Annotated in this window: 55 protein-coding genes (2 of these 55 only partly in view); 37 read left to right on the top strand and 18 right to left on the bottom strand. The window is 68.0% G+C overall.

The genetic code is table 11. From position 1 onward, the window contains the following. The 10 genes from sucD to ACQZ13_RS28345 all read left to right on the top strand — a co-directional run. Positions 1-627, top strand: partial view of a succinate--CoA ligase subunit alpha gene (gene sucD, locus ACQZ13_RS28390; protein WP_297524421.1) — the 3' portion only. The gene continues 267 nt to the left of window position 1, outside the view; only the last 627 of its 894 coding nucleotides appear in the window; its start codon lies beyond the left edge, outside the window; its stop codon occupies positions 625-627. A 193-nt stretch (positions 628-820) separates the two neighbouring features. Continuing rightward, entirely contained in the window at positions 821-1552 is a 732-nt protein-coding gene (locus tag ACQZ13_RS28385; protein ID WP_431049161.1) for a TerC family protein, read from the top strand. Between the two features lie 18 nt (positions 1553-1570). Then, positions 1571-2641 (top strand): serine/threonine-protein kinase, encoded by a 1071-nt coding sequence (locus ACQZ13_RS28380; protein ID WP_431049159.1) that lies wholly within the window; start codon positions 1571-1573, stop codon positions 2639-2641. Then, positions 2638-3432, top strand: coding sequence for a Stp1/IreP family PP2C-type Ser/Thr phosphatase (locus ACQZ13_RS28375; RefSeq protein ID WP_088408659.1), 795 nt, complete (start codon positions 2638-2640; stop codon positions 3430-3432). The genes ACQZ13_RS28380 and ACQZ13_RS28375 overlap by 4 nt, the downstream gene beginning before the upstream one ends. A 40-nt stretch (positions 3433-3472) precedes the next feature. Next, on the top strand, positions 3473-4129 hold the full coding sequence (locus tag ACQZ13_RS28370; RefSeq protein ID WP_421036986.1) for an FHA domain-containing protein: 657 nt from the start codon (positions 3473-3475) through the stop codon (positions 4127-4129). 240 nt (positions 4130-4369) lie between these two features. Continuing rightward, a complete protein-coding gene (locus ACQZ13_RS28365; RefSeq protein ID WP_431049158.1) occupies positions 4370-5152 on the top strand; it encodes an MBL fold metallo-hydrolase in 783 nt (260 codons plus the stop codon). Positions 5153-5436: 284 nt separating this feature from the next. After that, a complete protein-coding gene (locus ACQZ13_RS28360) occupies positions 5437-5877 on the top strand; it encodes a pilin (protein WP_431049157.1) in 441 nt (146 codons plus the stop codon). Between the two features lie 159 nt (positions 5878-6036). Then, entirely contained in the window at positions 6037-7467 is a 1431-nt protein-coding gene (locus tag ACQZ13_RS28355; protein WP_431049156.1) for an O-antigen ligase family protein, read from the top strand. A gap of 62 nt (positions 7468-7529) precedes the next feature. Beyond that, positions 7530-8237, top strand: a complete 708-nt coding sequence (locus ACQZ13_RS28350; protein WP_431049155.1) for a TfpX/TfpZ family type IV pilin accessory protein — start codon at positions 7530-7532, stop codon at positions 8235-8237. A 115-nt stretch (positions 8238-8352) separates the two neighbouring features. After that, positions 8353-10167, top strand: coding sequence for a Wzy polymerase domain-containing protein (locus tag ACQZ13_RS28345; RefSeq protein ID WP_431049154.1), 1815 nt, complete (start codon positions 8353-8355; stop codon positions 10165-10167). Between the two features lie 49 nt (positions 10168-10216). Here ACQZ13_RS28345 and moaC read toward each other — a convergent pair whose 3' ends face one another. Then, positions 10217-10699, bottom strand: a complete 483-nt coding sequence (gene moaC / locus ACQZ13_RS28340; RefSeq protein WP_431049153.1) for a cyclic pyranopterin monophosphate synthase MoaC — start codon at positions 10697-10699, stop codon at positions 10217-10219. A 61-nt stretch (positions 10700-10760) separates the two neighbouring features. Here moaC and ACQZ13_RS28335 point away from each other — a divergent pair, with 61 nt between their 5' ends. Then, complete coding sequence (locus ACQZ13_RS28335; RefSeq protein WP_431049151.1) at positions 10761-12332, top strand: M48 family metalloprotease; 1572 nt, start codon at positions 10761-10763, stop codon at positions 12330-12332. Positions 12333-12351: 19 nt separating this feature from the next. On the opposite strand, the gene ACQZ13_RS28330 is transcribed toward ACQZ13_RS28335, so the two are convergent. Further along, on the bottom strand, positions 12352-12708 hold the full coding sequence (locus ACQZ13_RS28330; RefSeq protein ID WP_088408643.1) for a phage holin family protein: 357 nt from the start codon (positions 12706-12708) through the stop codon (positions 12352-12354). 304 nt (positions 12709-13012) lie between these two features. Here ACQZ13_RS28330 and ACQZ13_RS28325 point away from each other — a divergent pair, with 304 nt between their 5' ends. The 9 genes from ACQZ13_RS28325 (at position 13013) to ACQZ13_RS28285 (ending at position 22855) form a co-directional block, all read left to right on the top strand. After that, the gene (locus ACQZ13_RS28325) at positions 13013-13999 is read left to right on the top strand and encodes a TerC family protein (protein WP_431049150.1); all 987 of its coding nucleotides are present in this window, start codon (positions 13013-13015) and stop codon (positions 13997-13999) included. Positions 14000-14335: 336 nt separating this feature from the next. Next, complete coding sequence (locus ACQZ13_RS28320) at positions 14336-16714, top strand: catecholate siderophore receptor Fiu (protein ID WP_431049149.1); 2379 nt, start codon at positions 14336-14338, stop codon at positions 16712-16714. Positions 16715-16816: 102 nt separating this feature from the next. Next, positions 16817-17497: a Fe2+-dependent dioxygenase gene (locus ACQZ13_RS28315; RefSeq protein ID WP_431049148.1), complete on the top strand. Its 681-nt coding sequence runs from the start codon at positions 16817-16819 to the stop codon at positions 17495-17497. Further along, positions 17494-18156 (top strand): PepSY-associated TM helix domain-containing protein, encoded by a 663-nt coding sequence (locus ACQZ13_RS28310; RefSeq protein ID WP_431049147.1) that lies wholly within the window; start codon positions 17494-17496, stop codon positions 18154-18156. The genes ACQZ13_RS28315 and ACQZ13_RS28310 overlap by 4 nt, the downstream gene beginning before the upstream one ends. Before the next feature lie 59 nt (positions 18157-18215). Next, entirely contained in the window at positions 18216-18761 is a 546-nt protein-coding gene (locus ACQZ13_RS28305) for a DUF2271 domain-containing protein (RefSeq protein ID WP_088408638.1), read from the top strand. 44 nt (positions 18762-18805) lie between these two features. Next, complete coding sequence (locus ACQZ13_RS28300) at positions 18806-19654, top strand: DUF4198 domain-containing protein (protein WP_431049146.1); 849 nt, start codon at positions 18806-18808, stop codon at positions 19652-19654. After that, complete coding sequence (locus ACQZ13_RS28295) at positions 19651-20736, top strand: FAD:protein FMN transferase (protein ID WP_431049145.1); 1086 nt, start codon at positions 19651-19653, stop codon at positions 20734-20736. Before ACQZ13_RS28300 ends, ACQZ13_RS28295 begins: the two co-directional genes overlap by 4 nt. Before the next feature lie 7 nt (positions 20737-20743). Further along, positions 20744-22153 carry a sulfite reductase subunit alpha gene (locus ACQZ13_RS28290; RefSeq protein ID WP_431049144.1) on the top strand — a complete coding sequence of 470 codons (1410 nt, stop codon included), beginning with the start codon at positions 20744-20746 and terminating at the stop codon, positions 22151-22153. Between the two features lie 273 nt (positions 22154-22426). Further along, on the top strand, positions 22427-22855 hold the full coding sequence (locus tag ACQZ13_RS28285; RefSeq protein WP_088408634.1) for an SWIB/MDM2 domain-containing protein: 429 nt from the start codon (positions 22427-22429) through the stop codon (positions 22853-22855). Between the two features lie 123 nt (positions 22856-22978). Here ACQZ13_RS28285 and ACQZ13_RS28280 read toward each other — a convergent pair whose 3' ends face one another. After that, on the bottom strand, positions 22979-23359 hold the full coding sequence (locus tag ACQZ13_RS28280) for a response regulator (protein WP_431049143.1): 381 nt from the start codon (positions 23357-23359) through the stop codon (positions 22979-22981). 308 nt (positions 23360-23667) lie between these two features. On the opposite strand from ACQZ13_RS28280, the gene ACQZ13_RS28275 reads away from it, so the two are divergent. Then, positions 23668-24465, top strand: coding sequence for an MHFG family PEP-CTERM protein (locus ACQZ13_RS28275; protein ID WP_431049142.1), 798 nt, complete (start codon positions 23668-23670; stop codon positions 24463-24465). Positions 24466-24472: 7 nt separating this feature from the next. Here ACQZ13_RS28275 and uvrA read toward each other — a convergent pair whose 3' ends face one another. Continuing rightward, positions 24473-27373: an excinuclease ABC subunit UvrA gene (gene uvrA / locus ACQZ13_RS28270; RefSeq protein ID WP_088408707.1), complete on the bottom strand. Its 2901-nt coding sequence runs from the start codon at positions 27371-27373 to the stop codon at positions 24473-24475. Positions 27374-27696: 323 nt separating this feature from the next. Here uvrA and ACQZ13_RS28265 point away from each other — a divergent pair, with 323 nt between their 5' ends. The 3 genes from ACQZ13_RS28265 to ACQZ13_RS28255 all read left to right on the top strand — a co-directional run bounded on the left by ACQZ13_RS28265 (position 27697) and on the right by ACQZ13_RS28255 (position 30674). Next, the gene (locus ACQZ13_RS28265) at positions 27697-29706 is read left to right on the top strand and encodes a putative bifunctional diguanylate cyclase/phosphodiesterase (RefSeq protein WP_431049141.1); all 2010 of its coding nucleotides are present in this window, start codon (positions 27697-27699) and stop codon (positions 29704-29706) included. A gap of 154 nt (positions 29707-29860) precedes the next feature. Next, a complete protein-coding gene (locus ACQZ13_RS28260; protein ID WP_431049140.1) occupies positions 29861-30052 on the top strand; it encodes a hypothetical protein in 192 nt (63 codons plus the stop codon). Between the two features lie 319 nt (positions 30053-30371). Further along, the gene (locus ACQZ13_RS28255; RefSeq protein ID WP_431049139.1) at positions 30372-30674 is read left to right on the top strand and encodes a hypothetical protein; all 303 of its coding nucleotides are present in this window, start codon (positions 30372-30374) and stop codon (positions 30672-30674) included. A gap of 123 nt (positions 30675-30797) precedes the next feature. Here ACQZ13_RS28255 and recQ read toward each other — a convergent pair whose 3' ends face one another. Next, on the bottom strand, positions 30798-32666 hold the full coding sequence (recQ, locus tag ACQZ13_RS28250) for a DNA helicase RecQ (protein ID WP_431049138.1): 1869 nt from the start codon (positions 32664-32666) through the stop codon (positions 30798-30800). A 125-nt stretch (positions 32667-32791) separates the two neighbouring features. Here recQ and ACQZ13_RS28245 point away from each other — a divergent pair, with 125 nt between their 5' ends. Together ACQZ13_RS28245 and ACQZ13_RS28240 are read left to right on the top strand one after the other, a co-directional pair. Then, positions 32792-33760 carry a diguanylate cyclase gene (locus ACQZ13_RS28245; RefSeq protein WP_431049137.1) on the top strand — a complete coding sequence of 323 codons (969 nt, stop codon included), beginning with the start codon at positions 32792-32794 and terminating at the stop codon, positions 33758-33760. Between the two features lie 195 nt (positions 33761-33955). Then, positions 33956-34516, top strand: a complete 561-nt coding sequence (locus ACQZ13_RS28240) for a single-stranded DNA-binding protein (protein ID WP_431049136.1) — start codon at positions 33956-33958, stop codon at positions 34514-34516. A gap of 217 nt (positions 34517-34733) precedes the next feature. On the opposite strand, the gene ACQZ13_RS28235 is transcribed toward ACQZ13_RS28240, so the two are convergent. Next, a complete protein-coding gene (locus tag ACQZ13_RS28235; protein ID WP_431049135.1) occupies positions 34734-35210 on the bottom strand; it encodes a RidA family protein in 477 nt (158 codons plus the stop codon). Between the two features lie 165 nt (positions 35211-35375). Here ACQZ13_RS28235 and ACQZ13_RS28230 point away from each other — a divergent pair, with 165 nt between their 5' ends. Further along, complete coding sequence (locus ACQZ13_RS28230) at positions 35376-35861, top strand: type VI secretion system amidase effector protein Tae4 (RefSeq protein WP_431049134.1); 486 nt, start codon at positions 35376-35378, stop codon at positions 35859-35861. Further along, a complete protein-coding gene (locus ACQZ13_RS28225) occupies positions 35858-36223 on the top strand; it encodes a T6SS amidase immunity protein Tai4 family protein (RefSeq protein WP_431049133.1) in 366 nt (121 codons plus the stop codon). The genes ACQZ13_RS28230 and ACQZ13_RS28225 overlap by 4 nt, the downstream gene beginning before the upstream one ends. On the opposite strand, the gene ACQZ13_RS28220 is transcribed toward ACQZ13_RS28225, so the two are convergent. From ACQZ13_RS28220 to ACQZ13_RS28190, 7 genes are all read right to left on the bottom strand, one after another. After that, positions 36224-36910: a YoaK family protein gene (locus tag ACQZ13_RS28220; protein WP_431049132.1), complete on the bottom strand. Its 687-nt coding sequence runs from the start codon at positions 36908-36910 to the stop codon at positions 36224-36226. Next, positions 36907-37359 (bottom strand): DoxX family protein, encoded by a 453-nt coding sequence (locus tag ACQZ13_RS28215; RefSeq protein ID WP_431049131.1) that lies wholly within the window; start codon positions 37357-37359, stop codon positions 36907-36909. The genes ACQZ13_RS28220 and ACQZ13_RS28215 overlap by 4 nt, the downstream gene beginning before the upstream one ends. A gap of 13 nt (positions 37360-37372) precedes the next feature. Beyond that, a complete protein-coding gene (locus ACQZ13_RS28210; RefSeq protein ID WP_431049130.1) occupies positions 37373-39250 on the bottom strand; it encodes an amidohydrolase in 1878 nt (625 codons plus the stop codon). After that, entirely contained in the window at positions 39243-39542 is a 300-nt protein-coding gene (locus tag ACQZ13_RS28205; protein WP_431049129.1) for a XapX domain-containing protein, read from the bottom strand. Before ACQZ13_RS28205 ends, ACQZ13_RS28210 begins: the two co-directional genes overlap by 8 nt. 40 nt (positions 39543-39582) lie before the next feature. Next, the gene (locus tag ACQZ13_RS28200; protein ID WP_431049128.1) at positions 39583-40236 is read right to left on the bottom strand and encodes a hydrolase; all 654 of its coding nucleotides are present in this window, start codon (positions 40234-40236) and stop codon (positions 39583-39585) included. Between the two features lie 32 nt (positions 40237-40268). Beyond that, the gene (locus ACQZ13_RS28195; RefSeq protein ID WP_431049127.1) at positions 40269-41090 is read right to left on the bottom strand and encodes an alpha/beta fold hydrolase; all 822 of its coding nucleotides are present in this window, start codon (positions 41088-41090) and stop codon (positions 40269-40271) included. A gap of 156 nt (positions 41091-41246) precedes the next feature. Next, a complete protein-coding gene (locus ACQZ13_RS28190; RefSeq protein ID WP_431049126.1) occupies positions 41247-41879 on the bottom strand; it encodes a response regulator in 633 nt (210 codons plus the stop codon). A gap of 229 nt (positions 41880-42108) precedes the next feature. Here ACQZ13_RS28190 and ACQZ13_RS28185 point away from each other — a divergent pair, with 229 nt between their 5' ends. From ACQZ13_RS28185 to ACQZ13_RS28175, 3 genes are all read left to right on the top strand, one after another. Beyond that, a complete protein-coding gene (locus ACQZ13_RS28185; protein ID WP_431049125.1) occupies positions 42109-42918 on the top strand; it encodes a helix-turn-helix domain-containing protein in 810 nt (269 codons plus the stop codon). Next, a complete protein-coding gene (locus ACQZ13_RS28180; protein ID WP_431049124.1) occupies positions 42915-43184 on the top strand; it encodes a histidine kinase in 270 nt (89 codons plus the stop codon). The genes ACQZ13_RS28185 and ACQZ13_RS28180 overlap by 4 nt, the downstream gene beginning before the upstream one ends. Positions 43185-43261: 77 nt before the next feature. Further along, the gene (locus tag ACQZ13_RS28175) at positions 43262-43723 is read left to right on the top strand and encodes a hypothetical protein (protein WP_431049123.1); all 462 of its coding nucleotides are present in this window, start codon (positions 43262-43264) and stop codon (positions 43721-43723) included. 12 nt (positions 43724-43735) lie between these two features. Here ACQZ13_RS28175 and ACQZ13_RS28170 read toward each other — a convergent pair whose 3' ends face one another. The 3 genes from ACQZ13_RS28170 to mnmA all read right to left on the bottom strand — a co-directional run bounded on the left by ACQZ13_RS28170 (position 43736) and on the right by mnmA (position 47030). Beyond that, positions 43736-44383, bottom strand: a complete 648-nt coding sequence (locus ACQZ13_RS28170; RefSeq protein ID WP_088408610.1) for a response regulator — start codon at positions 44381-44383, stop codon at positions 43736-43738. Positions 44384-44415: 32 nt separating this feature from the next. After that, positions 44416-45744 carry a sensor histidine kinase gene (locus ACQZ13_RS28165; RefSeq protein ID WP_431049122.1) on the bottom strand — a complete coding sequence of 443 codons (1329 nt, stop codon included), beginning with the start codon at positions 45742-45744 and terminating at the stop codon, positions 44416-44418. Between the two features lie 179 nt (positions 45745-45923). Then, a complete protein-coding gene (gene mnmA / locus ACQZ13_RS28160; RefSeq protein ID WP_431049121.1) occupies positions 45924-47030 on the bottom strand; it encodes a tRNA 2-thiouridine(34) synthase MnmA in 1107 nt (368 codons plus the stop codon). Between the two features lie 167 nt (positions 47031-47197). Here mnmA and ACQZ13_RS28155 point away from each other — a divergent pair, with 167 nt between their 5' ends. Further along, entirely contained in the window at positions 47198-48076 is an 879-nt protein-coding gene (locus tag ACQZ13_RS28155; RefSeq protein WP_331615727.1) for a response regulator, read from the top strand. Positions 48077-48088: 12 nt separating this feature from the next. On the opposite strand, the gene ACQZ13_RS28150 is transcribed toward ACQZ13_RS28155, so the two are convergent. Next, complete coding sequence (locus tag ACQZ13_RS28150; protein WP_088408606.1) at positions 48089-48583, bottom strand: NUDIX hydrolase; 495 nt, start codon at positions 48581-48583, stop codon at positions 48089-48091. 135 nt (positions 48584-48718) lie between these two features. Beyond that, entirely contained in the window at positions 48719-49222 is a 504-nt protein-coding gene (locus ACQZ13_RS28145) for a hypothetical protein (RefSeq protein ID WP_431049120.1), read from the bottom strand. A 243-nt stretch (positions 49223-49465) separates the two neighbouring features. Between ACQZ13_RS28145 and ACQZ13_RS28140 the strand changes: the two genes are divergently transcribed. From ACQZ13_RS28140 to ACQZ13_RS28120, 5 genes are all read left to right on the top strand, one after another. Beyond that, positions 49466-50584 carry a Re/Si-specific NAD(P)(+) transhydrogenase subunit alpha gene (locus ACQZ13_RS28140; RefSeq protein ID WP_431049119.1) on the top strand — a complete coding sequence of 373 codons (1119 nt, stop codon included), beginning with the start codon at positions 49466-49468 and terminating at the stop codon, positions 50582-50584. Between the two features lie 20 nt (positions 50585-50604). Beyond that, positions 50605-50952 (top strand): NAD(P) transhydrogenase subunit alpha, encoded by a 348-nt coding sequence (locus tag ACQZ13_RS28135; RefSeq protein ID WP_297531137.1) that lies wholly within the window; start codon positions 50605-50607, stop codon positions 50950-50952. A gap of 4 nt (positions 50953-50956) precedes the next feature. Next, positions 50957-52378: an NAD(P)(+) transhydrogenase (Re/Si-specific) subunit beta gene (locus ACQZ13_RS28130; protein ID WP_431049118.1), complete on the top strand. Its 1422-nt coding sequence runs from the start codon at positions 50957-50959 to the stop codon at positions 52376-52378. A 159-nt stretch (positions 52379-52537) separates the two neighbouring features. Continuing rightward, positions 52538-54715: an Ig-like domain-containing protein gene (locus ACQZ13_RS28125; RefSeq protein WP_431049117.1), complete on the top strand. Its 2178-nt coding sequence runs from the start codon at positions 52538-52540 to the stop codon at positions 54713-54715. 115 nt (positions 54716-54830) lie between these two features. After that, positions 54831-55034: the 5' portion of an ATP-binding protein gene (locus ACQZ13_RS28120; RefSeq protein ID WP_431049116.1), read on the top strand. The gene runs 1914 nt beyond the window's last position; 204 of the gene's 2118 nt are visible here — the first part of the coding sequence; the start codon lies at positions 54831-54833; its stop codon lies off the right edge, out of view.

Below are 55034 nucleotides of genomic sequence, written 5' to 3'. Positions count from 1 at the left end.
GAGGCCGACCTGGACCTGGCGATCTGCATCACGGAAGGCATCCCCGTCCGCGACATGCTGGAAGTGCGCAACAAGATGAAGGCCAAGGAACTGGCCGGCGGCAAGAAGACGCTGCTGCTGGGCCCGAACTGCCCCGGCCTGATCACGCCCGACGAGATCAAGATCGGCATCATGCCCGGCCACATCCATCGCAAGGGCCGCATCGGCGTGGTCTCGCGCTCGGGCACGCTGACCTATGAAGCAGTCGCGCAGCTGACCGAAATCGGTCTGGGCCAGTCCTCGGCCGTCGGCATCGGTGGTGACCCGATCAACGGTCTGAAGCACATCGACGTGATGCAGGCCTTCAACGACGATCCGGACACCGACGCCGTCATCATGATCGGCGAGATCGGCGGACCGGACGAGGCGGAAGCCGCCCGTTGGTGCAAGGCCAACATGAAGAAGCCGGTGGTCGGCTTCATCGCCGGCGTCACCGCGCCTCCCGGAAAGCGCATGGGCCACGCCGGCGCGCTGATCTCGGGCGGTGCCGACACGGCCGATGCCAAGCTCGCCATCATGGAAGAGTGCGGCTTCACCGTGACGCGCAACCCGTCGGAAATGGGCAAGCTGCTGAAAGGCCTGCTGTAAGTAGCAGGAAAAACCTGATGCTGGAAGCCGTTGCTGCGTAATTTCACGCACTGCGGGTCCGGGGGGCGGGCGCGGACAATCCAGCCGCACCCCCCGAACCAATGAAGGGGCCCGACGGGCCCCTTCCTTCGTTTGCCCCTCCAACGCTTTAGACTGGGCCCTCGTTGCGCGAGGCCCGGCGCGGGTTCCCTCCATGGAAATGCTCACCAGCCCCGAGTTCTGGCTTGCCGTCGGCCAGATCATCCTGATCGACATCCTGCTGGGTGGCGACAATGCCGTCGTCATCGCGCTTGCCTGCCGCAAGCTGCCTCCCAATCTGCGCACCAAGGGCATCCTCTGGGGCACGGCCGGCGCCATCGTGCTGCGCGTCGTGCTGATCTTCTTCGCGCTCACGCTGCTCAAGCTGCCGTTCCTGAAACTCGTCGGCGGCGTGTTGCTGCTGTGGATCGGCATCAAGCTCCTGATCCCCGAGGCTGACGATGAGCACGACAAGCTGGAAGCCAGCGACAAGCTCTGGGGCGCCGTGAAGACCGTCATCGTGGCGGACTTCGTGATGAGCCTGGACAACGTGATCGCGATCGCCGGCGCCGCCGAAGGCGCGGGCGGTCAGCATCAGATGCCGCTGGTGATCTTCGGCCTGCTGGTGTCCATCCCCATCATCGTGTGGGGCAGCCAACTGGTCATCAAGCTGATGGACAAGTTCCCGATCGTGATCACGCTCGGAGCGATGCTGCTGGGCTGGATTGCCGGCACGATGCTGGTGACGGATCCGGCGCTCAACAGCTGGGTGCCGATGCAGCCGGGCAGCAAGCCCGGCACGACCGAAGTGCTGCCGCAGGTGTACTACGCCCTGGGCGTGGGCGGCGCGTTGTTCGTGCTGCTCGTCGGCAAGCTGCTGGCCGCGCGCCGGCCGGCGCAAGCCTGACGAAAGGCCTGCCATGTCATGAGCGCCTCCGGCTTCCTCAAGCGACTGCTGGGCCGGGGCGCGTCTGACGACCAGGGGCTGGGTGCGCCCGATACCCAGCCGACGACGCTGCCGATGCCGCGCGCGGCCGGCGTGGCGCTGGACGACTACGAGATCAGCGAGGAAGTCGGCCGCGGCGCGATGGCGGTCGTCCATCGGGCCGTTGATCGCCGCAGCGGTCGGACCGTTGCGATCAAGCGTCTGGCGTTGCAACGCGAGTTCGCACCGGAAGACCTGATCGACGTCCGGGACCGCTTCATGCGTGAGGCGGGCGCGGCCCGGCATCTGGATCATCCCGACATCCTGCGAGTCCTGGACGCCGGCGAATGCGCCGGCGAAACCTGGATCGCCATGGAGTACGTCGTCGGACAGGACCTGAGCCACCACACGCGGCCCGGCCAGTTGCTGCCATTGCGCGAAGTGTTGTTGCTGGGCGCGCGTCTGGGGCGGGCGCTCCAATACGCTCACGGCCACGGTGTCGTCCACCGCGACATCAAGCCGGCCAACGTCATGCTGGAACGGGAGTCCGGCAGCGTGAAGATCATGGACTTCGGGATCGCGCGCGTCGCGGACGGCAGCCGGACCCGAACGGGACTGGTCCTGGGTACCCCGTCCTACATGTCCCCGGAACAACTGGCGGGTCTGCAGGTCGACGGACGCAGCGACCTCTACTCGCTCGGCGCCATGCTGTTCCAGCTGTTGACCGGGCATCTGCCGCATCAGACCGAATCGATGGCCACGCTGATGCACCAGATCATGAATCAGCCGGCGCCGGATGTCCGCCGGCTCCGGCCCGAACTGCCGGAGTCGCTGGCGATGGTGGTGGCGCTGTCGTTGGAAAAACGCCCGGAACTCAGATATCAACGCGGCGACACGATGGCACAGGATCTGGAGTCCGTACTGAGCCAGATTCCGGTGGAACTGGCCAATAGCACAGGCGCCACACCTCCCCCACCAGCGGGACAGGCATTCGAGCAAACTTTGCGGCTACAGTCCCAGGGCGCAGTGCACAATCCCCTTCCCCCAGCCGATCCCGCCAGCAAGACATGACCCTGGAGTTCTTCAGCGCCACCGATACCGGTCGTGTGCGCGACAACAATGAAGACTCGGTCGCCCTGGAACCGGGCGTCGGGCTGGCAGTGCTTGCGGATGGCATGGGTGGTTACAACGCCGGAGAAGTCGCCAGCCAGATGCTGACGACCTTCATCAAGTCGGAACTGGGACGCTGGTTGGCCGAGGCCGGTCAGCACGCGACCGACATCGATGTTCGGCGTGCGATGGACATCTGCGTCGACAACGCCAATCGCGCGATCTTCAACGCCGCCAACACCAATCCGCGCTACGCCGGCATGGGAACCACGCTCGTGCTGGCGGTTTTCCGGGAGCAGAGTCTGCTGCTGGGTCATGTGGGCGATTCGCGGGCCTATCGCTATCGCGAGGGACAACTCGTCCAACTGACGCGTGACCATTCGTTGCTGCAGGAACAGATCGATGCAGGTCTACTGACACCGGAAGAAGCCGTCTTCAGCAGCAACAAGAATCTGGTGACGCGCGCCGTCGGCGTCGAGGATACGGTCATGCTGGAGGTGCATCAGCATGAGCTGCTGCCGGGCGACCAGATCCTGCTGTGCAGCGATGGCCTCTCCGACATGGTCGATGACGTCAGCGTGGCACAGGTGCTTCAAAGCCACAGCGATCTGCCCGAAGCGGCGCAGGCGCTGGTGGACACGGCCAATGACATGGGCGGCAAGGATAATATTGCGATCGTTCTGGTTCGCGCCGAAAGTCGCACCAAGCCATGGGCGTGGTGGCCATTCAGTCGCAACAATGGGCGCCGTTGAGGCGGCCCTCTACAAATAAAGACAGGACTCGAGGTCAAGCATGGGCAAGCTGGTGGTGTCGCTCGACGGGGTGGTGATCAAGGAAGTACAGATCACCAAGGACAAGACCACGCTCGGCCGGCGGCCGTACAACGACATCGTCATCGACAACCTGGCGGTCAGCGGCGAACACGCCGTGCTGCAGATGGTCGGGGCGGACGTGTTCATCGAGGATCTGAACTCGACCAACGGCACGTACATCAACGGCAAGGCGATCAAGAAGCAGTTGCTGTCGCACAGCGACGTGATCGAGGTCGGCAAGTACAAGATCAAGTTCCTGATCGAGGACAACGCCGATTACGAGAAGACGATGATCCTGCGCCCCGGCACGGCGCCGAGCAGCGGCTTCGGACTGCCTTCCTCGTTTGGGGGCCTGGGCCCGGCGCCCGTGTCGACGGCGCCGGCTGCGATCAAGGTGCTGAATGGACCCGCGGCAGGCCGTGAGGTGTCGCTGACGAAAGTGGTCACCACGGTGGGCAAGCCGGGCGTGCAGGTGGCATCGATCACCAAGCGACCGAGCGGATATGTGTTCGCGCACGTCGAGGGTGGCGCCCGACCAGTGGTGAATGGCGCGCCGCTGACGGCCGAGTCAGTCCCGCTCAAGAACGGTGACGTGATCGAACTGGCGGGCACGCAGATGCAGTTCGTGCAGGCGTGATTGACCTGCGTCGATGAGAAGGGGCCGGCCAGGCCCCTTTTTTCTGCCCGGCTGTCAGCCGATGGGCGTGGTTTTGACGCGCCATCCTGTATCGAGATGATTCGCTGCTGTCGGGCGATCACCGACACGCGTGCAGGTTTTCACGGCATCGGGCCGGGGTCGCGTAAGCGACGGCAATAAATCTTCGATTCGAGGATTCGGCGCTTAGCGCCGCGCGAGGCTGCCTCTACAGTCTTCGGCATGAAGATTCGCGTGCTTGGTTGCGCCGGTGCCCTGGCGGCCGGCTACAGGACCACCTCCTTCCTGCTGGACGACGATGTGCTCATCGACGCCGGTAGCGGCGTCGCCGAGCTCACCGTCGACGCGATGGTGAAGGTCGACCACATCCTGGTCACGCACTCGCATCTGGATCACGTGCTGGCGATCGGTCTGCTGGCCGACACTGTCCAACGCCGACGGGCGCAAGCTGGCCGTCCCCCGGTTCAGGTACACGCGCTGCCGGAAACGCTGCAGGCACTTCGCGCGCATGTCTTCAACGGCGTGATCTGGCCAGATTTCACCCGCCTGCCGTCTGTAGAACGGCCCGCGCTGACCTTCCATGAGTTCGGCATCGGCGATCATCTCGATCTGGGTGGTGGTCGTCGCGTCGAGGTCCTCAGTGCCGCGCACACGGTGCCCGCCGTGGGGTTCGCCGTCGATGGCGGGGCCAAGGGCCATTGGGTGTTCACGGGAGACACCGGTCCGAATCCCGCCCTCTGGCAGCGCCTGTCGGAGATCAAGGTGGCACACCTGATCATCGAATGCGCGTTCGGCGACGAGGAGTGCGGGCTCGCCGGCATCAGCAAACATCTTTGCCCGACGACGTTGCGGGAAGAACTCGCCAAGCTGGGCGGGGCGATCGATGTGCATATCACCCACATCAAGCCCGGTGAGCGTGCGGCGGTGATGGACGCGGTCATGGGCTTGCGCACGACGCACCGGATCTCGGCGCTGGAGAACTTCCAGGAGTTCACTCTGGCCTGACGCCGCCTCAAGGCCGTTTCGCCACTCGCAGCCCGCGTCGGAGAAGGTCCAACGCGGGCTGCGGCACTTCAGGGCTACGTCCGACGGAGCGATCTGACAAACCTTGTCAGGGGCCGGGAAGGTGACAGATTTCGGCGGTTGTCGGCTGACAAAAAACGTCACTTGAAGTTGGCCACAGCTCGGCAGGGCGTGAATTGGCGCACGAATCGAAGAAGGAAAGGGGTTGGCACGGGCCCTGCGTACAACCAGTCTGTCTCTACCCCCACTTCCTCTCTGGAGTTTTTATGAAGCGCGTTCAACAAGGTTTCACCCTGATCGAACTGATGATCGTCGTGGCGATCATCGGTATTCTGGCTGCCGTCGCTCTGCCGGCCTACTCCGACTACATGAAGAAGTCGAAGGTCACCGAACTGATGTCGGTCGCTTCGCAGCCGAAGGCTTCGCTGCAAGAGTTCGTGACGACCACGAACGCCTTCCCGACCCCCACGCAACTGGCTCTGGATGACGTTACCAGCAAGTACGTCGCTTCGCGTACCTACACTGGCGGCGCCCTGACTGGCACCGTGACTGTCGTCGCTCGTGCCATTGGCCCGGATGTCGACGCCCAGAACCTGACGCTGACGGGCTCGATCCCGGCCAACGCGAACAACCCGACCGTTACCTGGGTCTGCGGTGGCAACATCCCGCAAAAGTACCTGACCGCCGCTTGCAAGACCGGCAGCTGATACTTCGCAGCAATGCATGAATGGGGAGCCTTCGGGCTCCCTTTTCGCATGCGGCGCGTGAGTTCAAGGGCCAATCCGCGGACCGCGGACTGGCCTTTGCGCTTCTCTGATGCCGCATGAGGACGCCACGCCCTCGTCTGGCTGTAGGATCATTTCGCCTTGCAAACCAACCCTCTCGCCTCACCGAAGTTGGCCTTCCTTTCGCTGGCTTTCGCGGTACTGCTGTGGGCCCTGCCGATGCTGCACGTCGTGTTCGACACACATTTGCAAGCGCATGACTTCACACGCCTGGGAGAGCTGGTCTTCATCGCGGTGGCTGGAGCGGTCTGGGCAATGATGCGACGCACGACCGGGCCCATGCGGGGTCGCGACGTGTGGCCTGCAGGCGCGTTGATCCTTCTGGTTGCCGCGTCCAGCATTCAGGCGGTGTACCCCTGGATGGCTGTCCGAGAGGTCGCCTTGATCGGGGGGCTGTTCATTGCTGCCCTGGCGCTGTCCGTGCCATTGTCCGATCCTCTGATCCGGGACCGCTTCCTGGACGTGCTCACCATCGGCGGTGCCGTCTATGGCGCGGTGTGGCTGAGCACCTTCATCATGGCGGGCGTCGTGGCCGTGCCCTTCTCTCCATGGGAGATGAGCCCGGGGTTCGACAACGCCCGGTTTTTGAATCACGCGCAGACTGTCGCGGTGCCGTTGTCCGGGGTTGCCCTGCTGCGGGAGAACTCGCCGCGATGGTTGCGACGAGTCTCGGCCTTTTCGCTGTTCGTGAGCGGAGCGATTTTGGCGCTTTACCTGGGCCGCGCTTCCATCCTCGGGCTGCTTGCCGGGGCGATCGCGGCGACTTGGCTCATTGGGCGGCCAAGCCGGCGCTATGTCGCGTCAATGGTGATCTGGCTGAGCGCCGGTGCCATGGCGATGGGCGCAGCCTGGCTGCTCTGGTACGGGCATCTGGTGGCAGAGATGTCGGACTCGGTGCTCTCGACTCATTTCCGCGGCTACCTTGCCCTGCGCGCGGTGGACCTGTTCCGGACGTCCCCCTGGCTGGGGGTCGGGCCGATGCATTTCGCCCACCACGTCAATCCGATCGCGGCACACCCCCACAACGTTTATGCGCAAGTCCTCGCCGAGTACGGAGCCCCTGCATTCCTCGTGATTGCGTGGTGCGCCATCCGCGGCCTGTGGGTTGCGGCGCGATCTCTGCGTGCATTGATTCAGTCGCAACCTGCACTGGCAGGTGCGTTGACCGCCGCGACCGTCGCCATGTTGGTTGATGGCATGTTTTCGGGCAGCTTCGTGATGCCGATGTCGCAACTCTGGTGTGTGGTGTTGATCGCGCTGTTGATGGGCACGGTTCGAGGCGCAAAGATAATTGAACTCGGTGGGTCCCACGAACCTGATCGATCGACGCGAAACGTGGGGCGTCGCGCAGGCCGTGGTGTCTTGGCAGCGGTCCTCGTCGTGGCCATGACGGTGGCTTTCGGCGAAGCCCGCTTCGACGACTCGCCGCGCCTCCAGACGGGAGGGCCGAAGGTGGATGCCGTCGGCTACGAGGCGTTCAACCCGCGCTTCTGGGCGCATGGATGGTTCTGATGAAAAGAACGATGGAAGGAAGGATGGAATGGCGGCAGCGAACGCGCGCTGCGCTGATCCATTTGAGCAGTTGTCTGGCGGTCGCAACCGCGGTGGCGGCGCTGGTGCTGTTCGTCTGGTATCCCTGGCCGTATCGCATCGTGTCGGGCGGCGAGGACCTGCTGTTCCTGGTGATGACCGTCGACGTGATCATGGGCCCGCTCATCACCTTCGCGATCTTCGACATTCGCAAGCCCCTCAAGGAACTGCGACGTGATCTGGCCATCATCGTCATCTTCCAGCTGATCGCCCTGGGCGGCGGCCTGTTCACCGTGTTCATGGCACGGCCCGCGGTGCTGGCGCTGGAGGTCGACCGTTTCCGTGTCACCACGGCGGTGGACGTCGCAGTACAGGAGTTCCCGCAAGCCCAGCCGGGCTTCCAATCGCTCTCGCTCACCGGTCCGCGCCTCGTCACCGTTGCGCTTCCGACCCAGGAGCAGAAGTACGACGCCATCATGGCCGGCATGGGCGGGCTGGACCTCGGAAGCCGCCCGATGTTCTGGCGCGCCTGGGGCCCTGAGGCGCGCCAACAGACGCTCAAGGTCGGCAAGTCCGTGGCCCCGTTGATGGCGACGGCCACAGATGCCCTGCGTGAGGCGGTGGCGCGCACCGGCAAGCCTGCCGATCAGTTGCTTTATCTGCCGATGCTGGCACGTCGCAACGATTGGTCGGTGCTGGTCGACAAGACCAGCGGCGATCCGGTCGGCTTCGCTCCGATCGACACGAACTGACGCACCGGCCGGCGCACCGCCCACGTACCGCCGACGTACCGACGGCGCGTCGATCGGGTCTGCCGCGGCGGGGCGTTAGAGTTCCGACCTGTCCCCCACGACTGCCCGCACCCTCATGACGCTCGCCGCGACGGCCTCCGCCGCCGATCTCTCCGTCCCTGATTCGGCGCCTCATCGCCAGATCCTGGTGCTGCTCGGACTGCTCTGCGGCGTCATGCTGGCACCGCTGATCGCCTACAACCAGACCCCGTCGGCCACGCTCTACAACCAGCTGGCCGCCTTCGCCGGCCTGGGGCTGCTGGTTGCCGGGCTGGCCTGGAGCCGCGTGCTGGAGCCGGGCTGGCGCTTCGACGGCGTCTCGCTCGGTCTGCTGCTGATGTCGGTCGTCGCGGCCGCAGCGCCGTTCACGCATGGGCTCCCCTGGTCGATGGCGCTCACGAGCATGGCCATGCTGCTAGGCGCGTGGGTGGCGGTGCAGGTCGGACGTGCCGTGACGAGCCGGCAACGCGATGCGGTGTTGACGCTCTTCTGCGTTGCGCTCGTCGGTGCGGGCCTCCTGAGCGTGGTGGTCTGCATCGTGCAGATGTTCTTCCCGGAACTGGCTAACGGCGTCCTCATCGCCCGTTCGGGCGTCGTGGGGAGTGCCGTGGGGAACATGCGCCAACCCAACCATCTCGCCAGCCTGCTGATGTGGGCCTGTGTCGGTGTCGTCTGGCTGGAACAGGGCGGCTGGCTGGCACGGCGACTCCGCAGCGCGATGGCGGGCACGGTGGCGTTGTACGTGATGCTGTTCCTGTTCGTGTTCTGCGTCGTGCTCAGCGGCTCCCGCACCGGATGGATCGGCATCGCCTTGCTCGTGCTCTGGGGCGCAGTCGACTGGCGCCTGGCTCCGCGTGTCCGGATTGCACTGGGCTCCACGGTGGTCATGTTCGGCATCTGCTGGGGTCTGATGGACCTCTACGCGGCGCAGGGGCATCACGCGTTCCGCGCGCAGGCGCGGCTCTCCGATGAAGGGGCCGGCTCGCCGTCGCGTCTTGCGATCCTCAAGAACGCCAAGGACCTGCTCGCGCAGTACCCGCTGACGGGGTCGGGCTGGGGGGATTTCAACCTTGCCTGGACCTTGACGCCGTTCCCGGATCGGCCGGTGGCGTTCTTCGATCACACGCACAACCTCGAGATGCAACTGCTCGTCGAGATGGGGCTGCCGCTGGGTCTGGTGACCTTGGGCCTGCTGGCGTGGGGGCTGGCGACGGGGCTCTGGCGCGCCATCCGCGGCGGCCCTGCGGGTCACTGTGCCGGCATGCTCGTCGCAATGATCGGCGTTCATAGCCAGGTCGAGTACCCGCTCTGGTACGCCTACTTCCTGCTGCCCGCCGCGCTGGCGTACGGCTTGTGCTGGACGGGTCCGCGCGCCGCCGATGCTTCCAAGCGCGCCGCTCCGGTTCGATCCGAGATTGCTTCGCCGCGTCGACGTCCGGGGCTCGCCGTGCTCGGACTGGCGATCACGGCGGCCGTGCCGCTGGTGGTCGTCGATTACCTGCGCATCGTTCACATCTATGCGCCGCCGGTGGGCGCGGCGTCGCTCGACGATCGCATCCTGGCGGGCCAGCGTTCCCCGCTGTTTGCCTTGCAGGCCGACTATGCGGAAGCGACTGTGCAGCCGCCCGGCGCGGTGGCGCTGGAGGCTTCACGGCAGACCGGCCACCACCTGATCGACACACGGCTGTTGATGGCCTGGGCGAAGTCGCTCAACGCGGTCGGCGAGACTGACAAGGCACGTTACCTCGTGGCAAGGCTGCGCGAGTTCCGCAATGCCGCCAGCGAGGAATGGCTGGCTGAGTGCGATGAAGTGGCGGCACTCGGAGCGGCGGCAAAGCCGTTCCAGTGCGAGCCGCCGCAGCGCGATTACAGCTTCCGTGAATTGCGCTGATCGCGTCGGATGTCGATGGGAGCGGCGGGACCGCAGCGGGAAGGTGCGCTCAGACCTCGGCGCGCCACTCGCCCGACTTGCCGCCCTGTTTCTCCAGCACGCGGATCTGCTCCATCACCATGCCGCGATCGGCGGCCTTGCACATGTCGTAGATGGTGAGGAGGCCGATGTGCACCGCGGTCAGCGCTTCCATCTCGACGCCGGTGCGGCCCAGCGTCTCCACCTGGACCGTGCAGACGACGGCGTTCGCCGGTTCGTCCAGCGCGAAGTCGACGGTGACCCGGGTGATCGGAAGCGGATGGCAGAGCGGGATCAGATCGGAGGTTCGCTTGGCGCCCTGGATGGCGGCGATGCGCGCAACGCCGATGACATCGCCCTTCTTGGCGTTCCCGTCGCGGATCAAGGCCAGCGTCTCGGGCTTCATCCGGATGCGGCCCGCGGCCCGGGCCACGCGGTGCGTGACATCCTTGCCGGAGACGTCCACCATGTGGGCCTGTCCGTTGGCGTCAAAATGGGTCAGAGGCGAGCTCATGAGCGCGGCAACAATCGCGAAACCGAAGAGGCGTCATCATAGTTCCGGCCCTGGAGATCCCTTGAAGCGAACGAACCCCCTTCCCTTCACCCGGCGTTGCCTGGCGGCGCTGGTCAGCGTCGCGCTGCTCGGCCAGAGCGCCGTCGCGCAGGTGAACCTGCCGGCCCTGGGCGATTCGGTCTCGGCGGACGTGAGCATCGGCGCCGAGAAGAAGCTCGGCGACCAGGTCATGCGGCAGATCCGCCCGGACCCGGACTACATCGACGATCCGCTGCTGCTCGAATACGCGCAGAACACCTGGCAGCCGCTGGTGGACGCCGCACGTCGCCTCGGCAACATCAGCGACGACACCAGCGACCGCTTCGCGTGGGAGCTCTTCCTGGTCCGCGACCGGTCGGTGAACGCTTTCGCGCTGCCCGGCGGCTATGTCGGCATCCATCTCGGCCTGATCGCGATGACCGGCGCGCGCGACGAGCTGGCATCGGTGATGGGTCACGAGCTGTCGCACGTCACGCAGCGTCACATCGCGCGCAGCATCGTCGGTGATGCCCGCACCAGCGCGCTCGCCACGGTGGGCCTGCTGCTGGGCATCCTGGCCGCCGCGAAGACACGCAGCATCGACGGCGCGCAGGCGGCGATCGTCACCAGCCAGGCGGCGGCGGCGCAGGCACAGCTGAACTTCTCGCGCGACATGGAACGCGAGGCCGATCGCGTGGGCTTCCAGGTCATGACGCAGGCGGGCTACCAGCCGGCCGGCATGGCCAGCATGTTCGAGCGCATGGAGCAGGCCTACCACCTGATGGACTCCGGCGCCTACCCCTACCTGCGCAGCCACCCGCTGACCAGCGAGCGTATCGGCGAAGCCAAGGCCCGCCTGGGGACGAGCAGCCAGGCCAAGCTGGTGGGCACGTCCGAGCACGCCTTGATGGCCGCCCGTGCCAAGGTGTTGATGGATCAGCGGACCGATCCATGGCGCGTGCTCCAAGGCCTGGACGCCGGATCGAGAGCCGGAGAGAAGAACATCGACCAATTGGCCGCGCGATATACCAGCGCGCTGGCCTCGATCAAGCTGCGCGACTTCTCCCGAGCTGAAGCCACATTGAAGACTGCGGACGCCTTGGCCGGCCTCCTCGGCGCGGATCCGGGGGCGAAGCGTCTGCTGGTCTATGCGCATGCCGAGCTGGAGGTGGCCCGCAACCGCCCCGAGGCCGGCTTCGCGGCGCTGGAGCCGTTGAAGAACGAACGCTCGCGTCCGATGCTGATGATCCGCGCCGATCTGGCGCAGGCGGACGCGCGTCCGGAAGTGAAGCGGGAAGCGGCAGAAGCCTTGCAGACGCATCTCGCGTTGCATGCGCAGGACGCGCTCGCCTGGCAGGAAAGCGGCACCCTGTGGCAACAGCTCGGCCAGCCGCTGCGCTCCCTGCGCGCACAGGGCGAGACCCGTGCGGCGCTCGGCGACATCACCGGCGCGATCGACCGGCTGGCTTCCGCGGAACGCCAGGGCCGGGCCCGGTCGGCCGACCAGTTCGAAGCCTCGGTGATCGACTCGCGCCTGCGCGACCTCCGTTACGAGCGTCGCCAGATGCTCATGGAGATGTACCCGCGCGGCGTGCCGCCTGGCGCGGAGCCCTGAGCGCCCGGCGGTCGGCGATTTACTCGCTGTCGGGGAACAGGCGTTCGATCAGCACGTCGATCGCCATGCCGCACAGCGAGTAGATCAGCGAGCCGATCAAGGCCGCGCCGAAGCCGGCGACGGTGAAGCCGTCCAGCACGCTGGCCGTTGCCCAGAACAGCAGCGCATTGATGACGAAGAGGAACAGCCCCAGCGTCAGCAGTGTCACGGGCAAGGTGAGCAGCACCAGCACCGGCCGCAGGATGGTGTTGAACAGGCCCAGCACGAAGGCCGCGATCAGCGCGGTGACGAAGCCCTTCACCTGGACGCCGGGATAGAGATGCGCCACCAGCAGCAGCGCGGCGGCCAGCAGCATCCAGCGGGTCAGCGTTTTCATGCGCTCAGCATACCGGTATCGATCGTCAGGAAAATACGAACTTGAAATGGATGAAGTGAAGGATAATTCGAACCTTCCGAAGGGGGAGTAGCCGCGCGGCCCAGGCCGCGGCAGATGCCCGTCAAGACGTTGCCGTGAAGGCAGCCGGGCCCTGCACCTGATGCCGGATTCGCCAGGTCCACCGACCGCGAGCCCACATCAGCCTTGCAAGACCCTTCGATCGCTACGCGCCGGCCAGAGGCGGCGCGTTGCCGTTGAAACCGGGATGGCGCCAGCTCGCCATTCGTTCTTGCAAGGAGCTCTCATGAGCACGATCGTTCCCATGTGGCTGTGGGTGGCATTCGTCGGCATCGTCGTGGTGTCGCTGATCCTGGACTTCGTCGTCCTGCGCAAGCAGGGCGCGCACGACGTGGGCGTCCGCGAAGCGATCAACTGGTCGCTGGTGTGGGTGGCGCTGAGCGTCGCCTTCATGGGCCTGCTCTGGTGGGCCGTGCGGGACGGCACCGGCAGCACGGAACTCGCCAACACCAAGGCGCTGGAGTTCATCACCGGCTATCTCATCGAGAAATCGCTGGCGGTCGACAACATCTTCGTCTTCCTGATGATCTTCACCTACTTCTCGGTGCCGTCGGCCTACCAGAAGCGGGTGCTCATGATGGGCATCATCGGCGCCATCGTGCTGCGCACGGTGATGATCCTGGTGGGCGGCTGGCTGATCGCGCAGTTCCACTGGATCCTCTACCTGTTCGGCGCCTTCCTGCTGATCACCGGCATCAAGATGTGGTGGGCGGCCGGCAAGGAACCCGACCTTGAGGACAACCCCGCGCTGAAGCTGCTGCGCCGCGTGCTGCCGGTCAGCAAGAACTTCGACGGCGAGCGCTTCTTCACCCTGGAGAACGGCAAGCGCATCGCCACCCCGATGCTGCTGGTGATCGCGCTGGTGGGCATGACCGACGTGATCTTCGCGGTGGACTCCATCCCGGCGATCTTCGCGATCACGAACGATCCGTTCATCGTGCTGAGCTCCAACATCTTCGCCATCCTGGGGCTGCGCGCGATGTACTTCCTGCTGGCGGCGATGGCGTCCAAGTTCCATCTGCTCAGCTACGGCCTGGCGGTGGTCCTGGTGTTCATCGGCGCCAAGATGATGCTGATCGACGTGATCAAGATCCCCGTGCTGCTGTCGTTGGGTGTTGTGGTCGCGATCCTGGCGATCACGATGATCTGGAGTCTCAAGACGGCCCCCAAGCTGCCGGAACACGCGGAAGGCGAGGCCGGACCGCTGAACTGACGCATCGTTGACCGGGGCCGGCCCCGGCAGTCCCCGAACCCGCGGCACGCGACAGCGTCCGCGGGTTTTGTGCTTTACAGAACGGAAACAGGGACGTCGCGCGTTCGCCACGCGGAAAAGCCTGACGAAGATCAATTCTTTGACACATACAAATGAGAATGCTTAGCATTTGCGACCTTTGAGTCCAAGCCGGCCTCAATCACCCGCCACCGCCAGCCAGACGCGACAGGGAGGGGCCCGCCACCGTGCGCCGTGATGCGTCGGGACGACGCCGCCAGCACGCGCAGCCAGCCGAGCCAGATGTCCTACAAGAACTTCCCCTCGGAGCTCGAATTCATGTCCCGTTACATCAAGAGCCGCAAACATGCGGTGGCCCCGCTGGCCGCACTGGCTGCTTCCCTGACCTTCCCGCTGGCCCACGCCGCCGACGCCCCCGCCGCCGCACCGGCCGATGCCGCCACCGCGTCTGCCGCCGCGTCGCCCTACCTGCCGCAGGTGAAGGTCGAAGGCACCGCCCAGTCCGACTACAAGGCCGACAAGAGCGCCTCCTCGAAGATCACCCAGCCCCTGCTGGAAACGCCCAAGACCATCTCGGTGATCAAGAAGGAAGTGCTGCGCGAGCAAGGCGCCGTCTCGCTGATCGATGCGCTGCAGAACACCCCCGGCATCACGATGCAGTTGGGTGAGAACGGCAACACCTCCGCCGGCGACACCTTCCAGATGCGCGGCTTCTCGGCCAGCACCTCGACCTTCGTCGACGGCATCCGCGACCTGGGCGCGGTCACGCGCGACGTCTTCAACATCGAGCAGATCGAAGTCGTGAAGGGCCCGTCGGGCGCCGACACCGGCCGCGGCGCGTCCGCCGGCTACATCAACCTGATCAGCAAGCTGCCGCAGATCGAGAACTCGATCGACGGCGTGATCACGATCGGCGATGCGAGCCGCAAGCGCGCCTCCATCGACGTCAACCAGAAGGTGATGGACAACACCGCCGTGCGTCTGAATGCCGTGTGGCAGGACAACGGCGTGCCGGGCCGCGACATCGTCGAGCGCAAGACGCACGCGATCGCCCCGGGGATCGCCTTCGGCCTGAACACGCCGACGCGCTTCTTCCTGTACTCGCAGCACGTGCGTCAGAACAACGTGCCGGACGGCGGCATCCCGGCCATCGGCTGGGCAGGCTTCACCGTGGCGAACCCCGCGGCCGGCTCGACGCCCGCCGCGATCGCCGGCCTGGAGGCGCTGAAGACGGCCGCGAAGGTCGACACCGACAACTTCTACGGCAGCCGCGGCGACCGCGAGAAGGTCAAGGCCGACATGGTCACCTCCAAGCTGGAGATGGACATCGGCAACGGCCTGACCGTGCGCAACACCTCGCGCTACGGTCGCACCCACATGGACCGCGTGATCACCGGCATCATCGGCATCACGAACGTGCCGGGCACCGGCACGGCGGCCACGGTCGTGACGGCGGATCCGTCCACCTGGCAGATCGCCCGCTCGCGTCAGCGCGTGGACCAGACCAACGAGATCCTGGCCAACCAGACCAGCATCAACGCCGCGTTCAACACCGGCGGCATCAAGCATGACCTGGCCACCGGCGTCGAGCTGATGTACGAAAGCCAGGACAGCCGCGGCTTCGGCACGACCGCGCAAACGATCAACGGCGTGAGCTACGCCGCCATCGCCAACCCGCCGGCCAACCTGTACAACCCGAACGCCAACGACGTGCTGGGCACGCCCTACGCCACTGGCGCCGACAGCGAAGGCAGCACCATCACCCAGGCGATCTACGCGCTGGACACGATCTCCGTGACCGATGCGCTCAAGCTCACCTTCGGTGTGCGCACCGAGCACTACAAGATCAAGACCTCGACCGGCGCCGTCACCACCGGCACCGGCGCGCTGGGCAACACGATCACCACCACCAAGCTCAGCGCGGGCAAGTGGATCACCAGCTGGAACCTCGGCGCCGTGTACAAGCTGGCCGACAACGGCACGGTCTACGCCGCCGCCGCCAACTCGCTGACGCCTCCGGGCAGCGCCAACTTCACGCTGAGCGGCTCCGGCCAGGCCGGCACGGCCGCCGACGCGCAGGAAACGACGAACTACGAGCTGGGCACCAAGTGGGACCTGCTCAACAAGCGTCTGAACCTGACGGCCGCGCTGTACCGCAGCGAGAACGACGGCCAGGTCAGCGTGGACGCGCTGACCAACGTCGCCACGCAAGGCGGCAAGACCCGCGTGCAGGGGATCGAGCTGGCCGCGGTCGGCCAGCTCACCAACTTCTGGCAGGTGACCGCCGGCGTCCAGACCATGGACACCAAGCAGATCAACCAGCGCGCCGCTTCCACCGCGACCAACCCGAATCAGACGGTGACGGACGGCGTGCGCTGGACGCCGAAGTGGTCCGCCACGCTGTGGACGTCCTATCAGTGGAACGACTGGACCGGTGCCGTCGGCGCGCGCCACACGTCGGAGCAGAAGCGCGTGATCACCGTCGCCGCCGCCCCGTCAACCGGCCTGCCGGAACTGCCGGCCTACACCGTGATGGACGTCATGGGCGCCTACCGCGTCAACAAGAACGTCTCGCTGCAGCTGAACGTCACCAACGTGTTCGACAAGAAGTACATGAGCTCGTTGAACAACGGCGGCGGCCGACTGGTGCTGGGCGCTCCGCGCGCCGCGACGCTCTCCGCCAACATCGGCTTCTGATCCAGGCCTGGCGGTTTGAGGTAGCGTACGCGCGGCCCGTCCCTGTCCTAGCAGGGGCGGGCCGTCGTGCGTCCTGACCTCCTGAATTGATTCGATCCGGACATGCTTCTTCACATCCCCGAAGTGCTCAGCAAGCAGGACGTGCGCGAGATGCGCAAGCTCCTGGACGCCGCCGACTGGACCGACGGTCGCGCGACCGTGGGCGAGCAGGGCGCGAAGGTCAAGCAGAACCGGCAGCTGCCGGTCGAGCATCCGGCCGCGCGCGAGATCGGCGCGCACATCCGCGAGGTGCTGGCGCGGCATCCGCTGTTCATCTCGGCGGCGCTGCCGCTGCGCACGCTGGCGCCGCTGTTCAACCGCTATGAAGGCGGCGAGCATTACGGCTTCCACGTCGACGGCGCGATCATGCGCCAGCAGGGCAGCGACCAGCCGCTGCGCAGCGACGTGTCCTCCACCCTCTTCCTGAGCGAGCCTGACGAATACGACGGCGGCGAGCTCGAGGTCGTCGACACCTACGGCACGCACGAGGTGAAGCTGCCGGCGGGCGACCTCATCGTCTACGCGAGCACCAGCCTGCATCGCGTGACGCCGGTGACGCGCGGCGCGCGGATCTGCTCGTTCTTCTGGACGCAGAGCCTGATCCGCCAGGACTGGCAGCGGGCGATGCTGTTCGAGCTCGACCAGACCATCCAGAAGCTGCGCGGCCGGCTCGGCGACGACGCCGAAACGACCGCGCTCACCGGCCACTATCACAACCTGCTGCGGCTCTGGGCCGAGACATGAGCGGACCCAAGAGCACGAATACAGGCGGCCATGCCGGCAATGCCGCGAAGCGGTCCGGCTGGCTGAAGCAGCTGCACCAGTGGCACTGGATCAGCTCGGCGATCTGCCTGATCGGCATGATCCTGTTCGCCGTCACCGGCATCACGCTGAACCACGCCGCCGACATCGAGTCCAAGCCGGCCATCGTCAGCAAGACGGCGCAACTGCCGGCCGAGCTGGCCGCGCCGCTGAAGCCGACGTCCGCCAATGAGCCCGACAGCAAGGCGCCGGTGCCCGCCACGGTGCGGACCTGGCTGGGGAAGGAGCTGGGTCGCGCGATCGACGGCCGCGAGGCCGAGTGGAACCGCGACGAGATCTACCTCGCGCTGCCGCGTCCGGGCGGCGACGCGTGGATCCGCATCGCGCGCGACAGCGGCGAGGTCGAGTTCGAGGACACCGACCGCGGCTGGATCTCCTACCTCAACGACCTGCACAAGGGCCGCCATGCCGGCGTGGCCTGGAGCTGGTTCATCGACCTCTTCGCCGTCGCCTGCCTGCTGTTCTCGATCACGGGCCTGCTGATCCTCAAGTTCCACGCGGTCAGCCGCCCCAGCACCTGGCCGCTCGTCGGCCTGGGTCTGGTGATCCCTGCGCTGCTGGCGTTGCTGCTGATCCATTGATTTCCTCTCCGCTCCGAGCCGCCGCCAGGATCCTCCCGACCTTCAACCGAGACTCGACCATGAATCGCTCCGCAAGTCGTACCCTCCTCCAGCTCGGTGCCCTCGGCACGCTGGGCACCCTGGCCGTCGGCTCGTCCGCCTGGGCCGCCACCGTCCAGCTCAAGCTGGAAGTGCCGCGCCTGAACGTCGCCGAGTACCACCGCCCCTACATCGCCGTCTGGGTCGAGAAGGCCGGCGAGTCCGGTCCCGCCGTCGCGCAGTTGGCCGTCTGGTACGACACCAAGAAGCAGAACAACGCCGGCACCAAGTGGCTCAAGGACATGCGCCAGTGGTGGCGCCAGGGCGGCCGCAACCTGACGGTGCCCGCGGACGGCGTGACCGCCGCCACGCGCGCACCGGGCGAGCACGCGATCTCGCTGGACACCAGCGCCGCGCTGGCCGCGCTGCCTCCGGGCAAGTACGAAGTGGTCGTCGAATCCAGCCGTGAAGCCGGCGGCCGCGAGGTGCAGCGCCTGCCGCTGACCTGGCCGGTCAAGGCTGCCGCGACGGAGAAGGCGCAAGGCGAGCACGAGCTCGGCGCGCTGGAACTGACGGTCAAGCCCTGATCGCGTCGCGACAGGCTCCACGACAAGACACGGAGGAACTCCCCATGAAGAAGACTTCGATCGCTTCCCACATCGCCACGCGCATCGCGCCCGTCGCGCTGGCCGTCGCCGCGCTGGTGCCGCTGACCGCGCACGCGCACATGACCTGGCTGCTGCCCAACAAGGCGGCCTTCGACGGCAAGGAGCCGGTGGCCTCGTTCGACGCGGCCGTCTCGGAAGACCTCTTCAACTTCGAGCGCGCGCTGAAGCTGGAGACGGTCCGCATCACCGCGCCCGACGGCAAGACCGTCGAGGCTGAGAACCGCAGCGCCGCCCGCCACCGCGAGAGCTTCGACGTGAAGCTGACGCAGGACGGCACCTGGCGCGTGAGCAATGTCAGCCAGTCGCTGATGGGCGCGTACAAGCAGGGCGGCGAGACCAAGCGCTTCCGCGGCACGAAGGAAAGTTTTGCCAAGGACGTGCCGGCCGATGCCGAGGTCACCGCGCTGACGGTGATGAGCAACCGCCAGCAGACCTTCGTCAGCAAGGAAGAGGCCGGCAAGGTCGACTTCAAGCCCGAGGGCGACGGCCTGGAGCTGCTGCCGCTGGGTCCGGTCACCGACCTGAGCCACGGCGACAAGACGAAGTTCCGCCTGGTGCTGGACGGCAAGCCGGCGGCCGACGTGCAGCTCAAGCTGATCCGAGAAGGCAACCGCTACCGCTACAAGTTCGGCGAGATCGAGCTGAAGTCCGATGCGAAGGGCGAGTTCACCGTCGAATGGACGGAGCCGGGCCGCTACTTCATCGGTGCGAGCACCGGTCCCGCGCGCGGCCCGAACGCCCCCACCGGCACGCGTGAAGCGCCGGTGCAGCGCGCCAGCGTGAGCGCCACCTTCGAGGTGCTGCCGAAGTGAGCGTGATCAGCGGGACGATGGCGACGCGGGGCGCGGGCATCGCGCTCGAGCCGCGCGTCCTCGTTCCGCTGCAGATCGTCGGCGAGCCGCCAGCGCTGGGGCAGACCGTGCACGCACTGGCCGGCGAGACGATGGGGACGAGTTGGTCCGCGCGTTTCATCGGGCCGACGGGGCTGCGACTCGCCGCCATCGAGGCGGCCATCGTCCACGCCTGCGACGAGGTGATCGCGCAGATGAGCAGCTGGGCCGCGGGCTCGGACCTCAGCCGCTTCAATCGCGCGGCGGCGGGCACGGCGTGTCCGTTGCCGGACGGTTTTGCCGCCGTCGTCGATGCGGCCTTGCGCATCGCGGCCGAGAGCGGCGGCGCTTACGACCCGACCGCCGGCGCGCTGGTCGCGCTGTGGGGCTTCGGACCTTCGGGCGAGACCGCGCTCGCGCCGCGCCACGATGCGCCGGACTTCCGCGCGCCGTCGCCCGAGGACTGCGATCGTGTCCATTGCGGCTGGGCATCGCTGCCGTGGGACGGCACGCGGCGCGTGCTCACGCAACCCGGCGAGGCGACGCTGGACCTCTCGGCGATCGCCAAGGGCTTCGCGGTCGATCGCTTGTCCACCGTCCTGACGGCGCTCGGACTGCCGGACCACCTCGTCGAGATCGGCGGGGAGCTGCGCGGTGCCGGGCTCAAGCCGGAGGGCCAACCGTGGTGGGTCGACCTGGAGCCGCCGTCGGCGGACTGCGGACTCGCGCCGGTGCGCATCGCCTTGCACGGACTGTCGGTGGCGACCTCCGGCGACTACCGGAAATTCTTCGATGAGGCCGACGGACCGCGCCGCTCCCACACCATCGATCCGCGCACCCGACGGCCGATCGAACACGGACTCGCGTCGGTCACCGTCGTGCACGACAGCGCGATGTGGGCCGACGGCTGGTCGACGGCGCTGATGGTGCTCGGGCCGGACGAAGGCCTCGCGCTGGCGGAGCGCCTCGGACTGGCTGCGCTGCTGGTGCGCCGACGGTCGCCGTCTGAAGGCGGCGGATTCGAGGAGCGCTTCTCCACGGCGATGCGCGCGCTGATGCTGTGATGCACTGATGGCTCCGATCCTGTCCCGTCCCGCGGCGGCCCTGCTGCTGATCGCGCTCTATCTGTTGTTGTGCGCCGCCGTCTGGTGGCGACATCGCCGCCGGCTGCGACAGGCGGCCGACGCCGCTGCCGCGTTGCTGCCCGCCGCAGACGCGGGCCCGCCGGTGCTGGTGCTGCACGCGAGCCAGACCGGCCAGGCCGAGGAACTCGCCTGGCAGACCGCCAAGGCGCTGCACCTGGCCGGCATGCCGGTGCGCGTGGCCTCGCTCGGCGAGATCGATCGCGACGACTTGCGCGGCGCGCGGCATGCGCTGTTCATTGCCAGCACCTACGGCGAAGGCGATGCGCCGGACAGCGCCGCGCCGTTCGCGCGCGACCTGATGGCGGCGGAGGGATCCGCACTGGATCTGTCCTCGCTCGAGGTCGGCGTGCTGGCGCTGGGCGATTCGACCTACACGCACTTCTGCGGCTTCGGGCGTGCGCTCGATGCGTGGCTGCGCGAGCACGGCGCGCGGTTGATGTTCGACCGCATCGACTCCGATCGTGCCGACGAGCATGCGCTGGCGCAATGGCGCCAACGGCTCAGCCACTTCGCGGGCACCGCCGATCTGGCGGAATGGGAGACGCCGGTCTTCACGTCGTGGCGCCTGAGCGAGCGCCGGCATCTGAATCCGGGCAGCCAGGGCGGTCCGGTGTTCCATCTGGAACTGACGCCGGCGGACGGTTCGCCGCTGCCGGCGTGGGAAGCGGGCGACCTCGTGCAGGTGAGCGTCGCGACCGACGACGCCGGCGACGATGCGCAGCGGCCGCGCGAGTACACGATCGCCTCATTGCCCTCCGATGGGCGCGTCGAACTGATGGTTCGCCGCACGATGCGCGAGGACGGCACGCCCGGACTCTCGTCGGGCTGGCTGACCGGACGGCTGCCGCTCGACGGCACCGTGGCGATGCGGCTGCGCCCGCATGCGAGCTTCCGCATCGGTGCGAACGCCGACCGCAAGCTGATCCTCGTCGGCAACGGCACCGGGTTGGCCGGACTGCGCGCGCACCTGAAGGCCCGCGCGGCGACCCGCATGGACACGAAGAACGCGTCCGCCTGGCTGCTCTTCGGCGAACGCCAGTCCGCGCACGACGCGCACTACCGCGAGGAGATCGACGCCTGGCAGCGCGACGGCCTGATCGCTCACGCGGACTGGGCCTTCTCGCGCGACCAGTCCGAGCGCGTCCATGTGCAGCATCTGCTGGAGCGGCACGCGCAACGGCTGCGCGAATGGATCGCCGACGGCGCCGCGCTCTACGTCTGCGGCAGCCTGCAAGGCATGGCGGGCGCGGTCGACGCGGTGCTGCGCGAGACGCTCGGCGACGCCGATGTCGACGGCCTCATCCGCGACGGCCGCTACCGCCGCGACGTCTACTGAGCACCTCGTCGACGACGCGCGCAGGACGCGATGACCACGGGGAACCCCGTAGGTGAAGACGTGCGGCGCGCGTAGGACACGCGGAGATTGATGCGCGCCTGCGACAAACACGGGCCTCGACGTTGACTTCCAGGCCGTTTCCCCCCCGGTAAAGCCTTCTCAATGACAGAGGTGCGCAGTACCATTGCCCGCGCAGGGTGCCATCGAGTACCGAAGGCGTCAGACCTTCACCAGGGCCCGGCACATCAACAACCCTTGATGGAGAGAATCGAAATGGCAACTGCGAAGAAGGCTGCGCCCGCCAAGAAGGCGGCACCGGCCAAGAAGGCGGCTCCGGCGGCGAAGAAGGCCGCTGCTCCCGCCGCGAAGAAGGCGGCACCGGCGAAGAAGGCCGCGCCCGCGACGAAGGCGGCAGCTCCTGCGAAGAAGGCTGCCGCGCCCGCGAAGAAGCGCACCCCCAACGCCGCCTTCATGAAGGCCCTGACCCCCAGCCCCGCGCTGGCCGCGATCGTCGGCGACAAGCCGCTGCCGCGGACCGACGTGGTGAAGAAGGTCTGGGAATACATCAAGAAGCACAACCTGCAGGACGCTGCGCAGAAGCGCGTCATCAACGCCGACGCCAAGCTGAAGGAAATCTTCGGCAAGGCCAAGGCCGACATGTTCGAGATGACCCGTCTGATCAACAGCCACCTGAAGGATTGAGCGGCCGGGGCCGAAAGGCTCTTCCGCATTCCGGACAAGGCCCGCCTCGCGCGGGCTTTTTTGCGTCCGCGCGGGAGCGCCGACAAGCATCCTCAGCCGGGATGGGCCGCGGTGAGCGCCGTCTCAGAGCCGCTCGAGCGCCGCGCGCAGCTGGCGCACGTCGATGGGCTTGAGCCAGTAGTCCAGGAAGCCGGCGGCACGCGCGCGCTGGCGTTGATCGTCCATCACGTCGGCCGAGAGCGCGATGCAGCGCAGCGTCGCGAAGCGCGGCTCGGCGCGCACCAGCGCCATCAGCTGCAGCCCGTTCATGTCGGGCAGGTTCATGTCCATCAGCACCAGCGACGGCGTGACGCGCGAGAGCGCCTCCATCGCCTGCGCGCCGGTCTCGGCGATGTCCAGCGTCCAGCCGGGCATCAGACGGAACACCTCCTCCATCAGCACGATGTTGATGCGATCGTCCTCGACGTAGAGGACGTGACGGGCGGCGGCGGAGGGGGACGACATGGCGATGGCAGGCGGGTGAATTGAAACGATAACAGCGAATCCCGACCACGGCAGCGTTGTCCATGCGGGCGGCGCTTCTACCCCGGGTGTGCGAACTGTGAGACCGATGTGACAAAAACCACGCCGGACCACACCCCCGCCTGAGGGGTCCGCCCAGAAGCGGCGGGGGTTCGCTCCCTACACTGCCCTCCAGGTCCTGTCACATCCGGTGATTCAAGCCCACGGATGGATACAGGACAGACTGCCGGCAAGGCCTGACCCCGACGAGGTGTTCTCACGGAGGCGGCCGCCGAATAAAGAGACTTGTCATGTCGTTGGTGGCCGCATTCGCGTTGGCCGCGTCTACCGTGACGCTGCCGAACTGCTCCTGGGATCGTCCGGGGGTGAATCCCTTCATGGGCGACCTGGTCGCGGCCGTGGACCGGTACAAGGACATTCCGGCGGCGACGCGCGCCAAGCTGAAGGCCCGCATGACGGCCCGCCAGTACGACGAGATCGTCGACATCCACCGCGACAGCATCGTCGGCCGCTACGACTACGGCAGCGAGATCCGCGACATGCATTTCGGCGCGGGCTCGGTCTGCCAGACCGTCACGCGCGGGAAGTGGACGGAGCAGACGCTGGAACGCGGACTCGTCTATTGCGAGGACGGCCAGTGCATCCTGGTGCCGACGGTCTGCCGCAACGTGAGCCGGATCTCGCGCGGGAAACTGAAACCCCCCGCCGCAGGCGGCGCGCAGACGGCGAAGAACGAAGAAGAACCGCTGATGTTCGAACCGCCGGCAGCCGGTGCGCCGGACGGCGGTGCCGGTGACCCAGGCAGTTTCGCGCGTACGGCCGGCGTGCCGCCGACGGCGACCTCCGATACCAGCCTCGTCGCACCGACGCCCACGCCGGGTGCCGGCAGCGGCGGTGCCGTGGGCGGCGGAGTCCCCTCAGCCGGTGGCGGTCCCGGCGTGATCACCTTGCCCCAGATTCCGCAGAACAGCGGCGGCAACGGTGGCACCCTGCCGGTCGTTCCCAGCGTGCCGGAACCTCAAACGTGGCTGCTGTTCGCGCTGGGACTGGGCGCACTGGCCTTCGTGGCCAAGCGCCGCGCGACCTGACTCGCCCTCAGCCGCGCGCGAGCAGCGGCTTCAGATAGCGGCCGGTGTGGCTCGCTTCGCAGGCGGCGACGTCCTCGGGCGTGCCGGCGACGAGCAGGCGCCCACCGCCGGATCCACCCTCGGGGCCCATGTCGATCAGCCAGTCGGCCGTCTTGATGACGTCCAGGTTGTGCTCAATGATCACGATGGTGTTGCCGGCGTCGCGCAGCTGATGCACGACCTTCAGCAGCAGCGCGATGTCCGCGAAGTGCAGTCCGGTCGTCGGCTCGTCCAGGATGTAGAGCGTGCGACCGGTGTCGCGCTTGGACAGCTCCAGCGCCAGCTTGACCCGCTGCGCCTCGCCGCCTGACAGCGTCGTGGCGCTCTGCCCCAGCTTCACGTAGCCCAGGCCGACGTCCATCAGCGTCTGCAGCTTGCGCGCGAGCGTGGGCACCGCGCTGAAGAAGGTCAACGCATCCTCCACAGTCAGGCCCAGCACTTCGGAGATGTTCTTCCCCTTGTAGAGCACCTCCAGCGTCTCGCGGTTGTAGCGCTTGCCGAAGCAGGTGTCGCAGGGGACGTAGACGTCCGGCAGGAAGTGCATCTCGACCTTCAGCACGCCGTCGCCCTGGCAGGCCTCGCAGCGGCCGCCGGCGACGTTGAAGCTGAAACGGCCCGCGCCGTAGCCGCGCTCGCGCGCGGTCGGCATCTCGGCGAAGAGCTCGCGGATGGGCGTGAACAGGCCGGTGTAGGTCGCCGGATTCGAGCGCGGGGTGCGGCCGATCGGCGACTGGTCGACGTTGATGACCTTGTCGAAGGCGTCCATGCCGTCGATCTCGTCGTGCTCGGCCGGCTCGGCATGGCTCTGGTAGAGCTTGCGCGAGACGGCCGCGTACAGCGTGTCGTTGACCAGCGTGCTCTTGCCCGAACCGGACACGCCCGTCACGCAGGTCAGCAGCCCGACCGGGAACTCCGCGGTCACGCCCTTCAGGTTGTTGCCGCGCGCATTGACGATCTTCAGCGTGCGCGGATCGGGGCTGTCGGCGAGCGCATGGCGCTTCTTCGGCACCTCGATGCGTTCCAGGCCGCTCAGGTAGCGCCCGGTCGACGATTCGTGGTTCGCCGCGACTTCCTCGGGCGTGCCCTGCGCCATGATCCGGCCGCCGTGGACGCCCGCTCCCGGGCCGAGGTCCAGCACGTGGTCCGCGGCGCGGATGGCATCCTCGTCGTGCTCGACGACGAGCACCGAATTGCCCAGGTCACGCAGCCGCCGCAGCGTGGCGATGAGGCGGTCGTTGTCGCGCTGGTGTAGGCCGATGCTGGGCTCGTCCAGCACGTACATCACGCCGGTCAGGCCCGAGCCGATCTGCGACGCGAGCCGGATCCGCTGCGCCTCGCCGCCGGACAGCGTGTCGGCGCTGCGGTCCAGGCTCAGGTAGTTGAGGCCGACGTCGTTGAGGAAGTGCAGCCGCGACGCGATCTCGCGGATCACCTTGTCCGCGATCTCGGCCTTCGCGCCCTTGAGCTTCAACCCCTCGAAGTAATGCAGCGCCTCGCGCAGCGTCGCGTGCTCGACCTCATAGATCGGCTTGCCGCGTTCGCCCTCGGCCGCCTCGGCCGGCTGCAGCAGGACGTTGCGGGCCTCGCGACGCAGCCGCGAGCCCTCGCATTGCGGACAGGGCTTGGCACTCTGGTAGCGCGCGAGTTCCTCGCGCACCGCGGCGGAGTCCGTCTCGCGATAACGCCGCGTCAGGTTGGGCAGGATGCCTTCGAACGGATGGGCGCGCTTGACGCTGCGCTTCTTCCCGTTCGCGCCTTCGGCTTCGTAGACGAAGGTGATCTCGTCCTCGCCGGAGCCGTGCAGCAAGACCTGGCGCGCTTGTTCGGGGAGCTCCTCGAAGGGCAGCTCGATGTCGAAGCCGTAGTGCTTGGCCACCGTCTCCAGCATGGAGAAGGTGTAGGCGTTGCGCCGGTCCCAGCCCTTCACCGCGCCGCTGGCCAGGCTCAAGGTCGGGAACGCGACGACGCGATCCGGATCGAAGACGGTGACCTGGCCGAGGCCTTCGCAGGACGGGCAGGCGCCGACCGGCGAGTTGAAGGAGAACAGCCGCGGCTCAAGTTCGGGCAGCGAGTAGCTGCAGATCGGACATGCGAACTTGCTGGAGTAGATCGCTTCGGTGCCGCTGTCCATGTCCAGCACCAGCGCGCGGCCGTCGGCCAGGCGCAGCGCGGCTTCGAAGCTTTCGGCCAGACGCTGGCGCAGCGTGTCGGCGCTGTCGTGGCGCAGCTTGATGCGGTCGACGACGACGTCGATGTCGTGCTTCTCGGCCTTCTTCAGCGCCGGCAGCTCGGTGACCTCGACGGTCTGCCCGTCGACGCGGAAGCGCACGTAGCCCTGCGCCTGCAGGTCCTGGAAGAGCTCGACGAACTCGCCCTTGCGGTCGCGCACGACCGGGGCCAGCACCATCAGGCGCGACTCGTCGGGCATGGCCAGCACGGCGTCGACCATCTGGCCGACGCTGGACGCTTCCAGCGGCAGGTGGTGGTCGGGGCAGAAGGGCGTGCCGGCGCGCGCGTAGAGCAGGCGCAGGTAGTCGTGGATCTCGGTGACGGTGCCGACGGTCGAACGGGGGTTGTGGCTGGTGGCCTTCTGCTCGATCGAGATCGCGGGCGACAGGCCCTCGATGACGTCGACATCGGGCTTGTCCATCAGCTGCAGGAACTGGCGCGCGTAGGCCGAGAGGCTCTCGACGTAGCGGCGCTGGCCTTCGGCGTAGAGCGTGTCGAAAGCGAGCGAGGACTTGCCCGACCCCGACAGCCCGGTGATGACGACCAGCTGGTTGCGCGGCAGGTCGACGTCGATGTTCTTGAGGTTGTGGGTGCGCGCGCCGCGCACGCGGATCATCGGCGTCTCGCCGACGGGCCGCATGGCCTGGCCCAGGTACCGGCCGGAGTCCGCCAGCGGGCCGGCAGACGCCTTCGGCTCAGCGCCCGCCAGCGGCGTGGCGCCGGGCTCGGAGGGGGCTAGAGCAACGGAAGCGACGGGCGGGACTTTCGTGGACATGGGGCCGGGACACAACTGGAGTCGAACTCGCCATGATAGGGCCAGGGCCGGTTCCGCGTCCGGCCCTGCTGACACCGCGTGGCAGCGGGAGGAATGCCTAAATCCTTCTCGGCGACCCCGTCTTTGCGGGGGGGCTTCCAGTTTTCGGACGTGCAGAATCAGCCTTCCCCCTCTGCCCACCCCCCTCGATGAAGCTCAAAGCGCCGTCGCTGTCGCTACGCAGTGTGATCCTGCTCGCGGTGGTGATCGGAATCGCCGTGCCGGCGCTGGCGCTGGTCGCCTTCAGCGACGCCTTCATCCGGCGCAGCCTGGAGCCGGTGCTGGAAGGCCAGCGCGCGGCCGTGCTGACGCTCGCCGCGAACGGCCTGGCCGAGCCGCTGTGGACGGTGGACAGCCCCGCCGTGCAACGCGCGCTGGATCAACTGCTGTCGGACGTGAACGTCTGCGCGGTCGAGTTGAGCGAGGAGCGCGCCGACACCCGCGACATCATCCGCACCAAGTGCAGCCCCGGCTGGCCGACGGTCACGCTGGCCGCGACCATCCAGCGCGACGCGCAGGTGCTGGGCAGCCTGAGGGTGCAGTTCGACGACGCGGCGCAGGAGCGCATGCTGGAAGAAGGCCGCCGGCAGACCGCGCTGATCGTGGCGTTCCAGGTCGCGGCGGGTGTCGCCATCGTGCTGCTGGTGTTCTACGTGCGCCTGGTGCGCCCCATCGACCGCCTGAAGCGGCTGGCGAGCGCGATCGCCGAACGTCAGCCGGTGCCGCGCCTGCGCTGGAACCGCAAGGACGAACTGGGCCAGCTCGGCGTGCACCTGGACCAGATGGGCCAGCAGATCGCCGGTCTGCTGGCCGACATGGAAAGCAAGAACGCGCAGCTGCATCAGCTGGCGATGTACGACCACCTGACGGGTCTGCCGAACCGCACGCTCTTCCGCGAGGTCTTCCTGCACGAGGCGGCCGTGGCGCGTCGGGACCAGACCCATCTGGCGCTGCTGTTCGTCGACCTGGACCGCTTCAAGGCGATCAACGATTCCCTCGGCCATGCGGCCGGCGACCGCATGCTGCTGCAGGCGAGCGAACGCCTGCGCCAGGCGGTGCGGGAATCGGACCTGGCCTGCCGCGTCAGCGGCGACGAGTTCCTGCTGCTCATGCGCGACTCCAGCGAGCACGTCGGCGTCGCCGCGCAGCGCCTGATCGAGGCGCTGAATGCGCCGCTGCAGCTGGAAGGCGGCGTGGCGAGCGTGTCGGCGAGCGTCGGCATCGCGCTGTTCCCGCGCGACGGGGACGACTTCGACACGCTGGTCCGGCATGCGGATCTGGCCATGTACCGCGCCAAGCAGATGGGCCGCTCGCGCTACAGCTTCTTCCAGCAGGACATGGACGCGGCCGCGGTGGAGCGCATGGAGCTCGAACGCGAGCTGAAGCTGGCGCTGGAGCGCGACGAACTGCTGCTCCATTACCAGGCCGTCGTCGACGCGCGTACCGGTCAGTGGTCGGGGCTGGAGGCGCTGATGCGCTGGCAGCACCCGCAGCGCGGCCTGGTGATGCCGGGCCAGTTCATCGAGCTGGCGGAGGAGACGGGACAGATCCTGGCGCTGGGCTGGAGCACGATCGAGCAGGCCTGCGCGCAGCTGGCGCGCTGGAAGGCGGCGGGACGACACCCGGGGCCGATCTCGATCAACTTGTCGGCGCTGCAGTTCCGCGAGCCCCGTCTGGCCGAGCGCATCGCCGAGTCGATGCGCCGCCACGCCGTCGCCCCCGGCGAACTGGCGATCGAGCTGACCGAGAGTTCGCTGCTGACGGACACGGAGACGGTCCTGCAGACCCTGTCGCGCCTGACGGACCTGGGGCTCAGCCTGTCGGTGGACGATTTCGGGACGGGGTATTCCTCGCTCGCCTATCTGAAGCTGCTGCGCCCGGCGCGCCTGAAGATCGACCGGGCCTTCGTCCGGGACCTGCCCACCAGCGCCGACGACCGCGCGCTGGTGCGGGCCATGATGGGCATGGCGGAGGCGCTGGGCATCGACGTCGTGGCCGAGGGCGTCGAGACCGGGGAGCAGCGCGACGCGCTGCTGGCGCTGGGCTGCTGGCAGCAGCAGGGCTACTTCTATTGCCGGCCGCAGCCCGCTGCGGCGCTGGAGGACCGGCTGGCCGCCTGGCCGCCCCAAGCTGGGGCAGCGCGGGTCGCGCAGGTCTGAAACCACCCCCCTAACTTCCGTTCAGCCGGCTGGCCGGCATTTCGGCGCGCGATTGCGGCAATTCGTCGCGTCCGGATGGTCTTGTCATTTCCCGCGGCGCACAGTCCATCCTCGTTGACCTTCCAGGACAGGAAAGACACCGCAGGGGACCCCCATGAACGACGCCGCAAAGACCTTCCTCACCGCCCTGGCCGCCGTGGCCAGCGCCGCCGTCATCGCCTTGTGGCTGGCGGACGCGAACGAGGCCGCGCGTCCGTCCAACCCCCTGCCCCTGCACTGGGCCGAGCAGACCGTGCCGGGACCTCAGGCTGATCGGGCCGACCAGGCCAGCAAGCCGCGCGGATGACCGCGCGACTTGCCCCCCGATAGACGCCACGCTTCCCCCCGGCATTTCGAAGCCCGCCTGACCAGCGGGCTTCTTTTTTTTGTCCGCTTCGCATGTCCGATGTGTCCGTTCCATGTCCGCGGACACAACGGACACGATCGCTCAGAACACCGATGGAATGGGCGATCCGAGCGATCGGCACTGCCGGCTCATCCATTCGTCGCGATTCCGCGCAGTTCACTCCGCTGCCGCGCGCATTCGTCGCTTGCGGCTCGCGAAGCGGGGCCGCAATGACGACACTGACTTCACTGACACACGCAACCCCTTCCAGGAGATCGACATGAGCACCACCACTTCCAAGACCCGTTCCACCCGCAGCCCGCGCATCGGCATGACCGGCGCGGCCAGCTTCAAGGCCTTCGCCTTCGGCATCGGCGCCACGCTGGCGATCGCGTTCAGCCTGCTGCACGTGCAGGACCAGCGCGAGCAACGCGCCGCCGTCATCACGCTGGATCCGGTGGTCATCACCGCCAAGCGCACCCAGCTGCCGACCGTCTACATCACCGGCCGCCGCGACACGTCGGCCGACGGCCAGCGCCTGGCGTCGGCCGCGCAGGTCGGCTGCACGACCCAGCTCTGCTGAGCTCCTGCGGTTGCGCTGTCAAGGCGGCGACCGCGGCTGATCGGCGGATGGGCTGATCGGCTGTCGCGCTCGCCAACGAAAACGCCTGGCATCGCCGGGCGTTTTCTTTTTGGGGCCGCAGGGTCAGTCTTCGCTCAGCACGCGCAGCAGCGCGTCGCCGTAGGCCTCGAGCTTCTTCGCGCCGATGCCGCTGATGCCGGACATCTCCTCCAGCGACTGCGGCTGTTGGCGGGCCAGTTCCGCGAGCGTGACGTTCTGGAAGATCACGTAGGCCGGCAGGCCGTGCTCGCGCGCGACTTCGGCGCGCCAGGCCTTGAGCGCGTCGAAGCGCACCTGCGCCGCTGCATCCAGATCCGTCTCCGCCTCCGAGCGCTTGGACGTCGCGCCGGTGGTGCGGCCGGACTTGCTCCGCTTGGTCGGTGTGGTCGGCTGGCGCAGCAGCATCTGCACCTCGCCGCGCAGCACGGCCTTCGCCTCGCCGCCTAGCGACAGCGTGTTGTATTCGCCTTCCGTCACCGCGTAGCCCAGCGCGATCAGCTGGCGGATCACCGCGCGCCACTGCTGCTCGCTGAGCGACGCACCGACGGCCCAGGTGCTCAGTTCCTGATGCCGGTACTGCTTGACCTTGTCGGTCTCCTTGCCGCGCAGCACGTCGATCAGATGGCCGGAGCCGAAGCTGAAGCCCGTCACCTGGTGGAAGCGGTAGATGCACGACAGCGCCATCCGCGCCGCCTCGGTCGCATCCCAGGTCGCGGGCGGGTGGACGCAGTTGTCGCAGTTTCCGCAGGGCTGGCTCTCTTCGCCGAAGTAGCTGAGCAGCCGCACGCGCCGGCAGTCGATGGCCTCGGCCAGCGCGAGCAGCGCGTCGAGCTTGCCGCGCTGCACCTGCTTGAACTCGTCGGTGGACGGGCTCTCGTCGATCATGCGCCGCTGCTGGACGACGTCGGCCAGCCCGTAAGCCATCCACGCCTGGGCCGGCGCGCCGTCGCGACCGGCACGGCCGGTCTCCTGGTAGTAGCCCTCGATGTTCTTGGGCAGGTCCAGGTGGGCGACGAAACGCACGTCGGGCTTGTCGATGCCCATGCCGAAGGCGATGGTCGCGACCATCACGATGCCGTCCTCGCGCAGGAAGCGGTCCTGGTGGCGGCGGCGCTGGTCCTGCTCCATGCCCGCGTGGTACGGCAGCGCGTTGATGCCCTTGGACTTCAGCCAGTCGGCGGTCTCGTCGACCTTCTTGCGGCTCTGGCAGTAGACGACGCCGGCGGCGTCCTCGTGCTCGTCCTGGATGAAGCGCAGCAGCTGTTCGCGCGGGCTGTCCTTCTCGACGATCAGGTAGCGGATGTTGGGCCGGTCGAAGGACGCGACGAAGACCTCGGCCTCTTCGAGCTGCAGCCGCTCGATGATGTCGGCGCGGGTGATGTCGTCGGCGGTGGCCGTGAGCGCGATGCGCGGGATGTCGGGGAAGCGCTCGTGGAGCAGGCTGAGCGAGAGGTATTCGCTGCGGAAGTCGTGGCCCCACTGGCTGACGCAATGGGCCTCGTCGATGGCGAAGAGGCTGAGCTTGCCGCGCTCGTGGAGCGACTGCATCTGCGCGATGAAGCGGGCGGTGTTGACGCGTTCCGGTGCGGCGTACAGCAGCGTGATGCGGCCGGCGAGCATCTCGCGCTCGATGCGCTGGGTTTCCTCGAGGGTCTGCGTGGAGTTGAGGAAGGCCGCCGCGACGCCGGCTTCCTCGAGGGCGCCGACCTGGTCGTGCATCAGGGCGATCAGCGGACTGACGACCACGGTGACGCCGTGGCCGGCGCGCTGGCGGGCGATGGCGGGGATCTGGTAGCAGAGCGACTTGCCGCCGCCCGTGGGCATGAGGACCAGCGCGTCGCCGCCGGCGGTCACATGGTCGACGATCGAGGCCTGCTGGCCGCGAAAGGCGCTGTAACCGAACACCTCTTGCAGGATGGCGAGCGGGACGGGATGATGGTTGGAAGCACTCATGGAGCTCCCGATTGTCCCGTACATCGACGGGGCCGCCGTCGACCCGGTCCGGACCGGGCCGGGGTCCGGCGCCGGGACTGCGTAGAGCGACACCGAACTCTCAAAGCACAGGCAGACACGTCGACATGATTGCTGCGCCGTTGCCCGAAGACGAGAACGCCCGCCTGTCCACGCTGCGCGTGCTGCAGGTGCTGGACACGGATCCCGAGGAACGCTTCGACCGCCTGACGCGGATGGCCAGACGGCTGTTCCAGGTGCCGATCGCGCTGGTGAGCCTGGTGGACGCGGACCGGCAGTGGTTCAAGTCGGCGCAGGGCCTGGACGTGTCGGAGACGCCGCGCGACATCAGCTTCTGCGGCCACGCCATCATGTCGGACGACATCCTGCTGATCCCCGACACGCACGCGGATCCGCGCTTCGCGGACAACCCGCTGGTGACCGGCGGCCCGAGGATCCGGTTCTACGCCGGCTGCCCGGTGCGTGCGCCCAGCGGACACCGGCTGGGCACGCTGTGCCTGATCGACCGCGCGCCGCGCGGCTTCGACGCCGACGACCAGGCGACGCTGCGTGACCTGGCCTACATGGTCGAACAGCAGTTCGCGGCGATGTACATGGCGATGGTCGATGAACTCACGGGGCTGGCGAACCGGCGCGGCTTCGAGTCGCAGGCGGGGCATGTCCTGGCCTTGTGCCGGCGCAAGCAGTGGCCCGCGACGTTGCTGTACTTCGACCTGGACCACTTCAAGCACGTCAACGACCGTTACGGCCATGCGGAGGGCGACTGGGCGTTGAAGTCCTTCGCCGACATCCTGCGTTTCTGCCTGCGCTCGTCGGACGTGGTGGCGCGCACCGGCGGGGACGAGTTCGTGGCGCTGCTCAGCGGCACGGCGACCGAGCAGATGGCGCCGGCGCTGGAGCGGGTGAGGACGCAGGTCGGCGCGCTCAACCTGCGGGCGCAGCGTGGCTACGAGTTGGCCTTCAGCGTCGGCGATACGGCGATGTCGGGAGAAGAGCCGCTGGTGCTGGACGAGCTCATGCAGCAAGCCGATGCGGCGATGTATGCCCACAAGCAGTCGCGGCGGCGGATGAACTGAGCTGCAGCCCCTGATTCGAGTCGTCCGCCGACTTGGACGAGGCATCAAATCGGCGTTTTCGAGCAATCGATCCGGGATGGGGCGGGCGGCATAATCCCACCCCTGCGCCGCGTTTCAGCGCCATTTCTGGGCGATTGGCGGCGCGACGTTTCCCTTTCCGAACACCCCAACCATACGCAAGCGAAGGCAACCACCATGGCCTCGGTCAATAAAGTCATCATCCTCGGCAACCTGGGCCGTGATCCTGAACTGCGCTACACGCCGAGCGGCAGCGCGGTGTGCAACGTGAGCATCGCCACGACGCGCAACTGGAAGAGCCGCGAAGGCGGCGAGCGCCAGGAAGAGACCGAATGGCACCGTGTGGTGTTCTACGACCGCCTGGCCGAGATCGCCGGCGAGTACCTGAAGAAGGGCCGTCCGGTCTACGTCGAAGGTCGCCTGAAGACCCGCAAGTGGCAGGACAAGGAAGGCAAGGACAACTACACCACCGAGATCATTGCCGAGCAGATGCAGCTGCTGGGCGGCCGTGACGGCGGCGACGAGATGGGCGGTGGCGGCGGTGGCGGCTACAGCCGCGAGCGTTCGTCCGAGCGCAGCGGCGGTAGTGGTGGCCAAGGCGGCGGCAGCGGTCGCGACAGCGGCGACTTCGACGCTCCGCGCGCGCCGGCGCCTCGCGCCGCAGCCCCTCGCGCCCCGGCTCCCGCGCCGAAGGCCGCGACCGGCTTCGACGACATGGATGACGATATTCCGTTCTAAAGACTCAACCCACAGTTCGTAGGCACCGGGCCCGCCACCCCTAGGAGGCGGGCCTTGTTCTTTCTGGCGCATGGTCCCTGGTTTGGACATTAGGAGCAGACGAACGACGCCGCCATCTGAGCTGCGGCTCTCAGTGAGCTCAGTCGAGCTCACCTATGATCTTCACCGTGTGCCCCCGGTGTGACCTCTGCTTTTCAGCACGCCCCCGGGGGCAATGTCATTGCGCCTGGACCGACACCGTGAGGTCCAACTCCACACTCGCGCCCTTCGGCAGCGCATAGACCCCCACCGACGTCCGCACATGCGTGCCCGCCTGGCCGAGGACCTGCACCAGCAGCTCCGACGCGCCGTCGGCCACTTCGCTGAGCTGGGTGAAGTTCTCGGCGCATTGCGTGAACACGTTGAGGCGCAGGATCTGCTGCACCGCGTCCAGCGAGCCGAGCGATCGCTGCAGCAGCACCAGCGCGCGCATCGCGCAGATCTTCGCGGCGTGCTGCGCGCGGGCCAGATCGACGTCGGCACCGACGCGGCCGGTGACCACAACGGTGTCCTTCACGCGCGGCACCTGGCCGCTGACATAGACGGTATTGCCGTCGCGCATCAGCGGCTGATAGTTGCCGCCGGCCTTGATCTCGCCGTCGAAGTCGTAGCCCAGTTGCTGGGCGGCTTGGGTGAGCGCCTGGTCTCTGCTCATTGCTGCACCTTCAATGCGGATGATTGGAATCACCGCATCCTCTCAGAAGCGAAGCACGAGGTGGTTTGCTGGGACAGATTGACTTTCGTCAGTGTGCGAGCCGCAGCTTGATCCCCTAGCCTGCAGGCGTTGCCTTCGCGGCCCCACTGATCAAGGACACATCGCATGGCTCGTCCCTCGTTCGCCCTCGCCTGGAAGGCCTTCCAGGACGTACGGATCCCAGTTGCCGACGTCGGTCGGCTCATCGGTGGCAAGGTTCAGCAGAACATCGACGCCGGCATCTTCCAGAACGCCTGCCCCATCCGCATGAGCTACGTGCTCAACAAGACCGGCTTTCCGATTCCCGCGGGAACCAAATACGCAGCGGTGACCGGCGCGGACAAGCAGCGCTACATGTTCCGGGTGAACGACATGATGGAATATTTGGAGTCCAAGTTCGGTCGACCGGAGAAGTCCGCCAGGTCGCCGCGCCCCTCGGACTTCGCAGGCATGAACGGCATCCTGCTTGTCAAAGGATCCGGATGGCAGAACGCACGGGGACACGTCACTCTCTGGAACGGCTCCCTATGCGCGGACAGTTGCCACTTGGCGCAAGATCCGGACAACGGCACCTTCATCCCTGAAGTCGCCTCGCTGTGGACCCTGCGATGAAACCCAATGCTCTGCTCGTGATCGTTTCGATGCTGCTCGCCTCAGGGGCTGCTCTTGCTGGCCCCGTGGCGCAAACCCGCGATTCGCAGCAACGCGTGCTGAAGAACTGGGCGCTGGCGCATTGCCTTGCCCAAAGCGCACCTGAAGGTCCTGGAAAGCAGGACGCCGCAGCCAGTGCTGCGGCGTATCTCGAACAAGGCAAACAGCCCATCGAGGCCTACGAGCAGCTTGGGGCCCTGGTGACCGGCGCGCTTGCCGATCCGAAGAGCGGTTCCGTCCCGTCGAGCTACAACACGAAGACCTGCATCGATCTCTTCAACAGTCAGCAGCTCGACAGGGCGGTGAAGCGCCTGGCGAAGTGATCAGGCCTTCTTCTCTGGCCTGACATCCATCGCCACCAGCGCCACAAGCAGCGCGAGCGGCAGGATCAGCGACCAGAACCTCCACCCCGCATACGCGAACGCCCCCGACAGCGCGCCGATCGCGAAGGCCAGCACCGGCCAGATGAAGCGCTTCAGCCGGTCCCGCACGTCCGGGCCGGCGGCACCGCGCAGCAGATCGACGCTGTCGATCACCACCTGCGTGACGTTCCCGGTCATCACGGTCGTCGGCGTCAGCGCCGGCCAGGCCAGACGGCCCGCCGCGTTCTGCACGCCCATCGCGGCCGTCATGAACAGCCCCGTCGCCATCGCCCACGGCGCATCCGGCGCGAGCGCCGCACCCGCCGGCACGCTGCAGACCAGCGCCACCAGCAGCAGCACCGTCTGCATCACCAGCAGCGGCCGGCTCGCCACCGTCTTCGTGCGCTCGCAGCGCAGCGCCACCAGACGTGCCAGCGCCACCGCCACGATGAAGGTCGGGAACACCAGCAGCTTCAGCAGCACGCTGTTGGCGCTCGCACGGCTCAGCTCCGCGCCGATCAGCACGAAGTTGCCCGTGACGTGCGCGGTGAACAGACCGAACAGTGCCACGAAGCCCACCGTGTCCACATAGCCGCCGATGAAGCCGAGCGCGAGACTCGCCAGCAGCAGTTTCTTCGCACCGGTCATGTCGCCGCCTTTCGCTCAAGCACCGCGATCCGTGACGCCATCGCCAGGGCGCAGATCAATCCGAGGTGCTCGAAGAACGCGTTCTTCGCCATGAAGCGGGCCTGTCCGCTCAGATCCCAGAAGTTGTTGGCGACCAGCATCGCCACCAGCGTCAGCACGCCCAGCGCGCCGGCCGCCAGCCACACCTGGCGGTTGAGGATCAGCAGCACCGAACCGATCAGCTCGACCGCGATCGCCAGCACCGCCCACAGCGTCGCCGGTTGCAGGCCGAAGTGCGCCTGCTCGGCGACCGCGCCAGGGAAATTCAACGCCTTGTCGATCCCACCAATGAGATAGGCCGAGGCCAAGCCCAACCGAAGCAGGCACCCGAAGGTGGGCCATTGCAGGATGCTCTCCACCCATCGTGGGGCGGCGGGGGAAGCGGTCTTCATCGCTCGGAATTCGCTCATCGGGGGTCTCTCCTCACACCGCCCAGCACGCGCAACCCAACGCGCCCCAGAAGCCGCGCAGGTCCGACGCCGGGACCTCCGATGCCCAGGCGTTCGCATGCGCGTGGCCGTGCACGCCGCACGCCGTGTCGCAGCAGGCGACGCGCTGCATCGCTGCCTGCAGCGGTTTGCCCTCCGCGCCCCAGGCGCCGTAGCCGCCGAAGCGCCGCACCGGCGACCAGTCCGGCATCGCCGGAGGCGGCGCCGAATCGTCGAGTTCGGCGAACTCGCCTGCGCCCCACACGACCTTCCCGCCGACCATCGTCAACAGCGCGCTCGTGTCGGCGATCTCGGATTCCGGGCAGCCGAAGAAGTCGCGATCGGGCACGACCAGGTCGGCGAGCTGGCCGGCGGCGATCTGGCCCTTGTTGCCCTGCTCGTTCGAGAACCACGTGACGTTCTCGGTCCACATCCGCAGCGCCGCCTCGCGGTCCAGGCAGTTGCGCTGCGGCGTGATCTGCAGGCCGCCGACGGTGCGTCCCGTCACCAGCCACGACAGCGACACCCACGGGTTGTACGAGGCCACCCGCGTCGCGTCGGTCCCTGCCGAAACCTTCATGCCCCGGCGCAGCATCTCGGCCACCGGCGGCGTCGCCTCGGCGGCGCGTGCGCCGTAGCGCTCGACGAAGTACTCGCCCTGGTAGGCCATGCGGTGCTGCACCGCCACGCCGCCGCCCAGCGCGGCGATGCGGTCCATCGAGCGCGTCGAGATCGTCTCCGCATGGTCGAAGAACCAGTTCAGCCCGTCGATCGGCGTGTCGCGGTGGACCTTCTCGAAGACGTCGAGCGACCGCGAGATCGTCTCGTCGTAGGTCGCGTGCATGCGCCACGGCCAGCGGTTCTGGACCAGGATGCGCACCACCTCTTCAAGCTCGCCTTCCATCTGGTCGGGCATGTCCGGCCGCGGCTGGCGGAAGTCCTCGAAGTCGGCGGCGGAGAACACCAGCATCTCGCCCGCGCCGTTGTGGCGGAAGTAGTCGTCGCCCTGCTTGTAGGTGACCGACTGCGCCCAGTGGAGGAAGTCCTCCTTTTCCTGCCCCGCCTTCTGGGTGAACAGGTTGTAGGCCAGCCGGATCGTCAGCTGTCCGGCGTCGGACAGCTTCTGGATGATCTGGTAATCCTCGGGGTAGTTCTGGAAGCCGCCGCCGGCGTCGATCGCGCCGGTGACGCCGAGCCGGTTGAGCTCGCGCATGAAGTGGCGCGTGCTGTTGAGCTGATATTCGGGCGGGAGCTTCGGGCCCTTGGCCAGCGTCGCGTAGAGGATGGAGGCGTTCGGCTTGGCCAGCAGCAGCCCCGTGGGATTGCCCGCGGCGTCGCGCAGGATCTGGCCGCCGGGAGGCTCAGGCGTCTCGCGCGTGTAGCCGACGGCGCGCAGCGCGGCGCCGTTCAGCAGCGCGCGGTCGTAGAGGTGCAGCAGGAACACCGGCGTGTCCGGCGCGATCGCGTTCAGCTCGTCGATGGTCGGCAGACGCTTCTCGGCGAACTGGTGCTCAGTGAAGCCGCCCACCACGCGCACCCACTGCGGCGCGGGCGTGATGTCGACCTGCGCCTTCAGCATGGCCATCGCGTCGGCCAGGCTGCGCACGCCGTCCCAGCGCAGCTCCATGTTGAAGTTGAGCCCGCCGCGGATGATGTGCAGGTGGTTGTCGATCAGGCCCGGCAGCACGCTGCTGCCCTTCAGGTCGATGCGGCGCGTCGCGTCGCCGGCAAGCGCCAGGATCTCCTGGTTCGCGCCGACGCTCAGGAAGCGGCCGTCCTTGATCGCCACCGCCGTGGCGGTCGGCCGCGTGCGGTCCAGCGTCGTGAAGCGGCCGTTGAACAGCACCAGGTCGGGGATGGTCGTCTCAGACATCGCGGGTCTCCGTGGCGTTCGTCTGCGTGTGTGCCTGCGCTGGCGACTTCGCCTTCTCGCAGCCCGGCATCTGCCCGAACATGTGCGGTCGCACCTTCTGTTCGATCCAGCTCACCTGGTGCGTGTCGCGCTGCAGCCATTGGCGCACCAGCGGCGGGATCTGCTCGCCGGCAAGTATGCCGAGCAGACCCACGAGCGCGATCACCGGCGGCGCCGGCGATCGCACGTTGAGCACGCCGTACAGCACCCCGACCAGCAGACCGACGGCGGCCGACAAGACATAGGGATTCATGAGGGCTACCTTTCTGCGGACACCGGGGTGACGAGGGCGATCAGCCCTCGTGGGCGTTGAACATCGACTTGGCGTAGTTGATGCCGATGCCGTAAGAGCCGCCGACCTTCTTCGCGATGCCGGTGGTCAGGTCGTAGGTCTCGCCGCGGGCCCAGTCGCGCTGCAGTTCCAGCAGGTATTGCAGCGAGGTCATCGGCTGCGCGCCGGCCTGCACCATGCGCTCGACCGCGCGCTGGTGCGCCTCGGCCGAGACGTCGCCGCAGGCGTCGGTGATCACGTAGACCTCGAAGCCCTGGTCGATCGCCGACAGCGCCGGACCGACGATGCACACGCTGGTCCACAGGCCGGCCAGCACGATGCGCGGCTTGCCGATGCGGTTGATCTCCTCGATCACCGCGACGTCCTCCCAGGTGTTCATCGAGGTGCGGTCCAGCAGCTTCTGGCCGGGGAAGGGCGCGGTGATCTCTTCGAACATCGGGCCGGAGAAGCTCTTCTCCGCGACCGTGGTCAGGATGGTCGACACGCCGAAGCCGGCGGCCGCCTGCGCGACCAGCGACGCGTTGGTACGCAGCTCGTTGGCGGAGATCGAATGCGTGGCGAAGGCCATCTGCGACTGGAAGTCGATCAGGACCAGCGTGTGGTCCTTGGGGTTCAGCAGCTTGGCGCCGGGGGCGGCCTTGGCGATGGGGGTCATGGAACTCTCCGTAGACAAATGTGGGGGAACGATCAGGACTTGGCGAAGGCCAGCAGGTCGGCGTTGAGCTGGTCCTTGGCGGTCACCGCCAGGCCGTGGCTGCCGCCCGGGTAGACCTTGAGCGTCGCCTTCGGCGCCAGCTTCACGGACAGCTCGGCCGAGTGGCCGATGGGGACGATCTGGTCGTCGTCGCCGTGGATGATCAGCGTGGGCACGTCGATCTTCTTCAGGTCCTCGGTGAAGTCGGTTTCCGAGAACTGCTTGATGCAGTCGAACTGCGACGCCAGCGAGCCTTGCATGCCCTGCAGCCAGAAGCTGTCGCGGGCGCCCTGCGACACGACGGCGCCGGGACGGTTGGCGCCGAAGAACGGCGTGGTCAGGTCCTTGTAGAACTGCGAGCGGTCCTTGCGCACGCCGTCGCGGATGCCGTCGAAGACTTCCTTGGGCAGGCCGTTCGGATACGCGGCGGACTTCATCATCGTGGGCGGCACGGCGCCGACCAGGACGACCTTGGCCACGCGCTTCGTGCCGTGACGGCCGACGTAGCGGGTGACTTCGCCGCCGCCGGTGGAGTGACCGACCAGCACGGCGTTCTTGACGTCCAGCTTGTCGAGCACCGCGGCCAGATCGTCGGCGTAGGTGTCCATGTCGTTGCCGTTCCAGGTCTGGCTGGAGCGGCCGTGGCCGCGGCGGTCGTGCGCGATCACGCGGAAGCCGTGCTGGCCGAGGAACAGCATCTGGTCTTCCCAGGCGTCGCTGCTGAGCGGCCAGCCGTGCGAGAAGACGACGGGTTGGCCGGTGCCCCAGTCCTTGTAGAAGATCTGGGTACCGTCCTGGGTGGTGACGTGGCTCATGGGGGCTCCTGGCTGGGTGGGTATCGCCTCATCGTAGGAAGCGATCCCCGGCGCTACCAGCCGCCGATGGCGCACCGCCCGCTCTCCCGTAAGAGGCAGGCGCCCGTGACGTCCCGTTGCAGGGCTGGCCCGGAGGAACTACAGGCGCTAGAGGTGCTACAGGCGCAGGAGCCCGCGCTTGAGCGCGAGCACCACCGCATGCGTGCGGTCGCGCGCGTCGAGCTTGGACAGGATGGTCTTGACCCGCGCCTTGATGGTGTCCTCGGAGAGCGAGAGCAGGCCGCCGATCTCGCGGTTGCTGCGGCCCTGCGCGATGTGCTCCAGCACGTCGATCTCGCGGCCGGACAGCTGCTCCTGGCCGGCGTGGGCGGCGATCTCCTGCGCCACCTCGTTGGGGATCCAGCGGTTGCCGCGGTGCACGGCGCGGATCGCGTCCAGCAGCTCGGTGCGCAGCTGCGTCTTCAGCAGGTAGCCGCTGGCGCCCAGCTTCAGCGCCTGCCAGGCCTGGCCGTCGGACTTGAAGGTCGTCAGCACGATCACCCGCGCGGCCGGGCTCAGCGTGCGCAGCCGCGCCAGCGCCTCCAGGCCGTCCATGCCCGGCATCTGGATGTCCATCAGCGTGACGTCGGGACGCAGGCGCTCATACGCCTGCAGACCCTGCCAGCCGTTGTCGGCCTCGCCGACCGGCGTCATGTCCGGCTGCTCGCCCAGCACCGCGGCGATGCCCTCCCGCATCAGCGGGTGGTCGTCGACCGTCAGGACGCGGATGGGTTCGGACGCGGGCACCATGGCGGCGATCATAGGGGCGAGCCCTCCCGTACGTCCCTGTTCCAGGGGGCCGATACCCTTTCGGGTAAACGTTGTCGACCCGACCGGGGCTATCGCAGTGCAGCATCGCTTCCGATGATCGGGTGCCTCTCAGGGAAGCGCTTTCAGAGCCTCCCCCGGCGCCCGTCCTCCACGGTCCGCTGTTCCCCGTCACTGCCCTTCATCGCCCTTCACCGCCCGGGAGCCGTCCATGTCCCTGATCGAGCGCCTGCATGCCGTCCCGGACGCCGTCCTCGACGCGATCGTCCTGCACCGCAACCCGCTGCTGCGCGCCGGCATCGCCGCCGCGCTGTCGCCGTTCTTCCGCGCCCACGACGCCGGGGACGACGCCGGCCTGATCGCCGAGTCCGGCGTGCTGCCGACGCTGGCCGCCGGACCGTCGGGCCGCGTCGAGCCGATCCGGCTCGTCGTCGCCGACCATGACGGCGCGCTGCAGTCGCTGGCCGGGCTGCCGCGCGGAGGGCCCCACGGCGGACATGGCGGACATGGCGGTCCTCCCGCGAGCGATCCGGGACCGCATTGGCTGGTCGTCAGTCCGGTGGTGCACGGCGGCCGCGTCCGCCAGGCCATGGGTGCGGGCGTGCTCGGTTACGTGCACGCCGCCTGCGCGCTGGAGGAGTTGCGTGATGCCGCACGCGCGGTCGCGGCGGGTCGACGCTACCTGTGCCGCACGGCGGCGGGTGCCGTCGCGGAAGGCTGGCTCGGCGACGACCTCACGCCGCGCGAACGCGACGTGCTGCGCATGCTCTGCCTGGGGCTGGACAACAAGTCGATCGGCCTGCGTCTGGGCGTGGCGGCCGGCACGGTCAAGACGCATGTGAAGACGCTGCTGCAGAAGCTCGGCGCGCGCAGCCGCACGCAGGCCGCGACCGAGGCGCTGCGGCGCGGGCTGCTGGAGGACGAGCCGCTGATCGACGACCCCTTCCCGCACGCGGCGCGGACGGCGGTGCGGGCGCCTGCGCCGGTGCGCTTCACGCCCCGTCCGCTGCCTGCCGCGTGAACGAGCGGTTCCGCGAGCGGGAGCGCATCGCCCGCGAGTTGCACGACACGCTGCTGCAGGGCTTCCAGGGCCTGCTGCTCAGCCTGGATGCGAGCGTGCGGCGCGTGTCCGACGATGCCTTGCGCCGTCGCATGGAGCGGGATCTGACGCGCGCGCAGGACCTGCTGGCGGAAGGGCGCGACCGCGTGGCGCAGCTGCGACAACACGTCGAGGCGGATGGGGAGGGCGACGAGGAGGAGGGCGACGGCCCGCCCGTCTCCCCGTGAAGTCCCGGAGGGCCAGGGCAAAACCCGCTCCCTAGAATCCGCGCCGTCGGAGTTCGACGCTTTACGGGGGAAGAGAGATGAAGAAGTTCGCCGCGCTGTCCGCGCTTTGCCTGTCCTTGACTGCCGCGCTGCCGGCCTTCGCCGATCCGGCGCCGGTGCCCGACACCGCGCAGGCGCAATCGCTGCGCGACGCCGTCCGCGCGGACCGCAAGGGCGTCGTCCTGAAGGCGCTGGCCCTGGACGAGGCGCAGACCAAGAAATTCGTCCCGGTCTACGAGGCCTATGAGCGTGAGCTCGCCACGCTGAACCGCCAGTTCACCCGCATGTCGGTGGAGTACGTGCAGATCGGCGAGAAGCCGACGAACGCGCAGTCGAAGTACTTCTCGCGCGGCTACCTGGGGTATGTCGACGCCGAGCAGAAGCTCTACAAGAAGTACCACCCGCGCGTGGTCAAGGCGATCGGCGAAGTGGGCGCCGCCCGCTTCCTGTCCGTGGAGCGCCGTATCCGGGCGCTCCAGGATTACGACCTCTGGATCTGAGCCTCCCGGCTCTCAGATCCAACCCAGGTCGATCGCGCGAAGGACCGCCTGCGTGCGGTCCCGGACGCCCATCTTCGCGAACACCGCGGAGCAGTGGTTCTTGATGACGCCCTCGCTGTTGCCCAGCAGGGCGGCGATCTCGGTGTTGCTGCGGCCGCTGGCCACCAGGCGCAGCACCTGAAGTTCCTTCGGGCTGAGCGACTCCGGCTCCGGCGTCGCCGCGAAGGCGCGCTCCACCGGCGCGCGTTCCATGCGCTCGGTCAGCAGCGGCCGCAGCGCGGTCGATCCGCCCACCACGTCGCGCAGCGCCTGCACCAGCGTGTCCGGGCTGATCGCCTTCAGCAGGAAGCCCCGCGCCCCCGCCCGCACCGCCTCGTCGAAGGCGGCCGTGTCGTCGAAGGTCGTCAGCAGCACCACCGGGATCTTCAGCGCCCGCGCCGCCAGCGCCCGGATCAGCCCGATCCCGTCCAGCCGCGGCATCCGCATGTCCGACAGGATCACGTCCGGCTGCTCGCGCGCCAGCAGCTCCAGCGCCTCCGCCCCGTCCGACGCCTCGCCGATCAGGCGGATGTCGTCGTGCAGCGCCAGCAGGCCCTTCAGCCCCTCGCGCACCAGTTGCTGGTCTTCCACCAGCAGCAGCTTGATCGTGTTCTCGCTCATGTCGTCTCCTTCCCTGGATGCGCCGGCCCGCTTCAGGCGCGCCGCGGGCAGTTCAATTCGATCAGGAATCCGGGGTGATGCCTCAGCACCTGCATCGTCCCGCCCAGTTCGGCCATGCGCTCCTGCATGCCTTTCAGACCGTTGCCCTCGCGCAGCTTGCGCGTGCCCCGGCCATTGTCGTCAACCCGCACCCGTACCTGCGATCCCGATGACTGCAAGGCCGTCGCCGCGGCAGGGCCGGTGGCGAAGGACGCCTCGCCGGCCTTGATCGACGTGGCCGGCGCGGGCGCCTCCACGGCCTCCAGCGTCACCCGCACGTGCGTCGCGCCGGCATGGCGCACCGCGTTGGTCACCGCCTCCTGCACGCAGCGCAGCAGCGCGTGCGCGCAGCGCGGCGTCAGGTCTTGCGCGACCGGGTCCAGCGCCAGCTCGATCTGCGTGCTGGCGATGCCGTCCGCCAGCGTGCGCAGGGCCGCCTCGAGGTTGATGCGCTGGCTTTCGCGCTCGCGCGACACGGCGGCGCGGACTTCCGCCAGCAGCCCGGCCGCGCCCAGCTTGGCCTTCTCCACCGCCTGGGCCGCGCCGCCCTCGTCGTGGCGCAGGAGCAGCGCCTCGCTCAACTGCAGATGCAGGTTGAGCGCGGTCAGGTGGTGGCCCATCACGTCGTGCAGCTCGCGCGCCATGTGCAGGCGCTCGGCGTAGCGCAGCTGCTCGATCTGCAGGCGCTCGCCCGATTCCTTCTCGGCCAGCATCGCCTGGAACCAGCGTCGGCGTTCGCCCTCGGCCGCGGCCAGCCGGCCCAGCCCGAAGGCCATGCCGTGCAGCGCCACCATGGACATCGACAGCCCCACGCTGTTCAGCCACCAGGGCATGTCGGGCTGGATCTGCTCCAGCCGCTGCGCCTCGCTGGGCAGCAGCCAGTACAGCGCGACGTTGATCACCACCTGCGCCAGCGCGAAGTTGAAGGCGCGCCGCACGTTGAGCAGCAGCGCCGCCAGCACGGTGACCAGGAAAGGGAGGCCCGGCGTCACCAGCAGCGCCAGCAGGTTGAGCAGCACCACCCGCGACAGCGCGTTGCGCGGCGGCAGGTCCAGGTGCTGCTGGCGCGCCAGCCGCCAGAAGTGCCAGGCGAACACCATCACCAGCGCCAGGCAGGTGAGCACGAAGGGCGCGTCGTGGGTGGTGCCGCCGGTGCGGCGGTAGAGGCTGGCCAGGACGCCGTCGTAGGGCTCCGTCTGGTTGCCCATCAGGCCCCAGATGGCCGAGCCCAGCTCCAGCAGGCAGATCGCGAGGGCGGCAATGCGCAGCACGAAGGCGGGCTGGGCGATGCGGGCGAGCAGACGATCGAGGGGGCGATCCAAGGGGCGATCCAGACAAGGCCGACACGGCGGACAAGGCGCCAGCGTGCCACAGGCGACGTCCGGCAGGGAAGGGTCGCATTGTCAGGGGACAGCCGCGGGGCGCTTCCGCCCATGCGACGAGTGCCCCGAATCGCTGGATGAGTTGCGGGCCGCGCCGCCCGGCGCGGACTGCGAAGGGCCTAGGCGATCGCCTCCGCGATCACGCCACCGCCCAGGCAGACGTCGCCGTCGTAGAGCACGGCGCTCTGGCCCGGCGTGACCGCCCATTGCGCCTGCGGGAAGTCCAGGCGGATGTTGCCCTCGCCCGGGGTCAGCGCGCAGGCGGCGTCGGCTTGTCGGTAGCGCGTCTTGGCGCCGAAGCCGCCGAAGGCCGGCGCCTCGTCGGTCCAGCTCAGGTCCTGCGCGACCAGGCCGCGGCTCTGCAGCAGCGGATGGTCATGGCCCTGGACGACGACCAGCGTGTTGGTCTCCAGGTCCTTGCGGGCGACGAACCACGGCGCGTGCTCCCCGCCGCCGCGCGGTGCGCCCTTCTCCTTGATGCCGCCTATGCCCAGTCCCTGGCGCTGGCCCAGCGTGTAGAAGGACAGGCCGACGTGCTCGCCGACCTTGCGGCCGCGGTCGTCCTTGATCGGACCGGGCTTCTGGGAGAGATAGCGGTTGAGGAACTCCCGGAACGGCCGCTCGCCGATGAAGCAGATCCCGGTCGAGTCCTTTTTCTTCGCATTGGGCAGGCCGATCTCCTCGGCGATGCGGCGCACCTCGGTCTTGGGCAGGTCGCCGACCGGGAACATCGTCTTCTTCAACTGCGCCTGGTTGAGCCGGTGCAGGAAGTAGCTCTGGTCCTTCAGCGGATCCAGCCCCTTGAGCAGTTGCACGCGGCCGTCGACCTCGCGCACCCGGGCGTAGTGGCCGGTGGCGATCTTCTCCGCGCCCAGGCGCATCGCGTGGTCGAGGAAGGCCTTGAACTTGATCTCGGCGTTGCACAGCACGTCCGGGTTGGGTGTGCGGCCGGCCTGGTACTCGCGCAGGAACTCGGCGAAGACGCGGTCCTTGTACTCGGCGGCGAAGTTGACGTGCTCGATCTCGATGCCGATGACGTCCGCCACCGCCGCGGCGTCGACGAAGTCGATGTTGGAGGAGCAGTACTCGCTGTCGTCGTCGTCTTCCCAGTTCTTCATGAAGATGCCGACGACCTCGTGCCCGGCCTGCTTCAGCAGCCAGGCCGTCACGGCGGAATCCACGCCGCCGGACAGTCCGACGACGACGCGTTGCTTCTTGGGAGTCATGGGGCGGCATTGTCCCAAAGGTGGCAAAGCCCCGTCCGCACCCCCCATTCAGGTGTCAGGGATGGCTGACAAGGGTTTGCGCCAACGCCGACAGGCGTGCCCGCCATTGCCGACTCCACCGCCGCCCGGCGCGGGAAGAAACTGAATGAAACAGGGAGCACAAGATCATGAATATCGTCATCGTCGACGGATCCATCACGGCACGGGCGCAGTGGCAGGCCTTGCTGGCGCGGGAGCGCCAGATCCACGTGGTGGGCGAGGCCGCCTGCGAGCAGTCCGCCATCGAGGTCATCACGCAGACGCAGCCGGACGTGGTGCTGATGGACCTGGCGCTGCAGCCGGGCAGCGGGCTCCGGGTGCTGCGGGCGATCCGGCAACTGGGCGTCGGCGCCCGGGTGATCGTGCTGACCCACAGCTACTACGAGGAGATGCGGCGCGCCTGCGCGGAGCACGGCATCTCCGGCTTCTTCGAGAAGGGGCTCCAGTGCGACGAGGCGCTGGCGACCCTGCGCGGCTGGCTCGCCCCGCTGCAGGCGGACGAGCACGAACGCCAGGCGGCGGTGGACGGGCTGGACGTGCAGTCCCGCGTCCACGTGGCCTTCGACGAACTGGCGGATCTGGCCTGCGACATCAGCGGCGGCGCGATGGCGGCCGTGGGTCTGGTCGACGGCGAGCAGCTGCGGCTGATCGGCACCTCCGGCCTGCAGCTGCGGCAGATCCCGCGGGCCCGCGGCCTGTGCACGCACGTGATGCACCACGGTCACCTGCAGGAAGTGCCCGACACCTGGCACGACCAGCGCTTCCTGGACCATCCGCTGGTGCAGGGCGCGCCCTACGTGCGCTTCTACGCCTCGGTGCCGCTGTCGCTGTCGACCGGCGAGGTCGTCGGCAGCCTGTGCGTGATGGACCGGCTGCCGCGCCGGCTGCGCGAACGGCAGCGCGAATCGCTGATGACGCTGGCGCGCTGCGCGGTCAACGAGCTGGAAGCCTGCCGGCGCGAGCCGCGCCACAGCGAGCAGGCCATCAGCGCCGCGATGACCCTCTGAGCGCGTCGTCGTTCAATGCGGCCAGGCCCGCGGCGCGTACAGCGACGGGTGGCCGCTGACGGCCTCGATCGGCAGGCGCCGGCCGGCGGCGTGGTCCTCGATGCACTGCAGGATCAGCGGGCTGCGATGGCGGTCCTGGCTGGCGCGGATCTCGTCCAGCGTCAGCCACAGCGTGCGCTGGATGGGCTCGTCGAACGGACGGCCCGGGATCTGCTCGCCGACCCGGCCGGTGAACGCCAACCGCACGTAGGTGACGTCGTCGTTGCGGTCGGGACGCAGGAAGCGCGACATGTAGACGCCGAGGAAGGCGTCCGGCGTGAACGGCCGGGCGGTTTCCTCGAGGACTTCGCGGACGACGGCGTCGATCGCGGACTCCGCCTGCTCCAGGTGGCCGGCGGGGTTGTTCAGCAGCAATCCGTCGCGCGTGAGCTCTTCGACCAGCAGGTAGCGGCCGTCCTGTTCGATCACGGCGGCGACGGTGACGCTGGGCTTGAATCGTTCGGTCATTGGTCCTTCCTGAAAGGGCGGCGCGAGCCGCGGCGCCAATGCCGGGAGCGGCCACCGCTTTGGGTGCGGGCCGCATTGTGAACGCCGAAAATGAAAAACCCCGGCGTGCCGGGGTTTTGTCATCAGGACAGGGGATCAGCGACGACCGCGGTCGTGGTCGTCCCGGTCGCGGTCGGGACCGCGCCCGTGGTCATGGTCCGGACCCCGGCCATGGTCCCGGTCCGGTCCTCGACCGTGGTCGTGCCCGCGGTCGTCGCGCCAGTCGCGGCGGCCGTCCGGACGCCAGCGGTATTCGGTGTGCTCGCGACGATATTGCGGCGCATAGACGTCGCGGTACCAGGTCTCGCGGACGAAATACACCGGGCGGCCGCAGGCGTTGTAGCGCCCGCAGTAGCGCGCCCAGTTCTTCTGGTGGCCCGGGGGCACCATCAGGTAGACCGCCGGTTCCGGCGACGGGACGCGCTGGACCAGGACCGGGCGCTCGTACACGACCTGAGGCCGGACGTTGCCGATGTCGATCTGGCCGTAGAAGCCCGGCTCGCCGATGCTCACCGACACGCCGACGTCCGCTGCCTGGGAAGCCATAGGCGCCAGGGCCGCGATTGCCAACGCACTGCTGAAAACCATCTTCTTGATCATGGGGTGACTCCTTTCGGGGGTCATTGGACGCCTCCATTTAACGCCGCTTTCACCCCTTCGGATGACGCCTGTTCACCACTCGAAACAGCATTGCCGGGAGGTTGCCGACCCGTTGCGCACCCGTTGACGCCGGGTCGCGGGTGCGCGTCTCCCTGGTGAAAACCCCTGTCGCGGGCGAGGCTCGCCCAGGGCGGTCACCCGGTTAAGCTCGCCCGGACCCTGAATCGGACGGAGGACCTCCAGATGCTGATCGGTGTGCCGCAGGAAAGCGCGGCGGGAGAGACGCGCGTCGCCGCGACGCCGGAAACCGTCAAGAAGCTCGTCGCCCAGGGCCATGCGCTGAGAGTGGAAAGCGGCGCGGGCCTGAACGCCAGCGCCACCGACGAGGCCTTCGCCGCCGCCGGCGCGGAGATCGTCGACCGGGCCGCCGCCTTCGGCGCCGACCTGGTGCTCAAGGTCCGGTCGCCGGACCCGGGCGAACTGGCGCTCTTCAAGCCGGGCGCGGTCCTGGTCGGGATGCTCAATCCGTTCGACCGCGACGGCCTGGAGCGTCTGGCCGGCGCCCGCCTCACCGCCTTCGCGCTCGAAGCCGCGCCGCGGACCTCGCGGGCGCAGAGCATGGACGTGCTGTCCAGCCAGGCCAACATCGCCGGCTACAAGGCGGTGATGCTGGGTGCCTTCCACTACCAGCGCCTGTTCCCGATGCTGATGACCGCGGCCGGCACGATCAAGGCCGCGCGGGTGGTCGTGCTCGGCGTCGGCGTCGCGGGCCTGCAGGCGATCGCGACGGCCAAGCGGCTGGGCGCGGTGATCGAGGCCTCGGATGTGCGGCCCGCCGTCAAGGAGCAGGTCGAGTCGCTGGGTGCGAAGTTCATCGACGTGCCCTACGAAACCGACGAGGAGCGCGAGGCCGCCGTCGGCGTCGGCGGTTACGCCCGCCCGATGCCGCCGAGCTGGCTGCAGCGCCAGCAGGTCGAAGTCGCCAAGCGCGTCGCGCAGGCCGACGTCGTCATCACCACCGCGCTGATCCCCGGCCGACCGGCACCGGTGCTGGTCACCGAGGACATGGTCCGCGCGATGAAGCCCGGCTCTGTGATCGTCGACATCGCGGCGCCCGCCGGCGGCAACTGCCCGCTGACCGAGCCCGGCCAGACCGTCCGCAAGCACGGCGTCACGCTGGTCGGCGAGACCAACCTGCCCGCGCTGGTCGCGGCGGACTCGTCGTCGCTCTACGCGCGCAACCTGCTGGATTTCCTGAAGCTGGTGCTGTCGAAGGAGGGCGGCTTCGCGCTGCCCGCCGACGACGACATCGTGACCGCCTGCCTCGTCGCGCACGAGGGCCAGGTGTTGCGCAAGGCCTGACCCTGGAAGGAGCTCTCCGCATGGACGCCGTCTCCCCGACCCTGATCAACCTGACGATCTTCGTGCTGGCCATCTACGTCGGCTACCACGTCGTCTGGACCGTCACGCCCGCGCTGCACACGCCGTTGATGGCCGTCACCAACGCGATCTCGGCCATCGTCATCGTCGGCGCGATGCTCGCCGCGGCGCTCACCGAGACCACGCTCGGCAAGGGGCTGGGCACTTTCGCCGTCGCGCTCGCGGCGGTCAACGTTTTCGGCGGCTTCCTCGTCACGCGACGGATGCTGGAGATGTTCAAGAAGAAGGAACGCAAGGCGCCTGCGGACGGCAAGGGCGACGGGGCCGGCAACCACGCGAAGAAGGGCTGATCCCATGTCGATGAACCTGGTCACCCTCCTGTATCTGATCGCGAGCGTCTGCTTCATCCAGGCGCTGAAGGGCCTGTCGCATCCGACGACCTCCATCCGCGGCAACGTCTTCGGCATGGTCGGCATGACCATCGCCGTGCTCACGACCGGCGCGCTGATCGTCAAGCTCGCGGGCGGACAGACGCTCGGCCTGGGCTACGTGCTCGGCGGGCTGGTGATCGGCGGCGGCATCGGCGCGGTCATGGCGCAACGCGTCGAGATGACCAAGATGCCGGAGCTGGTCGCCTTCATGCACAGCATGATCGGCCTGGCCGCCGTGTGCATCGCCGGCGCCGCGGTCGTGGAACCGCATGCCTTCGCCATCGCGCCGCGCGGCGAACCGATTCCCGGCGGCAACCGCGTCGAGCTCGCGCTCGGCTGCTTCATCGGCGCGGTGACCTTCTCCGGCTCCGTGATCGCCTTCGGCAAGCTCAGCGGCAAGTACAAGTTCCGGCTGTTCCAGGGCGCGCCCGTCACCTTCCCCGGCCAGCACTGGCTGAACGCGATCCTCGGCCTGGCCGCGGCGTTCTTCATCTTCGGCTTCTGGCATTCGCAGAGCACGATGGACTTCGTCCTCGTCGCGCTGCTGGGCTTCGCGCTCGGCGTGCTGCTGATCATCCCGATCGGCGGCGCCGACATGCCGGTGGTCGTGTCCATGCTGAACAGCTATTCCGGCTGGGCGGCGGCAGGCATCGGCTTCTCGCTCAACAACAGCATGCTGATCATCGCGGGATCGCTGGTGGGCAGCTCGGGCGCGATCCTGAGCTACATCATGTGCAAGGCGATGAACCGCTCGTTCTTCAACGTGATCCTGGGCGGCTTCGGTGCGGAGGCCGGCGCCGCGGCCGCCACGACGCAGCAGCGCAACGTGAAGAGCGGCAGCGCCGACGACGCCGCCTTCATCCTCGGCAATGCCGAGAGCGTGATCATCGTCCCCGGCTACGGCCTGGCGGTGGCGCGCGCGCAGCACGCGGTGAAGGAACTCGCGCAGAAGCTGATCGACAAGGGCGTGACGGTCCGCTACGCGATCCATCCGGTCGCGGGCCGCATGCCCGGCCACATGAACGTGCTGCTCGCGGAGGCCGAGGTGCCCTACGACCAGGTGCACGAGATGGAGGACATCAACGCGGAGTTCGGCCAGACCGACGTCGTCATCGTCCTCGGCGCCAACGACGTGGTGAACCCGGCTGCGCTGCAGAAGGGCAGTCCGATCTTCGGCATGCCCATCCTCGAGGCGTACAAGGCGCGGACCATCATCGTCAACAAGCGGTCGATGGCCGCCGGCTACGCGGGCCTGGACAACGAGCTCTTCTACATGGACAAGACCATGATGGTCTTCGGTGACGCGAAGAAGGTGGTCGAGGACATGCTGAAAGCGGTCGAGTAGCCCATCGAGCGGGGCGACATTCGCGCATCCACGGTCATCTTCCAGCACTATCGGTAGATGGCCTACCGAGTTGGGTGGGAGGCGTTGCCAAAGATGGCAAGTTGAGGCCGATGCGGGCGGCGGCTGACATGAACAGACTGCGGGATCCTTACTCCTCCCATGTCCACGATGCCCGCCACTACAGAACTGCTACCAGGCGCGCGTGCGCCCCTGACCTCGACAAGCCCCCCGCCCCCTCTGCGTCGGCGTCGTGCGCTTCACGACGACCAGGCCCCTGTCGACGATGCCGCGGCGGGCGGCGATGCAGGCTCGACGCAGGCGCCCGATACCCCGACGCGAGAGGCTGTCGCTGGCGGACTCGAAGGCGGCGCGACGACGGGCGCGGATGGTGCCGCAGCAGTCGCGTCCGCCGACACTTCGCCGGAGGCTTCGCCCCTCGCTGAGCATCCGCACGACGACCGCTACGCCGCCTTGCTGGCGGCGGGTATCGGCCTGCTCGGCATCGGCGGCGCGTCCGGCCTGGTGGGCAAGTCCTCGTCGGGCAATCCGCCGCCGGCCGCTGTCGTCGTGGATCCGAAGAACCCTGATCATCCGAAGCCGGACCTGTCCGTGCCGGATCAGAAACCGGATCCCGACGCATCGAAGCCGACCGGTCCGTCTCCATCGACGCCCGACCATCCGACGCCCGAACAGCCCAAGCCCGACCCGCTGACACCTGATCCACCCACGCCGGACCAGCCGACACCTGATCAACCCAAACCGGATCAGCCCACGCCTGACCAGCCGAAACCGGATCAGCCCGGTCCAGATCAACCGAAACCCGATCAACCGCAACCACCCGACCCAGGAAAGCCTGATCCCGGCAAGCCGGATCCCACGCCGCCGGCAGATCCGGATCCGACGCCGTCCGTGCGCGTGCCGGCGGCCCCTCTCCTGTCGCTGGCGAAGGACACAGGCAGCAGCGATCGCGACCTGATCACCTCGTCGGGTTCGGTGAACGTCGCGGGGCTGGATCCGGGCGCCACGCTCGCTGTCAGCCTCGACGGCGGCAAGACCTGGATCCCTCGCAGCGGCGATGCGCAGCTGCCGGAATCGATGTTCGGCGCCGACGGGGACAAGCATCTGCAGGTCAAGCAGATCGACGCGGCCGGCCATGAAGGCGCTGTGGCCGACCTGAGCTTCACGCTGGACCGGCAGGCGCCGGACGCCTTGCACTGGGCCATGTCGGGCGAGAAGCCGGCGCTGGGCCTCACGGACACGATCGTGCCGCTGGGCGTCGAGCCTGGGGCTCGCGTCGACTATCGCCTCGACGCGACCGCACCCTGGCAGACAGCGCTGGACGGGAAGATCCCGACGTCGATCTTCCACCACGACGGGCCCGCGCACCTGGACGTGCGCCAGACCGATGTGGCCGGGAACGTGGGGGCCGTGAGCACGCTGACGGTCGACATCGACATCTCCGCGCCCGCGGCGCCCACGGTGGTGCTGCTCAATGACACCGGGGTCAGCAGCACGGACAGGATCACGTCGTCGGGCGGCTTCCGCGTCGATGGAATCGAGGGAGGCGCCCACCTGTTCGTCAGCCTGGATGGCGGGTCCTCGTGGAACGAGATCCCGGCGGATGCGGCTTCGCTCGACGGACTCGAGCAGGCATGGAACTACGGTGCCTTGAGTCTCCAGTTCAAGCAGACCGATGTTGCCGGCAATGCCAGTGACGTGACCACGCTGAGCTTCACGCTGGATCGCGAGGCTCGCAATCCGAACTGGTCATCGTCGAATCCGGACAGGACGTCCGATGCGACGATGCTGAACGGCCACGACACATTCAAGGGCCAAGCCAGTGTCGGCACGGACAGCCTCGACTACCGTATCAACGGCGGCCACTGGGAGACCATGCCCGCCGATGGGCAGTTGCCCTTGACCCTGTTCGGGGTCGATGGACGACATCAGGTCGACTTGCGTCAGACTGATCTGGCCGGCAATGTGGCCACGCGGTCGATCCAGGTGACCACCGATTTCACGCCGCCGCCGCCGCCGGGTCTGGCGCTCAAGCATGATGACGGCGCCAGCTCGACCGACAAGATCACGTCCGATCCCGGCGTTGCCGTGACCGGCCTCCAGTCGGGCGACTCGTTCATGTATCGCGTCAATGGCGGCGAGTGGACCTCCGGCTGGGATTGGGAAGGCGGCAGCGGGCCGGTGATCAAGGACGTGGACGTGGTCGGGCGAGAGGGGTCGAATACCGTCGAGGTGTACCTCATCGATGCCGCGGGCAACGTGGGCGCTTCGAGCCAGTTGACCTTCCAGTACACGCCGCATTCAGGCGGTGTGATCTGAATCGTCCCGCCCCCTAGGTCCGAGGTGTCGTCTGGCGCCCCGATGACCTAGCATCTGCCGCGGCCGGCCTCTTGCGGGGCCGGCCGTTCCCTTTCATGTACGGCGTGGGGGCGACTTGGCGGTATTCACCCGATCGATGGAGGTCCGTCCGGCAGCGGCGACGGTGTCGATCCGGCGGCTTGTGCTGCTGGTCGCGCTGCCGTTGCTGTCGCTCTGGGTCGTCCATCTGTTCTCCCAGCAATACGGGACGGCGATGCCGGACCAGGTGCTGCGCCTGACCGAAGCGCGGCTCCTGAAGGGCGATGCCCGCGATCCGACA

The sequence above is a fragment of the Roseateles sp. L2-2 genome (genome assembly GCF_050613215.1).
In the GTDB taxonomy this organism is placed as follows: Bacteria; Pseudomonadota; Gammaproteobacteria; order Burkholderiales; family Burkholderiaceae_C; genus Roseateles; species Roseateles noduli.
Note: the sequence above shows the minus strand (reverse complement) of the source record. Positions and strands in the feature narration are given on the sequence as shown.

Excerpts from the sequence above, each read along its gene's own strand:
- uvrA (WP_088408707.1), bottom strand. The coding sequence starts at position 27,373 with ATGCGGCCCGTCGGCGAGACGCCGATGATCCGCGTGCGCGGCGCGCGC.
- ACQZ13_RS28325 (WP_431049150.1), top strand. The coding sequence starts at position 13,013 with ATGAGCACGATCGTTCCCATGTGGCTGTGGGTGGCATTCGTCGGCATC.
- ACQZ13_RS28235 (WP_431049135.1), bottom strand. The coding sequence starts at position 35,210 with ATGAGCAGAGACCAGGCGCTCACCCAAGCCGCCCAGCAACTGGGCTAC.
- ACQZ13_RS28260 (WP_431049140.1), top strand. The coding sequence starts at position 29,861 with ATGAACGACGCCGCAAAGACCTTCCTCACCGCCCTGGCCGCCGTGGCC.
- ACQZ13_RS28360 (WP_431049157.1), top strand. The coding sequence starts at position 5,437 with ATGAAGCGCGTTCAACAAGGTTTCACCCTGATCGAACTGATGATCGTC.
- ACQZ13_RS28195 (WP_431049127.1), bottom strand. The coding sequence starts at position 41,090 with ATGAGCCACGTCACCACCCAGGACGGTACCCAGATCTTCTACAAGGAC.
- ACQZ13_RS28305 (WP_088408638.1), top strand. The coding sequence starts at position 18,216 with ATGAATCGCTCCGCAAGTCGTACCCTCCTCCAGCTCGGTGCCCTCGGC.
- ACQZ13_RS28265 (WP_431049141.1), top strand. The coding sequence starts at position 27,697 with ATGAAGCTCAAAGCGCCGTCGCTGTCGCTACGCAGTGTGATCCTGCTC.
- ACQZ13_RS28225 (WP_431049133.1), top strand. The coding sequence starts at position 35,858 with ATGAAACCCAATGCTCTGCTCGTGATCGTTTCGATGCTGCTCGCCTCA.
- ACQZ13_RS28130 (WP_431049118.1), top strand. The coding sequence starts at position 50,957 with ATGTCGATGAACCTGGTCACCCTCCTGTATCTGATCGCGAGCGTCTGC.
- ACQZ13_RS28345 (WP_431049154.1), top strand. The coding sequence starts at position 8,353 with ATGACGCTCGCCGCGACGGCCTCCGCCGCCGATCTCTCCGTCCCTGAT.
- ACQZ13_RS28275 (WP_431049142.1), top strand. The coding sequence starts at position 23,668 with ATGTCGTTGGTGGCCGCATTCGCGTTGGCCGCGTCTACCGTGACGCTG.
- ACQZ13_RS28380 (WP_431049159.1), top strand. The coding sequence starts at position 1,571 with ATGAGCGCCTCCGGCTTCCTCAAGCGACTGCTGGGCCGGGGCGCGTCT.
- ACQZ13_RS28310 (WP_431049147.1), top strand. The coding sequence starts at position 17,494 with ATGAGCGGACCCAAGAGCACGAATACAGGCGGCCATGCCGGCAATGCC.
- ACQZ13_RS28220 (WP_431049132.1), bottom strand. The coding sequence starts at position 36,910 with ATGACCGGTGCGAAGAAACTGCTGCTGGCGAGTCTCGCGCTCGGCTTC.
- ACQZ13_RS28330 (WP_088408643.1), bottom strand. The coding sequence starts at position 12,708 with ATGAAAACGCTGACCCGCTGGATGCTGCTGGCCGCCGCGCTGCTGCTG.
- ACQZ13_RS28365 (WP_431049158.1), top strand. The coding sequence starts at position 4,370 with ATGAAGATTCGCGTGCTTGGTTGCGCCGGTGCCCTGGCGGCCGGCTAC.
- ACQZ13_RS28135 (WP_297531137.1), top strand. The coding sequence starts at position 50,605 with ATGGACGCCGTCTCCCCGACCCTGATCAACCTGACGATCTTCGTGCTG.
- ACQZ13_RS28140 (WP_431049119.1), top strand. The coding sequence starts at position 49,466 with ATGCTGATCGGTGTGCCGCAGGAAAGCGCGGCGGGAGAGACGCGCGTC.
- ACQZ13_RS28185 (WP_431049125.1), top strand. The coding sequence starts at position 42,109 with ATGTCCCTGATCGAGCGCCTGCATGCCGTCCCGGACGCCGTCCTCGAC.
- ACQZ13_RS28145 (WP_431049120.1), bottom strand. The coding sequence starts at position 49,222 with ATGATCAAGAAGATGGTTTTCAGCAGTGCGTTGGCAATCGCGGCCCTG.
- ACQZ13_RS28230 (WP_431049134.1), top strand. The coding sequence starts at position 35,376 with ATGGCTCGTCCCTCGTTCGCCCTCGCCTGGAAGGCCTTCCAGGACGTA.
- ACQZ13_RS28175 (WP_431049123.1), top strand. The coding sequence starts at position 43,262 with ATGAAGAAGTTCGCCGCGCTGTCCGCGCTTTGCCTGTCCTTGACTGCC.
- moaC (WP_431049153.1), bottom strand. The coding sequence starts at position 10,699 with ATGAGCTCGCCTCTGACCCATTTTGACGCCAACGGACAGGCCCACATG.
- ACQZ13_RS28245 (WP_431049137.1), top strand. The coding sequence starts at position 32,792 with ATGATTGCTGCGCCGTTGCCCGAAGACGAGAACGCCCGCCTGTCCACG.
- ACQZ13_RS28370 (WP_421036986.1), top strand. The coding sequence starts at position 3,473 with ATGGGCAAGCTGGTGGTGTCGCTCGACGGGGTGGTGATCAAGGAAGTA.
- ACQZ13_RS28150 (WP_088408606.1), bottom strand. The coding sequence starts at position 48,583 with ATGACCGAACGATTCAAGCCCAGCGTCACCGTCGCCGCCGTGATCGAA.
- ACQZ13_RS28205 (WP_431049129.1), bottom strand. The coding sequence starts at position 39,542 with ATGAATCCCTATGTCTTGTCGGCCGCCGTCGGTCTGCTGGTCGGGGTG.
- ACQZ13_RS28290 (WP_431049144.1), top strand. The coding sequence starts at position 20,744 with ATGGCTCCGATCCTGTCCCGTCCCGCGGCGGCCCTGCTGCTGATCGCG.
- ACQZ13_RS28375 (WP_088408659.1), top strand. The coding sequence starts at position 2,638 with ATGACCCTGGAGTTCTTCAGCGCCACCGATACCGGTCGTGTGCGCGAC.
- ACQZ13_RS28315 (WP_431049148.1), top strand. The coding sequence starts at position 16,817 with ATGCTTCTTCACATCCCCGAAGTGCTCAGCAAGCAGGACGTGCGCGAG.
- mnmA (WP_431049121.1), bottom strand. The coding sequence starts at position 47,030 with ATGACTCCCAAGAAGCAACGCGTCGTCGTCGGACTGTCCGGCGGCGTG.
- ACQZ13_RS28285 (WP_088408634.1), top strand. The coding sequence starts at position 22,427 with ATGGCAACTGCGAAGAAGGCTGCGCCCGCCAAGAAGGCGGCACCGGCC.
- ACQZ13_RS28385 (WP_431049161.1), top strand. The coding sequence starts at position 821 with ATGGAAATGCTCACCAGCCCCGAGTTCTGGCTTGCCGTCGGCCAGATC.
- ACQZ13_RS28210 (WP_431049130.1), bottom strand. The coding sequence starts at position 39,250 with ATGTCTGAGACGACCATCCCCGACCTGGTGCTGTTCAACGGCCGCTTC.
- ACQZ13_RS28170 (WP_088408610.1), bottom strand. The coding sequence starts at position 44,383 with ATGAGCGAGAACACGATCAAGCTGCTGCTGGTGGAAGACCAGCAACTG.
- ACQZ13_RS28125 (WP_431049117.1), top strand. The coding sequence starts at position 52,538 with ATGTCCACGATGCCCGCCACTACAGAACTGCTACCAGGCGCGCGTGCG.
- ACQZ13_RS28240 (WP_431049136.1), top strand. The coding sequence starts at position 33,956 with ATGGCCTCGGTCAATAAAGTCATCATCCTCGGCAACCTGGGCCGTGAT.
- ACQZ13_RS28280 (WP_431049143.1), bottom strand. The coding sequence starts at position 23,359 with ATGTCGTCCCCCTCCGCCGCCGCCCGTCACGTCCTCTACGTCGAGGAC.
- recQ (WP_431049138.1), bottom strand. The coding sequence starts at position 32,666 with ATGAGTGCTTCCAACCATCATCCCGTCCCGCTCGCCATCCTGCAAGAG.
- ACQZ13_RS28255 (WP_431049139.1), top strand. The coding sequence starts at position 30,372 with ATGAGCACCACCACTTCCAAGACCCGTTCCACCCGCAGCCCGCGCATC.
- ACQZ13_RS28190 (WP_431049126.1), bottom strand. The coding sequence starts at position 41,879 with ATGGTGCCCGCGTCCGAACCCATCCGCGTCCTGACGGTCGACGACCAC.
- ACQZ13_RS28215 (WP_431049131.1), bottom strand. The coding sequence starts at position 37,359 with ATGAGCGAATTCCGAGCGATGAAGACCGCTTCCCCCGCCGCCCCACGA.
- ACQZ13_RS28320 (WP_431049149.1), top strand. The coding sequence starts at position 14,336 with ATGTCCCGTTACATCAAGAGCCGCAAACATGCGGTGGCCCCGCTGGCC.
- ACQZ13_RS28155 (WP_331615727.1), top strand. The coding sequence starts at position 47,198 with ATGAATATCGTCATCGTCGACGGATCCATCACGGCACGGGCGCAGTGG.
- ACQZ13_RS28300 (WP_431049146.1), top strand. The coding sequence starts at position 18,806 with ATGAAGAAGACTTCGATCGCTTCCCACATCGCCACGCGCATCGCGCCC.
- ACQZ13_RS28200 (WP_431049128.1), bottom strand. The coding sequence starts at position 40,236 with ATGACCCCCATCGCCAAGGCCGCCCCCGGCGCCAAGCTGCTGAACCCC.